Source organism: Candidatus Paceibacterota bacterium, from assembly GCA_041661305.1.
GTDB lineage: Bacteria > Patescibacteriota > Minisyncoccia > Phycocordibacterales > VMEP01 > VMEP01.
Genome location: JBAZUR010000001.1, coordinates 170,339 through 226,379, shown reverse-complemented (window position 1 = coordinate 226,379; position 56,041 = coordinate 170,339). Strand labels below are relative to the sequence as shown.

At 37.7% G+C, this 56,041-nt stretch carries 67 protein-coding genes (2 of these 67 cut by a window edge); 8 read left to right on the top strand and 59 right to left on the bottom strand.

Annotation, left to right across the window (positions count from 1 at the left end; all coding sequences use genetic code 11):
* The 10 genes from WC724_01370 to trpS form a co-directional block, all read right to left on the bottom strand.
* A protein-coding gene (locus tag WC724_01370; protein ID MFA6077649.1) for a peptidoglycan DD-metalloendopeptidase family protein crosses the window boundary here: on the bottom strand, window positions 1–323 show its start. 1,000 nt of this gene lie to the left of the window's left edge; the window shows 323 of its 1,323 coding nt (coding positions 1–323); its start codon is at window positions 321–323; the stop codon falls past the left edge of the window.
* A complete protein-coding gene (gltX, locus tag WC724_01365) occupies window positions 316–1,668 on the bottom strand; it encodes a glutamate--tRNA ligase (GenBank protein ID MFA6077648.1) in 1,353 nt (450 codons plus the stop codon). The genes WC724_01370 and gltX (WC724_01365) overlap by 8 nt, the downstream gene beginning before the upstream one ends.
* A 3-nt stretch (window positions 1,669–1,671) precedes the next feature.
* On the bottom strand, window positions 1,672–2,799 hold the full coding sequence (locus WC724_01360; GenBank protein MFA6077647.1) for a UDP-N-acetylglucosamine--N-acetylmuramyl-(pentapeptide) pyrophosphoryl-undecaprenol N-acetylglucosamine transferase: 1,128 nt from the start codon (window positions 2,797–2,799) through the stop codon (window positions 1,672–1,674).
* Between the two features lie 82 nt (window positions 2,800–2,881).
* Window positions 2,882–3,976 (bottom strand): FtsW/RodA/SpoVE family cell cycle protein, encoded by a 1,095-nt coding sequence (locus tag WC724_01355; GenBank protein ID MFA6077646.1) that lies wholly within the window; start codon window positions 3,974–3,976, stop codon window positions 2,882–2,884.
* A gap of 1 nt (window position 3,977) precedes the next feature.
* A complete protein-coding gene (locus WC724_01350; GenBank protein ID MFA6077645.1) occupies window positions 3,978–5,033 on the bottom strand; it encodes a hypothetical protein in 1,056 nt (351 codons plus the stop codon).
* Between the two features lie 47 nt (window positions 5,034–5,080).
* Window positions 5,081–6,001, bottom strand: coding sequence for a hypothetical protein (locus tag WC724_01345; GenBank protein ID MFA6077644.1), 921 nt, complete (start codon window positions 5,999–6,001; stop codon window positions 5,081–5,083).
* Window positions 5,988–6,581, bottom strand: a complete 594-nt coding sequence (gene scpB, locus WC724_01340; GenBank protein ID MFA6077643.1) for an SMC-Scp complex subunit ScpB — start codon at window positions 6,579–6,581, stop codon at window positions 5,988–5,990. The genes WC724_01345 and scpB overlap by 14 nt, the downstream gene beginning before the upstream one ends.
* A gap of 1 nt (window position 6,582) precedes the next feature.
* Window positions 6,583–7,323 (bottom strand): segregation/condensation protein A, encoded by a 741-nt coding sequence (locus WC724_01335; GenBank protein MFA6077642.1) that lies wholly within the window; start codon window positions 7,321–7,323, stop codon window positions 6,583–6,585.
* 8 nt (window positions 7,324–7,331) lie between these two features.
* Entirely contained in the window at window positions 7,332–8,720 is a 1,389-nt protein-coding gene (locus tag WC724_01330; GenBank protein MFA6077641.1) for an amino acid--tRNA ligase-related protein, read from the bottom strand.
* 2 nt (window positions 8,721–8,722) lie between these two features.
* Window positions 8,723–9,700 (bottom strand): tryptophan--tRNA ligase, encoded by a 978-nt coding sequence (trpS, locus tag WC724_01325; protein MFA6077640.1) that lies wholly within the window; start codon window positions 9,698–9,700, stop codon window positions 8,723–8,725.
* Window positions 9,701–9,858: 158 nt separating this feature from the next.
* On the opposite strand from trpS, the gene WC724_01320 reads away from it, so the two are divergent.
* On the top strand, window positions 9,859–10,062 hold the full coding sequence (locus WC724_01320; GenBank protein ID MFA6077639.1) for a hypothetical protein: 204 nt from the start codon (window positions 9,859–9,861) through the stop codon (window positions 10,060–10,062).
* Window positions 10,063–10,087: 25 nt separating this feature from the next.
* Here WC724_01320 and WC724_01315 read toward each other — a convergent pair whose 3' ends face one another.
* From WC724_01315 to WC724_01295, 5 genes are all read right to left on the bottom strand, one after another.
* Entirely contained in the window at window positions 10,088–10,465 is a 378-nt protein-coding gene (locus WC724_01315) for a hypothetical protein (GenBank protein ID MFA6077638.1), read from the bottom strand.
* 113 nt (window positions 10,466–10,578) lie between these two features.
* Entirely contained in the window at window positions 10,579–10,815 is a 237-nt protein-coding gene (locus WC724_01310; protein MFA6077637.1) for a hypothetical protein, read from the bottom strand.
* A 4-nt stretch (window positions 10,816–10,819) separates the two neighbouring features.
* Window positions 10,820–11,332: a hypothetical protein gene (locus tag WC724_01305; GenBank protein ID MFA6077636.1), complete on the bottom strand. Its 513-nt coding sequence runs from the start codon at window positions 11,330–11,332 to the stop codon at window positions 10,820–10,822.
* Between the two features lie 4 nt (window positions 11,333–11,336).
* A complete protein-coding gene (locus WC724_01300) occupies window positions 11,337–11,651 on the bottom strand; it encodes a hypothetical protein (protein ID MFA6077635.1) in 315 nt (104 codons plus the stop codon).
* 15 nt (window positions 11,652–11,666) lie between these two features.
* Window positions 11,667–12,203 (bottom strand): NUDIX domain-containing protein, encoded by a 537-nt coding sequence (locus WC724_01295; protein ID MFA6077634.1) that lies wholly within the window; start codon window positions 12,201–12,203, stop codon window positions 11,667–11,669.
* A gap of 122 nt (window positions 12,204–12,325) precedes the next feature.
* Between WC724_01295 and WC724_01290 the strand changes: the two genes are divergently transcribed.
* Window positions 12,326–12,661 (top strand): hypothetical protein, encoded by a 336-nt coding sequence (locus tag WC724_01290; GenBank protein ID MFA6077633.1) that lies wholly within the window; start codon window positions 12,326–12,328, stop codon window positions 12,659–12,661.
* 345 nt (window positions 12,662–13,006) lie between these two features.
* Here the strand turns inward: WC724_01290 and WC724_01285 are convergent, their stop codons facing one another.
* From WC724_01285 to WC724_01255, 7 genes are all read right to left on the bottom strand, one after another.
* Window positions 13,007–14,596: an ATP-binding protein gene (locus WC724_01285; protein ID MFA6077632.1), complete on the bottom strand. Its 1,590-nt coding sequence runs from the start codon at window positions 14,594–14,596 to the stop codon at window positions 13,007–13,009.
* A 1-nt stretch (window position 14,597) separates the two neighbouring features.
* The gene (locus tag WC724_01280; protein MFA6077631.1) at window positions 14,598–15,263 is read right to left on the bottom strand and encodes an HAD-IB family hydrolase; all 666 of its coding nucleotides are present in this window, start codon (window positions 15,261–15,263) and stop codon (window positions 14,598–14,600) included.
* Window positions 15,245–15,934 carry a lysophospholipid acyltransferase family protein gene (locus tag WC724_01275; GenBank protein MFA6077630.1) on the bottom strand — a complete coding sequence of 230 codons (690 nt, stop codon included), beginning with the start codon at window positions 15,932–15,934 and terminating at the stop codon, window positions 15,245–15,247. Before WC724_01275 ends, WC724_01280 begins: the two co-directional genes overlap by 19 nt.
* Before the next feature lie 86 nt (window positions 15,935–16,020).
* Complete coding sequence (locus tag WC724_01270; protein ID MFA6077629.1) at window positions 16,021–17,205, bottom strand: class I tRNA ligase family protein; 1,185 nt, start codon at window positions 17,203–17,205, stop codon at window positions 16,021–16,023.
* A 60-nt stretch (window positions 17,206–17,265) separates the two neighbouring features.
* The gene (locus WC724_01265; GenBank protein ID MFA6077628.1) at window positions 17,266–18,165 is read right to left on the bottom strand and encodes a hypothetical protein; all 900 of its coding nucleotides are present in this window, start codon (window positions 18,163–18,165) and stop codon (window positions 17,266–17,268) included.
* Complete coding sequence (gltX, locus tag WC724_01260) at window positions 18,165–19,505, bottom strand: glutamate--tRNA ligase (protein MFA6077627.1); 1,341 nt, start codon at window positions 19,503–19,505, stop codon at window positions 18,165–18,167. Before gltX (WC724_01260) ends, WC724_01265 begins: the two co-directional genes overlap by 1 nt.
* Window positions 19,506–19,603: 98 nt before the next feature.
* Entirely contained in the window at window positions 19,604–20,056 is a 453-nt protein-coding gene (locus WC724_01255; GenBank protein ID MFA6077626.1) for an NUDIX domain-containing protein, read from the bottom strand.
* A 376-nt stretch (window positions 20,057–20,432) separates the two neighbouring features.
* Here WC724_01255 and WC724_01250 point away from each other — a divergent pair, with 376 nt between their 5' ends.
* From WC724_01250 to WC724_01240, 3 genes are all read left to right on the top strand, one after another.
* Window positions 20,433–21,347 carry a hypothetical protein gene (locus tag WC724_01250; protein ID MFA6077625.1) on the top strand — a complete coding sequence of 305 codons (915 nt, stop codon included), beginning with the start codon at window positions 20,433–20,435 and terminating at the stop codon, window positions 21,345–21,347.
* Window positions 21,348–21,462: 115 nt separating this feature from the next.
* Window positions 21,463–21,903, top strand: coding sequence for a hypothetical protein (locus WC724_01245; GenBank protein ID MFA6077624.1), 441 nt, complete (start codon window positions 21,463–21,465; stop codon window positions 21,901–21,903).
* Between the two features lie 28 nt (window positions 21,904–21,931).
* Window positions 21,932–22,291 (top strand): hypothetical protein, encoded by a 360-nt coding sequence (locus tag WC724_01240; protein ID MFA6077623.1) that lies wholly within the window; start codon window positions 21,932–21,934, stop codon window positions 22,289–22,291.
* A gap of 35 nt (window positions 22,292–22,326) precedes the next feature.
* On the opposite strand, the gene WC724_01235 is transcribed toward WC724_01240, so the two are convergent.
* The 28 genes from WC724_01235 to WC724_01100 all read right to left on the bottom strand — a co-directional run bounded on the left by WC724_01235 (window position 22,327) and on the right by WC724_01100 (window position 49,627).
* Complete coding sequence (locus tag WC724_01235; GenBank protein MFA6077622.1) at window positions 22,327–23,649, bottom strand: ATP-binding cassette domain-containing protein; 1,323 nt, start codon at window positions 23,647–23,649, stop codon at window positions 22,327–22,329.
* A gap of 30 nt (window positions 23,650–23,679) precedes the next feature.
* Window positions 23,680–23,931, bottom strand: coding sequence for an RNHCP domain-containing protein (locus WC724_01230; GenBank protein ID MFA6077621.1), 252 nt, complete (start codon window positions 23,929–23,931; stop codon window positions 23,680–23,682).
* A gap of 49 nt (window positions 23,932–23,980) precedes the next feature.
* Window positions 23,981–24,625, bottom strand: coding sequence for a lysophospholipid acyltransferase family protein (locus tag WC724_01225; protein ID MFA6077620.1), 645 nt, complete (start codon window positions 24,623–24,625; stop codon window positions 23,981–23,983).
* On the bottom strand, window positions 24,625–25,704 hold the full coding sequence (dnaJ, locus tag WC724_01220) for a molecular chaperone DnaJ (protein ID MFA6077619.1): 1,080 nt from the start codon (window positions 25,702–25,704) through the stop codon (window positions 24,625–24,627). Before dnaJ ends, WC724_01225 begins: the two co-directional genes overlap by 1 nt.
* A 217-nt stretch (window positions 25,705–25,921) precedes the next feature.
* The gene (gene dnaK / locus WC724_01215) at window positions 25,922–27,841 is read right to left on the bottom strand and encodes a molecular chaperone DnaK (GenBank protein MFA6077618.1); all 1,920 of its coding nucleotides are present in this window, start codon (window positions 27,839–27,841) and stop codon (window positions 25,922–25,924) included.
* A gap of 91 nt (window positions 27,842–27,932) precedes the next feature.
* Window positions 27,933–28,505 carry a nucleotide exchange factor GrpE gene (locus WC724_01210; protein ID MFA6077617.1) on the bottom strand — a complete coding sequence of 191 codons (573 nt, stop codon included), beginning with the start codon at window positions 28,503–28,505 and terminating at the stop codon, window positions 27,933–27,935.
* Window positions 28,506–28,576: 71 nt separating this feature from the next.
* Window positions 28,577–28,999 carry a 30S ribosomal protein S9 gene (rpsI, locus tag WC724_01205; protein MFA6077616.1) on the bottom strand — a complete coding sequence of 141 codons (423 nt, stop codon included), beginning with the start codon at window positions 28,997–28,999 and terminating at the stop codon, window positions 28,577–28,579.
* Between the two features lie 4 nt (window positions 29,000–29,003).
* Window positions 29,004–29,348 carry a 50S ribosomal protein L13 gene (gene rplM / locus WC724_01200; protein MFA6077615.1) on the bottom strand — a complete coding sequence of 115 codons (345 nt, stop codon included), beginning with the start codon at window positions 29,346–29,348 and terminating at the stop codon, window positions 29,004–29,006.
* A gap of 8 nt (window positions 29,349–29,356) precedes the next feature.
* Window positions 29,357–29,713: a 50S ribosomal protein L17 gene (gene rplQ, locus WC724_01195; protein MFA6077614.1), complete on the bottom strand. Its 357-nt coding sequence runs from the start codon at window positions 29,711–29,713 to the stop codon at window positions 29,357–29,359.
* Between the two features lie 3 nt (window positions 29,714–29,716).
* Window positions 29,717–30,682, bottom strand: a complete 966-nt coding sequence (locus WC724_01190; protein ID MFA6077613.1) for a DNA-directed RNA polymerase subunit alpha — start codon at window positions 30,680–30,682, stop codon at window positions 29,717–29,719.
* A gap of 25 nt (window positions 30,683–30,707) precedes the next feature.
* On the bottom strand, window positions 30,708–31,340 hold the full coding sequence (gene rpsD / locus WC724_01185) for a 30S ribosomal protein S4 (protein MFA6077612.1): 633 nt from the start codon (window positions 31,338–31,340) through the stop codon (window positions 30,708–30,710).
* Between the two features lie 5 nt (window positions 31,341–31,345).
* A complete protein-coding gene (gene rpsK / locus WC724_01180) occupies window positions 31,346–31,780 on the bottom strand; it encodes a 30S ribosomal protein S11 (protein MFA6077611.1) in 435 nt (144 codons plus the stop codon).
* 8 nt (window positions 31,781–31,788) lie between these two features.
* The gene (rpsM, locus tag WC724_01175; GenBank protein MFA6077610.1) at window positions 31,789–32,169 is read right to left on the bottom strand and encodes a 30S ribosomal protein S13; all 381 of its coding nucleotides are present in this window, start codon (window positions 32,167–32,169) and stop codon (window positions 31,789–31,791) included.
* 20 nt (window positions 32,170–32,189) lie between these two features.
* Window positions 32,190–32,303: a 50S ribosomal protein L36 gene (rpmJ, locus tag WC724_01170; protein ID MFA6077609.1), complete on the bottom strand. Its 114-nt coding sequence runs from the start codon at window positions 32,301–32,303 to the stop codon at window positions 32,190–32,192.
* Between the two features lie 84 nt (window positions 32,304–32,387).
* Entirely contained in the window at window positions 32,388–32,606 is a 219-nt protein-coding gene (gene infA, locus WC724_01165; protein ID MFA6077608.1) for a translation initiation factor IF-1, read from the bottom strand.
* A 59-nt stretch (window positions 32,607–32,665) separates the two neighbouring features.
* Window positions 32,666–34,042, bottom strand: coding sequence for a hypothetical protein (locus WC724_01160; GenBank protein ID MFA6077607.1), 1,377 nt, complete (start codon window positions 34,040–34,042; stop codon window positions 32,666–32,668).
* 26 nt (window positions 34,043–34,068) lie between these two features.
* Window positions 34,069–35,274, bottom strand: coding sequence for a hypothetical protein (locus WC724_01155; GenBank protein MFA6077606.1), 1,206 nt, complete (start codon window positions 35,272–35,274; stop codon window positions 34,069–34,071).
* Between the two features lie 29 nt (window positions 35,275–35,303).
* Window positions 35,304–37,265, bottom strand: a complete 1,962-nt coding sequence (locus WC724_01150; GenBank protein ID MFA6077605.1) for an alanine--tRNA ligase-related protein — start codon at window positions 37,263–37,265, stop codon at window positions 35,304–35,306.
* Window positions 37,266–37,317: 52 nt separating this feature from the next.
* Window positions 37,318–39,912, bottom strand: a complete 2,595-nt coding sequence (locus tag WC724_01145; GenBank protein MFA6077604.1) for a hypothetical protein — start codon at window positions 39,910–39,912, stop codon at window positions 37,318–37,320.
* 35 nt (window positions 39,913–39,947) lie between these two features.
* A complete protein-coding gene (locus WC724_01140) occupies window positions 39,948–40,493 on the bottom strand; it encodes a hypothetical protein (GenBank protein ID MFA6077603.1) in 546 nt (181 codons plus the stop codon).
* Window positions 40,494–40,511: 18 nt separating this feature from the next.
* Window positions 40,512–40,931, bottom strand: coding sequence for an EamA family transporter (locus WC724_01135; GenBank protein ID MFA6077602.1), 420 nt, complete (start codon window positions 40,929–40,931; stop codon window positions 40,512–40,514).
* Window position 40,932: 1 nt separating this feature from the next.
* Window positions 40,933–41,424, bottom strand: coding sequence for an MgtC/SapB family protein (locus tag WC724_01130; GenBank protein ID MFA6077601.1), 492 nt, complete (start codon window positions 41,422–41,424; stop codon window positions 40,933–40,935).
* A 174-nt stretch (window positions 41,425–41,598) separates the two neighbouring features.
* On the bottom strand, window positions 41,599–42,693 hold the full coding sequence (gene mnmA, locus WC724_01125; protein MFA6077600.1) for a tRNA 2-thiouridine(34) synthase MnmA: 1,095 nt from the start codon (window positions 42,691–42,693) through the stop codon (window positions 41,599–41,601).
* 159 nt (window positions 42,694–42,852) lie between these two features.
* Window positions 42,853–43,404: a 3'-5' exonuclease gene (locus tag WC724_01120; GenBank protein ID MFA6077599.1), complete on the bottom strand. Its 552-nt coding sequence runs from the start codon at window positions 43,402–43,404 to the stop codon at window positions 42,853–42,855.
* A 28-nt stretch (window positions 43,405–43,432) separates the two neighbouring features.
* A complete protein-coding gene (gene mltG / locus WC724_01115; GenBank protein ID MFA6077598.1) occupies window positions 43,433–44,410 on the bottom strand; it encodes an endolytic transglycosylase MltG in 978 nt (325 codons plus the stop codon).
* 9 nt (window positions 44,411–44,419) lie between these two features.
* Window positions 44,420–45,598 carry a hypothetical protein gene (locus WC724_01110; GenBank protein MFA6077597.1) on the bottom strand — a complete coding sequence of 393 codons (1,179 nt, stop codon included), beginning with the start codon at window positions 45,596–45,598 and terminating at the stop codon, window positions 44,420–44,422.
* Window positions 45,599–45,684: 86 nt separating this feature from the next.
* On the bottom strand, window positions 45,685–46,713 hold the full coding sequence (locus WC724_01105) for a sigma factor-like helix-turn-helix DNA-binding protein (GenBank protein MFA6077596.1): 1,029 nt from the start codon (window positions 46,711–46,713) through the stop codon (window positions 45,685–45,687).
* An 88-nt stretch (window positions 46,714–46,801) separates the two neighbouring features.
* Window positions 46,802–49,627 carry a class I tRNA ligase family protein gene (locus WC724_01100; GenBank protein ID MFA6077595.1) on the bottom strand — a complete coding sequence of 942 codons (2,826 nt, stop codon included), beginning with the start codon at window positions 49,625–49,627 and terminating at the stop codon, window positions 46,802–46,804.
* A gap of 93 nt (window positions 49,628–49,720) precedes the next feature.
* Here WC724_01100 and WC724_01095 point away from each other — a divergent pair, with 93 nt between their 5' ends.
* Window positions 49,721–50,185, top strand: coding sequence for a hypothetical protein (locus WC724_01095; protein MFA6077594.1), 465 nt, complete (start codon window positions 49,721–49,723; stop codon window positions 50,183–50,185).
* A gap of 77 nt (window positions 50,186–50,262) precedes the next feature.
* Here the strand turns inward: WC724_01095 and ychF are convergent, their stop codons facing one another.
* From ychF to WC724_01060, 7 genes are all read right to left on the bottom strand, one after another.
* Window positions 50,263–51,366 carry a redox-regulated ATPase YchF gene (gene ychF, locus WC724_01090; protein ID MFA6077593.1) on the bottom strand — a complete coding sequence of 368 codons (1,104 nt, stop codon included), beginning with the start codon at window positions 51,364–51,366 and terminating at the stop codon, window positions 50,263–50,265.
* A gap of 56 nt (window positions 51,367–51,422) precedes the next feature.
* The gene (locus tag WC724_01085; protein ID MFA6077592.1) at window positions 51,423–52,007 is read right to left on the bottom strand and encodes an NAD(P)H-dependent oxidoreductase; all 585 of its coding nucleotides are present in this window, start codon (window positions 52,005–52,007) and stop codon (window positions 51,423–51,425) included.
* A complete protein-coding gene (locus WC724_01080; protein ID MFA6077591.1) occupies window positions 52,008–52,232 on the bottom strand; it encodes a hypothetical protein in 225 nt (74 codons plus the stop codon). It abuts the gene before it with no gap.
* 37 nt (window positions 52,233–52,269) lie between these two features.
* Entirely contained in the window at window positions 52,270–52,824 is a 555-nt protein-coding gene (locus WC724_01075) for a hypothetical protein (GenBank protein MFA6077590.1), read from the bottom strand.
* Window positions 52,825–52,828: 4 nt separating this feature from the next.
* Complete coding sequence (locus WC724_01070) at window positions 52,829–53,107, bottom strand: GIY-YIG nuclease family protein (protein ID MFA6077589.1); 279 nt, start codon at window positions 53,105–53,107, stop codon at window positions 52,829–52,831.
* A gap of 35 nt (window positions 53,108–53,142) precedes the next feature.
* On the bottom strand, window positions 53,143–53,511 hold the full coding sequence (locus WC724_01065; GenBank protein MFA6077588.1) for a hypothetical protein: 369 nt from the start codon (window positions 53,509–53,511) through the stop codon (window positions 53,143–53,145).
* A 111-nt stretch (window positions 53,512–53,622) separates the two neighbouring features.
* A complete protein-coding gene (locus WC724_01060) occupies window positions 53,623–53,901 on the bottom strand; it encodes a hypothetical protein (protein ID MFA6077587.1) in 279 nt (92 codons plus the stop codon).
* Window positions 53,902–53,949: 48 nt separating this feature from the next.
* Between WC724_01060 and mltG (WC724_01055) the strand changes: the two genes are divergently transcribed.
* Complete coding sequence (gene mltG / locus WC724_01055; GenBank protein ID MFA6077586.1) at window positions 53,950–54,951, top strand: endolytic transglycosylase MltG; 1,002 nt, start codon at window positions 53,950–53,952, stop codon at window positions 54,949–54,951.
* 17 nt (window positions 54,952–54,968) lie between these two features.
* Window positions 54,969–55,229 (top strand): DUF5652 family protein, encoded by a 261-nt coding sequence (locus WC724_01050; GenBank protein ID MFA6077585.1) that lies wholly within the window; start codon window positions 54,969–54,971, stop codon window positions 55,227–55,229.
* 13 nt (window positions 55,230–55,242) lie between these two features.
* Here the strand turns inward: WC724_01050 and WC724_01045 are convergent, their stop codons facing one another.
* Both WC724_01045 and WC724_01040 read right to left on the bottom strand, forming a co-directional pair.
* Window positions 55,243–55,584 (bottom strand): hypothetical protein, encoded by a 342-nt coding sequence (locus tag WC724_01045; protein ID MFA6077584.1) that lies wholly within the window; start codon window positions 55,582–55,584, stop codon window positions 55,243–55,245.
* 325 nt (window positions 55,585–55,909) lie between these two features.
* A protein-coding gene (locus WC724_01040; protein MFA6077583.1) for a type II secretion system protein crosses the window boundary here: on the bottom strand, window positions 55,910–56,041 show its final stretch. 387 nt of this gene lie beyond the right edge of the window; the window shows 132 of its 519 coding nt (coding positions 388–519); its start codon lies off the right edge, out of view; the stop codon is at window positions 55,910–55,912.

Genomic DNA, 56,041 nt, shown 5'->3' with positions numbered 1-56,041 from the left:
TTTGCGCCAGATATTTTTTTCTCGGTAAGTTTAATATTTGTAGATAATTTTGCTCGCGTTAAATCAAGCTGTTTTATAAGACTTTTCAGGGTTGCAGCTTCTTTTGCTGTTATTTCAATTTGCCCCTGATATTGTTTTATCTCAGCTTCAAGTTTGGCGATCTCTTCGTTCCTCTTATCTATCTCTATTTGATAGGCTGATTTTTGCGACACAGCTTCTGTTGTGTTGGGTGTGACTACTTCCTCAGCAAAGCTCACCAAAGGTATACTAAGAATCAGTAGAGAAAGAAACAAAGTAAATTTTTTTACAAAAAGACTATTCATTTTTTTCTAATAGTTTAATCGCCTTAGAAATTCTTAATATGGACTCTTCTTTTCCAAGAAAATAAGCACTCATAAATGGGTCGGGTGATTTGTCCTGTCCAGTTAAGGAAAATCTCATCGGCCATAAAACTCCACCTCTACCAACCTCATCGGCAAATGGGAAAATTAATTCCTTAATTCGTTCAGCAGAAAAATCAGCGCTTTCTACGCTATTTAATATTTCTAGAATTTTCGAAAGATTTTCTCTGGTCTTTGCGGTAGTTTCCTCCTTCCAAACCAATTTAGCCACATCGTATTCTGGGTTTTTTGAAAGAAAGGATAATTCCTCTAGCCAAACAGTCCCCGCCTCTTTAATCGTAGAAATTTTCTCAGAAATTAAGGGTATAGCGCGAAGTAACTTCTTTTCATCGGCGATGAAAATATTATGTGAAGAAATTTCGTTTTTTATCATGCTGATAAGTTTCTCTTCCGGAACTTTTTTAATATATTGCTTGTTCAGCCATTCCAATTTTTTCAAATCAAAAATAGCTCCACTTTTCCCGACTTTTTCAAGCTCAAATTTTTCAACAAGTTCATCGAAGTTTAAAACCTCTTCGTCCTCTCCCCTACTTTGAGGTGACCAACCAAGTAATGCTAAAAAATTTATTATTGCTTCTGGTAAAAATCCGTTCTCGCGATATTCAGTTAAAGCAACTGCTCCGTGTCTTTTTGACAATTTTGACTTATCCGGAGCAAGTATTAATGGCAAATGTGCGTATGTTGGAATAGTCGCTCCAATAGCCTCGAGGAGTAAAATTTGACGAGGTGTATTTGAAATATGATCTTCACCGCGAATTACGTGTGTGATCTTCATTTCATGATCATCAATTGTTACAGCAAGATGATAAAGCGGGGTTTCCATGTCCTTTGCAATAACAAAGTCGCCAAGTTCCTCGGTATGAAAAGTGATTGGACCACGAATCAAGTCGTCAAAAGTTATTGAATGGTTTGGGTTTTTAAAGCGGATGACCTCACTTCTTTTACCTTCCCCTGCTTCCTCTTTTGAAACATAAGCAGAACCAGATGCAATTAATTTTTCAAGGTACTTACGGTATATTTCTGTTCTCTCTGACTGACGGTAAAATTCTTCGTGTTTAATATTAAGCCAAGATAATCCCTCTAAAATGCTCTCTTCGTACTCTTTTCGGGATCTTTCTTTGTCTGTATCCTCAATCCGCACAATAAAGACACCGTTATGTTTCCTTGCAAAAAGAAAATTGAAAAGAGCCGTTCGGGCGGTCCCTATATGGAAAAGCCCCGTTGGAGATGGAGCTATTCGAACACGTACTTGTTCATTTGAAGACATAATTTATTTTTCGTGACGCAAAGCAATTTTTAGGACTTCTTTAGCAATTTTTTCAGCAGCATCCTCTTTGTAAAAAGCTTTTGCTTCCTTAGACATTTTTTCTTTTCGCTCTGCGTTTTCCATTATTCCTGTAATCTCGGATAGAAGTAAGTGAGGGCTTAGATTAACTTCTTCGATAATTACAGCTGCACCAGAACGCCCATAATTGAACGCGTTCTTTCGTTGATGATCCCCATTTGAATCTGTGATTGGAATTATGATTGAAGGTAGTCCCCATGCGGCAATTTCAAAAAGAGTTGAACCTCCACGAGAAATTATTACTGATGCGGTCCCCGCCGCCATTCTAAGCGCTAAAGAATTCAAATAACCAAACACTCGATACCTATCTTTGTGCTCGCTATTAGCGAGAACCACAGAAGCCAACGCTTCCGTTTCTTTCATGTGCTCACCACCAACTTGATGAATCACTTGATATTTTTCTAAAAGCTCTGGCAAAATATCTACAACCGCCTCGTTAATTAATTTTGCACCAAATGAACCCCCTAATATCAAAATTGTTGGAATATCCTTTTTGAGCTTAAGATATTCGTACGCTCCACTTTGAAGTGGAATTAAAATCTCTTTTCGAACTGGCTGACCAGTAAAAGCGACCTTACTCATTGGAAAATGTTTACCTGCCTCTTCATATGATACTGCGATGCGCTCCGCGAATTTTCCAGCCCACAAATTTGTTCTACCTGGAAATGAATCTGATTCGTGAATGACGACAGGGATTTTTAATAACTTAGCTGCCATAAGAGCTGGAAAGCTGGCATAACCACCCTTCCCAACTACAACATCTGGATATATTAAGTACATACTCCAAAACGCCTTAACAACTCCTATTGCTGTTTTAAAAATATCAATTAAGTTGAGTAGTGAAAAATATCTGCGCATTTTCCCCGCGCTTGCAAAAACAAACACCATCTCATTTTCATATAAAGCCGCCTTGTTGTAGGGGCTATCTGACATAAAATATAACTTGGCATCAAGAATTTTTTCCTTTTGAACTAGCTCGTTTACTTTCTGTGCTATGGCAATAATTGGATAAAAATGACCACCACTCCCCCCTCCCGTAAATAGAATTTTCATAGAATTGTAAAATATGTAGGTGAATAAAAATCCTTACATATAAGGAGAAGTATAGCAAAAAACTACCAACTTTTTAAGTAATTTAGGCCGAAAAACGCGATATATTAGCTACAATTCCGACTTCTGCGAGAGCAAAGAGGAGCGCTGTCCCCCCTTGGCTCACAAAAATAAGGGGTACTCCCGTAAGTGGCACGATCCCTGTTAGTGCGGCGATATTTAGGAACGACTCTACTGAAATCATTACAACGAACCCTGTCGCAAGAAACTTGCCGAAATTATCGTTTGCTGTGTTTGCTATACGCAGTCCCCGCAAGGTAAATGACAGAAAAAGTAGAACAAAAATAACGCTACCAATAAATCCAAACTCCTCACTCCAGACAGCAAAAATAGAATCACCAACTGGTTCTGGTAAAAAATTAAATTTTTGAACGCTCTGTCCATATCCTCGCCCTGTAATGCCCCCAGAACCAATTGCAACTAATGATTGCTGGATTTGATACGAAGATCCAAGCGGATCACTTGATGGATTCATAAAAGTTGTTATGCGGTCCATAAGATAAGGCCGAGCAGAAACCAACCCCGTAAAAGCAACTAAACCTAGAAGTATCATGATTACGACATGTTTAGTTGGAGCGCCCGCTGCAAGATATATCGAAAAAACCCCAGCCGATAATACAAGGAATGTTCCCGTGTCTGGTTCAGTAATGATTAGTGCAGCGGCAAGACCAATAAGTAAGAGAAAAGGAAGTAAACCATAGCGCCAATTTATAACGCGATTTTTTACCCAAGAATACCAAGCAGCGGCATATATTATTATTCCAAATTTTAAAAACTCAGATGGTTGTAACGAAAAACCAAAAACATGTATCCATCTTTTCGCACCACCATGCTCAAAACCGATACCATTAACAAAAACCAATGCTGCAGTTATCGACGAAAAAATTAAAATAGGAAGTGCAAATTTTTTCCACTTTTTATATGGAGTTAAAGCAAAAAAAACAAAAGCCACAAGTCCCCCACAGACTCCAAGTAGAAACTGACTAGAAATCATATTGAAAAAAATTGCTTCGCTTTTCGCAAGAATACCAAGAGAAGCGGACCAAAATGCAAACATCCCGGTAACGAGAAGAGTCAAAACAATTCCAATGAAAATTTTGTCGAATGATGCGCCACGCATATCATCCAAGAAGGGTGATGACTACCCCAATTAATGCGAAAACAACCGATATGATCCAAAAGCGCATAGTAACTTTGTATGCTGGCCAGCCGAGAGCCTCAAAGTGGTGATGAAGTGGTGCAACAAGAAAAACTTTTTTACCATTACGCAGTTTTTTTGAAAGGACCTGAATAATAACCGATAGAGATGCTACGAAAAGTGGGAAGGCGATGATTGGGAGAACCGCAACTCCGTCTGTCAGAAAAGCAACAACTGTGAGCGAGGTTGTAAGTCCAAGCATCCCAGTTTCTGACATGTAAAATCTTGCTGGAGGTATGTTAAACCACAAAAAGGCTAATAGACCACCAACAATTGTTGCGCAGAAGGCAGCTAGGTCGATTTGCCCCTGGAAGAAGGCAATAATTGAGTAAGCAGAAAAAATTGCGGCCATAATTCCACCAGAAAGACCGTCAATTCCGTCAATAACTCCACCCGAAAAAATTGCTAGCATGACGAGCATAAAGAAGAGTATAAAAAGATACCCAAGATCAAAACTGCCAATAAATGGTATGAAAACGCTCGTCACCTCTAGTTTGTCAAAAAACCACCAACCACCAATAAAACCAAGAGCTAAGACAACCACTATTCTTATTGTCAGCGGTAGTCCCCCGGCGATATACCCTCCACGACCTTTAACCACGAGAAAGTCGTCAATAATTCCAACCAAAGAACCAACAATTAAGGTGAAGAGTGGTAGCCATGTTTGGTTGCGACTTAAAAAATTCAACTTTTCAGTTGCAACGTCTGGGGAGAAGAAATGTAACAGCGCAAAACCAATCGTTGTAATAAGCGCACTCGCCCAAACAACAATACCCCCCATTCGCGGTGTTCCAACTTCTTTTTCTTTATGAAGTTTATTGAAGATTGGCGTTCCGCCACCACCCAGTCCTTCAGTACGAGCTTTCTTCTTCCAAAACTCATACTTATAGAGATAATGAGTAATGATCGGCGTAATACTAATACCTATTAGAAAGGCCGAGAATGCTGGGAGAAAAACTTTTAATACATCTAAGACCATAGAGTTATCTAAGTCATTATACAGAATTTACCCCTAGGAGCAAAAAGCTATTCCCTCTCCCCTAACAGTTTGATGGTTGTGGAAACTAGTTTTCTTGTATCCTCGAAACGTCCATCGTACGTAGAACCCAAAACAACAACAGCAATCGGACGATTTAATCCTAAATTAAAAACAACGGCGAGATTACCTTGTGCCATATCTGTAAAACCTGTTTTTGAGGCTAAAATACCGGGGAAAGTTTCCACCAGTGTGTTCGTGTTTTTAACTAAGTGACTTCTTTCTTTTGATGAAATTTTTTCGGAGGTCTCAGTGGTAACCGCAAAAACGTCAGAATGGTGTACTACGCCATAATACAAAAGCTTGGCGATATCTTTAGCAGAACCATGACCACCACTAATTGTTTCAGTTAAATCAAGGCCAGACTCATTTAGATAGTATGTTTGTTCAAGGCCTAATTCCTCCGCTTTATTATTCATTGCCTCTATAAATTTTTGCTTTGGATCAACACCGACAGAAACATCACTGTAGCTTGAGGCGATAGCCGAAGCTGCATCATTTGAAGACGAAGTTAACATTAGTTTAACGATTTCCTTCTTCTCAAAAAGTTCCCCTTGTTTAAACCCAGAGTCTCCGGTGGCGCGAATGTCTGCGGAGTTTATTACAATTGTTTCCGTCTTCCCTTCCAGCGCTACAATAGCAGTCATTATTTTGTTTAGCGACGCGAGTGGAAGCTGTAGCGTTGAATTTTTTTCATATAGAACTTCGTCGTTCTTTATATCCCATACATACACTGCTTTTGCTTCCAAAAAAAGATTATCGAAATAAGAGATTCCACTTTTCTCGTTTATTGTTATCACCGCCGCTTGGTTCTTAGTTGGAGAAATCGGCAAACCAAACGATGAAAAAACACCTATCGAAAGGGTAACTCCAAGTATTAAAATAAGTGTGACATCTTTAGATCTGTTCATCGGTTTGTGTGTTTAACTCCTGTGGAGCATCCTCTGCTGGCTCGTCGGGTTCATTTTTACCTTGTTTGATACCTGCGGTTAAGGACTTGTTAATCTCCTCAAAATCTGGGAGTTTTTCTATCTCTGCTACACCAAGATGTTGCATTAGCTCAAACGTAGGCCGATAAACGAAACCACGTCCAGAAGGATTTTGTTCTTTTTCAACTAATCCACGAACTAGTAAGTTTCGGAGGATAAACCCTGAATTTACACCACGAATATAGTCAATTTCACTCTTTAGTATTGGTCCGCGATATAAAACTATAGCCATAGTTTCAAGCCCAGCTTTTCCCAAGTCACGGTCCAATTCCTCCTTGATAAGCGTCTCAATTGTAGCACTCATCTCACTTGATGTTCCGAGCATAACTGATTCGTCTTTTTTTAGAAGACAAATTCCGCGCTCGCTTAATTTTTCCTCAAGCAGTTCCAATCCTCTCAAAATTTCTTCTTCTGAAACTACCAGTATTTTTGACAACTCTTTATATGAAACTGGATCAGTTTTAAAAAAAAGTAAAGCTTCTATTTTTGCATCTAATGTCATTTTATATAATTGCCTCCACTTCCGTGCCAGCATTTTTCTCAATAATAATATCATCGAAATGCGATGATTGCTTAACCTCAAAAATTCCCTGCTTAACAAGCTCGAGTAATGCCAGAAAACTCACAATCATATGGACCCTAGCTTCTTTACTCCCCTCCCCGTTTGAAATTTTTCTAAAACTCATCGACATACCAGCTGTAATTCTCTCTGTTAAACTATTTATCATTTCTTCGATTGTAATGACTTTCTTAACTGCAACCTCTGGAACTAAAGTTTTTTTAGGCAATCTTTCAATTATTCCAAAAATTGCTCCACGCAAATTTTCTTGTGTCATTGCTTGATCTGGAAGAAAAACAACTTCCTTGCCTCTCGAAAACGGACGAGTAAAAATCATATTGCCCGAAAACAAAGTGCGGAGATTTGGGATAATATCACGAACTATTTTATATAGCCTTAGTCGGTTCTCAAGGTCCCCAATTGACTCCTCCTCTTCGCTGGTAAGTGTGAAATCAGGAAGCAATGACCGAGATTTAACCAACAAAAGAGTTGAAGCGATAACAATAAAATTTGCGATACTTCCAATAGATATAGATGTGGCTCCTTTTAGAAAAGTCAGGTATTCATCAGTAACGCTTGCGAGCGATACCTCATTTATAAATAGCTTTCTTTTTTCTATTAGAGAAAGGAGGAGCTCCATCGGCCCCTCAAATGTACTAGTTTTAACACGATAAGTTTCTGTCATCGTCTGTTTTATTTAACAATTTTAATACCGAGTTCTTTTAGTTGTTTGTCGCTAATTTCAGATGGCGCCTCCATCATAAGATCTTTACCCTCTCCAGTTTTTGGGAAAGAAATAACTTCTCGAATATTTGGCTCGTTCTGTAGTAGCATAACAATTCTATCAATTCCCGGCGCAAATCCTCCATGTGGAGGTGCTCCAAACTTAAACGCAGACAGCATGTGTCCAAATTTTACTTTTTGTTCTTCTTCACTGATACCTAGTAATTCAAAGACTCTCTTCTGTTCTGCTTCTTCGTGAATACGAATTGAACCGGAAGAAAGTTCGTACCCATTCAATACTAGATCATATGAATTAGCTCGGATGGAAAAAATATCTTCACCAGACATAAATTTTTCTCGATCCTCTGGGTTGATTGCACAAAATGGATGATGTGCTGCCTGTACTTCCCCTTCTTTAGTTTTCTCAAACATTGGAAAATCAACAACCCAAGCAAAGGCTAGCTCATCTGGATTATTTTTATCCTCACGCATATCAGGCTTGTCGCTACCGTACTTCTCCATAGATTCTTTGTAGGTTATACGAGGAAAAGGAATTCTAGTTATTTTCTTTTCAGGATAGAGTTTTGTCACGAGTTCTATAAACATCTCTTCAGTATACGCAAGAATATCTTCTCTTTCGACGAATGACATTTCGAAGTCTAGCTGAGTAAATTCTGGCTGACGATCGCCTCGTTGATCTTCATCGCGCATACAACGAGCAATTTGAAAATATTTCTCGAACCCGGCAACCATTGAGAGTTGCTTAAATTGTTGTGGTGATTGTGGTAAAACATAAAATTTCCCTTGCTGTAAACGAGACGGAATAACGTATTCACGGCTACCCTCAGGTGTTCCTTTCATGAGCATTGGTGTTTCAATTTCAACAAAATCATTTTTATGCATATAGTCACGGAAAAAAGCGATTATTTTGTCGCGCATTCTAATATTTTTCTGCATACGCTCGCTTCGCAAATCAAGATATCGATGCTTCAATCGCACCTCTTCGTTTATCTCACGAGTGTCAGTGTGGATATCAAAAGGCATGGGCTCCGCTGTATTTAGAATATTTATCTCTAAAATTTCAAGCTCAATACCACCGTTCAGTCGGTCATTTTGTTTGTTTTTTTCTGGTCGTTCGTTGACTTTCCCTTTTACTGTAACGACAAATTCATCACGAATTCCCTTGGCTATTTCCATTGCAGATGAAGCTGGAAGAACAACACCTTGAACCTTCCCGGTCATATCTCGAAAATCAAAAAAAACAAGCTTCCCTTGATCACGACGAACATCAACCCACCCAGAAATTGAGACCTCCTCGCCAATATGCTCACTTAATTCCTTTATATATGTTCTTTTCATAATTATGTAGTTATTAAACCAACCTTCTCTCTGACTTCATTCATTTTATCTTTTACTATTTTTTGTGCAGTCTCACGTCCAGATTTAAGAGTCTCTAAAATAACTGAATCGTTTTCCAAAATAGCTTTGCGTTTTTCTCGAAGCGGTGCAATAAATTTTTCAATACTTTCAACTAAAATCTCTTTAGATTCTTTGTAACCAATACCGCCTTCTCGATAGCGTTTCTCAAGCGCAGGAAGTTCGTCCCCAGCAAAAAGTTTATGTAGAGCAAACACATTACAAGTTTCTGGGTCCTTTCCGTCCTCAACACCTTTTGAGTCGGTTGGAATAGACATCACTGCTTTTTTTATCTCATCATATTCAGCAAAAAGAGGAATGGTGTTGCCGTAGCTTTTACTCATCTTCCTGCCATCGGTTCCAACCACAGTTTTAACATCTTCTAAAATATATGCTTCGGGAAGTTTGAATGTCTCGCCGTAAATGCGATTGAATTTCTCCGCGATATCGCGAGCAATTTCTAAATGTTGTTTTTGGTCCTGACCAACAGGAACAACGTCTGCTCCGTAAAGTAGTATATCTGCCGCCATAAGCACTGGATACTCAAAAACACCAACGTTGGCTTCGTTGCCTTTTGCGGTGGCATCTTTGTATGCGTGTGCTCTGGAAAGATACGGCACAGTTATCAGATTATTAAAAATAACCATCAGCTCCGCGACCTCCGGCATGTCGGACTGAAGGAACAGTGTAGTCTTTTTTGGATCAAGTCCTATGGCAAGATAAGTAGCAACAACGTTTTTTGAGTTGGCGAGAAGTTCTTCTTTTGTTGGATTGTTGGTTAGGGCGTGATAATTAGCTACAAAAACAAAACCTTTGTAGCTTTCTTGAAGCGCGACAAACTGGCGCATAGCGCCAAAATAGTTACCAATATGTGGCTCCCCTGTCGGTTTAACCCCGGAAAGCATTATTTTTTGGTCAGACATAGCTAAAATAATAGCAAAATACGGCCTATTTTAAAAGCTTTTGATGTAGTAACCTTGGTGGCGTTGACTGAACAGTAAAGTGCGCGAGACTGTATATTAATGGCGAATTTAAATGAGTCAGAAGAGAGGTTTCCTTTCGTCTTTATGAGGAGAACGCTATGGGCTGGGGTAATTGGTTCAGTGATAGTAATGGGGATTCTGTTAGTGAAAAAACGGAATCAAGAAGCGACGGCGGAACAACATACGAGGTTTTGCGCGACACGGGTGGAAGTAAAAGCGACCATCAACACATTATCGTGGAGAGGAGTTCCGACGGACGCGCAGAACGAGCGCACGCTCTCCCAAACAAGTCGAAACGATAAATCCCCCCAAATACTCCAATTCTTTTTATAAGAGCGGGAGTATTTTTTTATTGTAATAATTTTTTATTTCGGAAATATTTTTAAGTGCAGTATATTCATCTTCTTCACAAAAAATCATCATGTCGGTAAAAAAACTACGCGTGTCGCTATGGATATTTTTTATACCCGAGAGAATAAAAAAATAATTAGCAAGTGCAAAGTCAGCCCCCTTGTCTTTTACGTGAGTAAGACCATATTCTACTAATACTCGTAACTGCTTACTGATATTTAAATTCTTTTTAAGAGTATTTTTTAAAAACACAATGTGTTCATTTTGATTATTCTGAAGAAGTATTGTTATTTCTGATCGCAAATCTTCCTCAAATATTTCCTCAATATTTACCCCGTTTTGATGGTTTAACATTTTTTTATTATGACTCAAAAAATAAGTGATGACAAGAGATATCTGGACATACTTTTTACCTCTTTTTTTGAATACTAAAGCTTTTGTTTTTTCGAGCTTTAATGTAGAACAAATTAAGTGAGCTCTTCTATAGTTAGCGGATCTAGAATATTAATACTAAGTATGTCGGTTTTTTTAAAAACCAAAGAGTCCATAACTTTTTTATTTACAGCGTTAAAAGCCACTTCGATTGAGTCCCCATTTTCCTCCATTAAAACCCCCACACATTCGTATACATTACCGTCACTGACCCTCACAACAACATTCACGAGAGGATTTCCGTCATCATTTTTGGTGGGTAATTTTTTCATATTTTTATTTAAAAACCTCAATACTAGAAATAAAAGATATCGGAATCACTAAATAAGTTGGCAATCCACTACTAGGGTGATTTTTAAGAGGCTTTGGTTGTATACGCATTGTTTTTGGGTCTTTTAAAATAACGTAATCTTTTTTAATTTCAAACAAAATTCCTTCTGTATACATAGTTGGACATTCATATATCGGTAAATTAGCAACGTGAATTACGTCGCGCCATGTCACAGAAATCGATAGTCCAACTTTCATATCATTCAAAATATCTGTTTTGTATGATTTAACCCTAGAGATTAAAGCTGTATCTGGAATGACTAATCCCTCGATAATTTTTTCCTTATTTGCCACCAAACTACCGACTACCCCCATTTTTTTTATAAAACTAATAATTATATTGCTTCCATTTTTTTCTACATATCCATACGCTTCACATGAATCCAATTTTGTTTGTGCTATCTTTTTTTCATAAGTATAAGATGCATCAACGTATTCAATTTTATAAATCTTGTCCATATATTTACGTATTTTGACCCTGCTCTTTGTTTATAGCCAATTTTAAATCTTCCACATAATCGCCATAAAAACTCCTCACAATATCATCTTTCTTAATAACTCCTAGAATTTTCGCAACATCATTATTAAGATAATCATCTATTTCTGTAAAAAATATCTCGAAAAAAACTATCGGGCTTTTTTTGTCTCTAATTTCTTTTTCATATTTTTTAACAATATCATTATTAAAAAAACTGCGAGCGTCTTCTATCTTATCGGCTTGAATAAAACCAATCACTATTTTTATATCATTATTGAAATCATCAACTATTTTTTTCATACCTGATTTTTTTATCTAAACACCCTCCTTACCGTAAATTGCCTCAAAGAAAATTTTATCTCTTACTGCGTTAAATGCAGTATTATAAAAAACCATCTCGCCATTCTTAACCTTCACAATTTGTTCTTCTAAAATTTTCTTAGCCTCCTCGCCATCAAGCCATACAACAAAAAGATCGTTTTTCTTTTCATCGTCTGTCCTGAGATCTTCGTTTATTTCATTTTTTGTTTCTACTAAAAAACAAGTAGTTTCATATTCCTTAGCGTCTCTATTACGAAACTCGTGTATTTTACCAACAATATCCACAACATCAACTTCATAACGGAGCTCTTCAAGACACTCCCTTTTAATTTCAGCTTCAAGATTAGTGTTTTCTACACCACCTCCTGCCAAAAGACAAAATTTATGAATCGGGTTAGTGACAAAAGCAAATTGCCCTTTTTTGTTTTTTGCAATAGCTTTAACCGTTACCCTTTTTTCATAATAATCAGGGATCTTGTTAATTGGTTGAGGAAAAATATCTTTATCGTGTAATGTGGCCAAATAATTCATAGTGCTTATCGTATCATAAAAAACCCCAGACTTTTTCGACGCCCTACGTAGTGTTTTTTACATTTAATGGAGGGTTCCACGGCGCGCTCGTAGAATTTTGCAATTCAGGATATAATTAAAATATGGAATATAATGTTGGGAAAAATATCGAATCACAAAAATACATAAACCAGTACGGCTTTAAGGATCAAGGTTTTTTTAAAAAAATATCCTCTACAGATGGAAAGAACAGAGACGAAGTAATGAAACTCTTGAAAAGCGGGTTAAAGCTTATCCCAAAAACAGAGCAGGCAAAAATTTATTATCTAGCAATATCGTTACTAGACAACATCGACGAAGATTTGAGTAGTATTGCAACAGACATAATGTTGTACGCAGAAGAGGTAGATAACGTAATACCAAAAGAGTTCTCTTCAACTGAAGATATCGCGAAAAAACTCCGTACTATTGAAATATGAAATAAAAAAAGCGTTCTTGAAAACAAAAACGCTTTAAGTGAAGGCAGGCAAATCTCAGCGGCTCTTTTTCGGGTCAGCGTGAAAACTGGATGTTTTGCCTGTAAAAACGTTGTGTGTGATACCCTGGTGAGAGTGGTTGCTACGATCACCGTCAGAGGATTTCAACACCTCTGTTTTGGTTGTTGTAGGGGTGTGTGTGACTTTCACATTCACATCCCCGCCCTTTCCATCAGAACCCCAGCCAAACCAACCCATATTACACCTCCATAAAAAATAGCATCAGTCAGGATTGACTAATCATAAAGATAGTAGCATGTATATTAATACTGGTCTATATCAAAAAAATTAATTAAGCGTAGGTATTTCTATATAGAATGTTGAGCCCTTACCCTCTCCGTCAGAATTAACACCAATAGTCCCTTTGTGGGCCTCAATCATTTGCTTGGCGATATACAAACCAAGACCTGTGCCATTTGTGTGCAACTTGCTAACCTCATCGCCACGACTAAATTTTTCAAAAAGACGTGAACGGAGCTCGGGGGTAATTCCAACACCGGTGTCGGCAACAGCAACGCGCACTCCTTTTCCATTATTAATTTTAGAAACATTTACCTTAACTGCTCCCTCGCGCGTATATTTAATTGCATTATCAACCAAATTGAGTACGACCTGTCGAATTTTAAGTAAGTCAGCATTAACAAAATAATCCGTAGCTTTGTCGTTTTCAAAAGTTAAGCCTAATTTTTTATTTAATGCATTCGGGTAAAGTGAATCAACAATTTCTTTTGTCAGTGCTGATAAATCAACTTTTTCAAAAGAGTATTCCATTCTCCCTTGCTCAAGACGAGTTATATTAAGAAGATCGTCAACAATTCCCACAAGATTTTGCGCTGATTGAAAAATTCTATCAACAGCCTCTCTTGTTTTTGGCTCAATAAAACCAAACGAACCTTCAAGAACCATTGATGTATATCCTTTAATGGCCGTGAGTGGGCTTCTTAGTTGATGCGAGGCGATGGAAACGAATTCCGATTTTTGTTTGTCCAAAAATTGCAGACGCTCATTCGCGATTTTTAAATCGTTGGCCAACAACTCAATTTGTTCGCGCGCCCTAACTTCTTTTGAAACACCGCGCACAATAAGAACACTAAAGAATGACACGAGAGCTAATAGTAATGCCCTAATAAGCCAATCTTGAATGGTGACAGACGTAAGCAAATTAAAGAAAAATAAGATAACAACACCGCCCGCGAATAATTCAGTTGCAGCTGTTTTGAGATCAAAAAATTTATATTTAATAATAGAATAACTAATGAAAAAAATATAAAGTAGAACAAAATAATTACCGAACGGAAAAATGTTGAAAAATTGTGGTAAAAAATTCGTAATTCCACCACTAAAACCAATCACACCAGCAATTATCTGAAGTCGTATTTGTGCACGTAAACGCTTATTATTTTTGTCATTTGTGTATGCCTGAAAAAGAAGAAACAAAGCGTATATAACACAAAGAATAAAGAACGCTGGAAAGAGTAAGTAGTAAGGCCCGGGATTTATCCAATAAAAACCAAACCGATCTATTATTCCAACCTTAAAAAATTCTGTGGTACTTAAAATTGCCAATAATAACCCTATAATAAAGGTTGTATAGATGACTACTTTATTTTTTATTCCAAGAAAACTTAAAATAAAATTTACATAGAGAACGGGAATGAAAATCGCAATTACATCAAGTGCATATTGCCATAACATTGCGGTCTCAATATCTTTTGCTGAAGTCACCCCATAAAGAGAAAACCCCCAAAAAGCAATTAGGGACGAAAATAAAAACCACGAGCTATTTAACCTTGCTCTTGTGTTATTAACATAAACAAATAGCCCAAATGCTAAGCTGGCGAAAAAAATAAGAATACTTGATATGTAAAAAAGGTTCATTTCAGTTTTTAAAAATCAATATTGGCCACCCCTTTTTGATTGCAATACTACTTAGCCTATTTGATGGGTTAACAACAAATGGGTGACCTACCAATTCTAACATAGAGATATCTGAAATATGGTCTCCGTAGGCAGAAGCATTGCTTAATTTTATGTCGTTTTTGCGTGAATATTCTTCAAGTACCCTCTTTTTTTCTAAACCATATACGATTGAACCATCAATCTTTCCAGTAAGTCGCCCGTCAACTACCTCGAGTATTGTTCCAATTGAATCATCAGCTTTGAGGTATTTTTCAATCCTCTCTACAATCAAATTAATAGCATTTGATATCAATATAATTCTGTACCCCTCTCCCTTTAGTTGCTCAATAAGCTTCAAGCCATCATTATAAAATTTATATTTTAAATGTAATTCAAAATATTCATCAATAATTTCTTTTGCTCTATCTTCTCGAGTATTCTTAAAAACAGAAAAAGCGTACTCCATTACTTTTTTTGGACTATCGATGAAGTGCAGTTGATATAAGATGAACCAAATCATTATTTTGAAATAATACCAATGTGAAATATAACCCCCGCTGTAAAGAAACATAAGCAAAGACTTCTGGCTTTGCCCACGAATTAGCGTTCCGTCAATATCAAAAATTGCTAGATTTTCTGTGGCCATGGAGGATAAATTTTATATGGATAAGCTTTTCCTGAAAGTTCTGCAATTCTTACCATTATTTTATTTGTTATCACCTTAAAAGCTTTTCGGTTTAATTTACTGTGATGATACGGCGACAAGTCAATTGGTTTATCGATAATAATTTCGATACTTTTTCTAACTTTTGGTTTTTTGTCAAAACGAGACATTACCTCATATGCTCCCTTAATCCCTACAGGGATAACGGGAACATTGCCGTGATATGAATATCGAGCTACTCCACTATAGGCTTCAAGCATTTTCTCGGGGTGTGGGGACCTTGTCCCCTCTGGAAAAATCCCAATAATTTTACCGTTTTCCAAATGTTTTTGAATTAAATTATGTAGCGCTCTTTTATCTTTACTTGTTCTTTCAACTCTAATTTGTCCCATTATTTTCATGATTGGGTTCCAAAAAGAGTTGGTGAAAAATTTTTCTGCTGAAAGATAATGAACATGGCGAGGGCACACAGCAATAAAACAAATAAAATCAAAGTAACTTTGGTGGTTAAAAGCAAATATTACAGCACCTTTTTGCGGTATATTCTCAAGGCCGACCACTTGTTTAATCCAAAACAACTTAACTAAAGGGGAGAGAATTATTCTTATTACGTGGTAAGCAGTTTCAAGCAGTAAATTATCTTGGTGCTTCATATTTTTACTTCACGCACCAAAATATAAGAAATTTTATAAAGACTCATGGAAAAATTATACCCCAAAAGTCTTATGAATTCTAGGTATTATTTTTTGTTTCCATAAAAAACATTACAGATTTTTATTAACTCAAGAAACTCGCCATCAACAACGCTATCTGTTTGTACTATCTGGGCTCTTCTAATAAAATCAACAAAACAATCAAAAGCTTTTTTTATTTTAAAGTTTTTTAAATCGTTTTTAATACTAGTCAATGTAATATTTAAGTTTTTAGGATTTAGTATATTAAATTCATTAGTGTGTATTATGTCCAATTTATTCTTTATTTTGTTAAATTCTGAAAAAGAGATATCAGTCTGAAGCATTAAATCTTTGTCCGAGATAGACTTGATTAGTACGTGCCTAACAAATCTTCTATCGGGTAGAATTTTATATAAATCCGACGGCTTAACAACATTGTTGTCATGTTTACTCATTCTTCTATTGTTTGCGCCCAGGATATTCCCGTGCAAAACCAGGTTTTCATACGGATGATTTTGTGACAATGCAAAAGAAACAATATTTCTAAGATAATGCCACTTAAGCATTCCATGTCCAGATGAACTCGTAAACAAAAAAACCGGGTAATTAAATCCATACTTTTCGCTTATATACAAAGGATATACAAAAGACTGAAAAATAGGATTTATAACGTAGTTAATATTATCTATATTAATACTTGGCGAAAAAACTCTATTTTTTGTAATCGGATATAAACCATTTATCATTTTTGCGTCGTTTACTATTGTTGTTCTATGTTGACTTGGAAATATTTTTATTCCATCAAAATTTAAAGTGTTCTTAATTGATAATAGATCAAGAGAATAATGATTTCCTGTCTTAATAATGATTTTACTATCTATTAATTCATGAAATATATCGGTTGTATATCTAACAAACTCCGGATCAGTATCTGAATGCTCAATAATGTTTGGACCAAGCTTAATGTTGCTAAAAAAAGATTTTTCGTGCTTTGCATAATTAATACATTCCTCGGCAAAATCTTTTATTTTTTCGTAATTTATATTTGAGCCAAACTTTTCAACGTACATGGTCTCAAATGGTAAACCATGCAAATTCCAAGAATCATTCACAAAATAAAAATCATTTTTTTTATCAAATTCAGTAAAAAAAAGATAAGATATTTCAGAAACAATATGACTGACAGCGTTTCCACAATGGTAGTTCTTTTTAGGGAGACACTGGCTATTTAATATCACCTTTTTTGACATTTTTTTCTAGAACCCCTACTAGGTATCGAACCTAAATTTTCATCTCAATTAGATGACGTCCTACGTTAGACGATAGGGGCTTACGGAGTCATGATAACCATTATTTAAAACTTTCACAACAATATTATCTGCTATAAATTCAACCTCTTTAAGCCAGCTATAAGCGCCAGTTGCGTTGCCTTCTGTAATCAATGTCGTTTCTCTTTCAAAAACTGATTCGGGGTCAATTTTTAATTCTGGAAATACTAATGATAGGTAAAAAGCTGCTTCACATATACGACTAACTGCTTTTGCTAATCTTTCTTCTTGTGTTGTATGTATATTAACCTTACCGTCAACCAAGAGTCGAGCATGATACAACTGTCTTTTAATTCTTATTATCAAATTATGTGTGTCAATTTCTTTTTTACATATATCGAACCCATGCACAAGGATATTTCTAATCGAGAAAACAACCCCCTCTCTCATACAAAGCGAGGTATGGATATAATTAGTGGTTTCAATGGTGTCATCAATATTAGTGTCAAACAATAAATCATCCTCGCCAAAAATCATAAAGGATATTTTTTTGACTTTGGAAAATAATTTTTTATTAATTTCATCAAACTCAAAAACATCCATATAATCAAAAAAGCTACCCTCAACTATTACGTTAAAGTCAATATCATTGGACTCTCCGTTTTTGAAAAGATAAGATCCACCAATAGAAAGGTGCTTGATATTAATATTGGGATAATATGTTTTTACTATTAACTCAACGTCTTTGGTTAACGATATTATTTGTTTTAATTTTAGGAATGAATTTTTTTTAATCAAATCTGAACTGTATATATACCAGGGGGAATCTTTAATTTTTTCTAACAACACCCCTTCATCTTTTTGATCTAAATAAATATCCGACAACTTAACTATTGGGTACGTTTTGTTATATTTATAAGTTGAATTGTCAATATATTTCATTACAAATTATTTGGCTTAGCAAGACAGGAATCAATTCGCTCCAAAGTCTCTTTTTTGCCCAGAATATAGCTTAACGTGAATGGATCTGGAGATTCTTTTTTCCCCGATAAAACAACTCTTAGAGGGTGGAGAACATTTCCAACACCGTATTCTGTAAAAAGCGTAGATATATTATTTTTCAAACCATCCGTGTTCCAGTCATTACTTGATATGTTCCCTATTAATACCTTTAACTTTTCAAGAATGCTTTTTGTCTTTTCAATAGAATCAGTTTTAAACCGAATCAAATCATAATTTACTGGTGGCTTCTTAAAAAAATAATCTAGTTCCCCGTTAGTGATCATGTCCGACACTTCCGAAAACTTTTTTATTCTTGGTTTTATTACATTTTGTATTACTGTATTAGAAATAGTGAAATTAGCATTAAAAAGTTTGGAGTATTCTTCATTTAAAAACATAAAAAGATTTGTCCTATATTCGTCTTCGGATAAATTAATCATGTAATGATAATTTATATTATTGAGTTTATTGTAATCAAATTTAGCTGGATTTTTGCCCACTCTATCCAAACCAAATATCTCAGTTAACTCTTTTAATGAGTATATTTCCCGTTCGCCCCCAGGGTTCCATCCCAAGAATGCAAGATAATTAACTAAAGCAGACGGCAAATAACCTTGCTTTAAAAAACCGCTGACAGAGGTGGCACCATGTCGTTTAGACAATTTCTTCTTGTCTTCGCCAACAATGAGTGGCAAATGAGCATAAACGGGTATGTTCCCACCCAAAGCTTCTAGTAGAAGTATCTGCCTAGGAGTACTTGTAATATGGTCTTCCCCCCTAATTATATGGGTAACTCCCATATCCATGTCATCCACAACAACAGCAAAATGGTAAATTGGATTATCAATATTCCTCGCAATAACAAAGTCACCAAAAATACTTGAATCAATAGATACATGACCACGAACTTTGTCATCAAAGGTTATAATTTTGTTCGGATTCTTGAACCTAATGGCTTTTCCAGAACCACCCAATGAGTCTTCAGCTTCATAAGCACGTCCAAGCTTGATGAGTTCTAATAATTTTTCTTTATAGATAGCACCTCTTTCTGATTGCCTGAATGGACCATGGTCAAAATTTAAACCTAAAGCATGTAACCCATCTATGACAATAGATTCGTATTCCTTTTTACTCCTTTCTTTATCAGTATCCTCAAACCTAAGGAAAATCTCTCCATTAAAATATTTTGCATACAAATAATTAAACAACATGGTTCGCATGTTGCCAATATGAATTTCTCCAGTTGGGGAAGGTGGAAAACGTGTAATAACTTTGGTCATAAAAATCAATTTAAACTGGATCTATCTGTTTATGTAGGATTACACTACAATACTATAATTATTATTTTCAGTACATAGGAACACACTGTGACTTATTACTAATTGATTTCTAGTATTTTAGAATAGGCTTCACGCAAGATTTTTCGTTGATTTTCAAAAGTTAGAATTTTTACCGCATCATCATAATTAGACCAGATATAATTTACCACTTCTTCTTGTTGTATTTTTACATTTAGATTATCTGTAATACCAACAAAGAATGTAGCTTGTTTTCGATTCCATATACCATTGGCTTTATATCTGTACTTATCAGAGAATGACACATCGGGAATAAGACTTATTTGCGAGATTCCGGTTTCCTCCTTTAGTTCTCTTAATGCAGTCTCAACTGAAGTTTCATCTTTTTCGGCATGTCCTTTTGGAAAACTCCAATCATTCGTACCTTTGCTTTGAATAATAAGGTATTTTGTCTCCGTACTGCTTTGTTTATAAGCAACAATTATACCGTATGATTTTTCTAAAATCTTTTTAGATTTTATCTTTATTTTCATATTACTTTAAAATATACCCCTTGTAACACATTGTGGCAAAAAATTAAAACACTTTTTTAGGTTATATTTGTCTAAACACACCGTATTTCCATAAAATTATAAACTCGTTGACACAACGCAAATAAAGCGTCATGCTTTAATTGGATTATTAAATGGTTGAGATTTCTCAACCGGTAAGTCGCAAGGAGACTCAGATGAAAAAGTTGTTTGGTGGCGACGACGACTGGGATTCCACCCCAGCGGACGAACAGGGCAACAACCCCGGGAATCCCCCGGCTTGACCCACTTTCTGGGTCATACGGGTAGAAGTTTTGCGCTTCTGCCCGTTTTCATTTAAATTAATCTTAAAATAGCTATCAATAAATAACTCCACGATATGTTAAAAATAAATTACGGCTACAAGGTCTTTGTTGATAGATTGGTAATTAACTTCATTAAAGAGAAAGAAGGTAAAATGCTTCCATCTTTCGCAAAAGAAGAGTTCCTGAACGTAAAAAAAATATTTTTTACGCATAAAAATTTAAAAGAAATAAAATCTTTGTTGACTGAAAAAAAAGAAGGTGGTCAAGAATTAGAAAAAAAACTATTTTCATATATAGAAAATATAATTTCGAAAAAAGACTTTGAGATAAGAAATGGCAAAAATTTTATATTCACCAAAAATATAATAGAAAATTTTGAGACTGAGGACATAGTAAAAGCTATGGGGAATTTTTACGGGACTAAAGTCAAGAACGTCGCCGTATATCTCATCCCTACCTATTCGGACAGAAAAAATGTTGGCGCTAGTGCAAGCTCCAGAACAAATTCTATTTATGTTTATGTGCTAAACAAAAAAAGCAAAGGTTATATTGAAAATTTGAAAATTAATTTAGTTCACGAACTTGCACATCTATATGAAAGGGATCATGTTTTAGAGAAAATTAAAACAGTTTTTAAGCCGAGAGAAGAGAATTTCTATAAGTCATGGTTCTTACTAAAAAAAGAATTTGGAAATGGGTATTATATAACAAGAGAGATACTTGCAAACTTATTCTCAAACTGGGATTTTAGTTATCTTGGAGAAAAAGAGAATATATATAATTTACAAAAATACAATCCTAAAAAATACAGGGACAAGGAAGAATTATTAATTGGAAAATTTAATCAAAAAAATAATCATAATTTTCATAGAGTTTATTATTTATATTCCTTTTATTGTAAAGATTTCTTTTGGGAATATATAAACAATAAAAAGAAAGTAGATGAGGATTTTTTTATAAAAATTGCGGATGTTTTAACGAAAAAATAATGCAAAAAAGATATTGTATAAAACAAAATGTCATTGATACTAGTATTGTTTGTGAGTAAATATAAAAATTTGTGTTTATTTTGGTAAAAATAATATTGAGATACAATAGTTAAATATGGTAAAAAATTCATACCTCACTGTCATTGAAAGTATTTCTAAAAAACTTGTTAAATATTTTAAGGAGAACCTTGCATCCCGCATCCTACCTTCAAGAGAAAAGGAACGTTTGCAATGCGGGTCAATCGATGATGTTGTCTTCGAATATTGTCTTCCGGAAAATTATAACTTGGCAATAATAGTTCTTGATGGTTTGCCACGCACACCAGAACTTTTATCATTCCTCAATCTTTTATGTTCGTGGGGGTATGCAGCTTTTTACCCAAGACTTAAAGGAACATGGGAATCGGGTGGTGAGTTTCTTGACCATAACCCAGCGGAAGATATTCGAAAATTAGCGCACAGTCTTAAAAGTGGAGTAGTCTTGCAGGGGAAAAATTTTAACGTTAATCGCGTGTTGGTTCTAGGGTCTAGTTTGGGGGGGGTTGGTTGCTCTTAATACTAGCCTCAGTGAAGATATTACGTCTGTGATTGCACTATCCCCGGCCTATTCCATGTCGGAAGTACCAGGAATAGAGACATTGGATTCATTTATAAAAGAAGCATTTAGTGGCGCCTATCGATATTCTAACCAAAACTGGAAGAAACTCTTGAGTGATGAACTAATATCTCTCGACATGCTTTCAAAGGATCCCATGTTTAACCCATCAAAATGTACTGTTGTTGCGGGAGAAGAAGATAATCAAATTAAAATTTCGGAACTGAGTACTATTTGCAAAAAATATGGTATTGCTATCCACAAACTACCGCTTGGTCACTTGTCGTTCCATAAAGATATTACGACTATCCGTCCATTGTTATACAAGCTTATAAAGGAGCGCTCATAAAAAGGCTACTTGTATATGTTAATTTAAACATTTTATTACAACGTAACACGGGTAAACGAACTATCGTCCAAAAATAATCTATCATGCGAAACAAGAATAAGAGATCCAGCGTATTTTAGAAGTGCATCCCTTAAGACGTATTGAGTCATAACATCAAGATGGTTTGTTGGTTCATCCCAAATTATTAAATCTAATTTTTTACAAGAAAGAGCCCCTAAAAGAACTTTAATTCTTATCCCTGGTGATACATTCTTAAATTTTTTATTTAAAATAGACTTGTCTATATGATTAAAAGAAATTGACCTATAGATTTCTGCCTCATTTAAACCAAAGTTTTTTAGGTATTCTCCTACCGTCTGGTCATTTAAATTTTCATACCAATTTTGTGAAATATAATAATATGAAAATTTACCGCCACGATTAAACATATCTTCACTTTTTTGCGCTAGACCATTTAAAAGACCTACTAAATAATCGAGAAAGGTGGTCTTTCCGACACCATTTGGTCCAGTAATAAGAATTTTATCTCCGCTATTTACTAAAAGACTAATTCTTTTTTGCGATAAAGATGTAGAAAGTAAGTTAAATAAATTACCGACAAAACCTAAGTCCAAAAACAGGGCTTTCGGAATGGGGTCATGTTGTGGTTTTTCAACGCTTATTTTTTCTGCCCTTTCTCCAAGCATTCTTGCCGTGGCCGCTCCTTTACCAGCAGAATTTCTATTAAATCCTCTTAAATACTTGTCGTTATCTGTTCCCTTCCATTTTTCTCCAGCCTCGCTGTGTTGTTTTGCTTTTCGGGCAGCATCTTTAAGTTCTTCTTGTTTTTTAATAGCGATATCATACATTAAAAACTCTCTTTCAATCTTTTTTTTACGCGATACTAAATACAAAGAACATCGTTCTTTTGTTTTTTCAACACCTTTAGAATCTAGGTAAAATATTACTTCTGCACAATCGTCAATAAAATTTATATTATGACTAGTAAATATAATTGATAATTTGTTTTCAACAATATGTTTTTTAAGCCAAGAAATATTTTTCTCATCGAGATTATTTGTTGGCTCGTCTAATACATAGAGATCTGCTTTTTGGGAAAAAAGATACTCAAGTCTTTTTTTCATATGTTCTCCACCAGAAACAAGGCCTGTATTAGTTTCAATTTGGGAAAGAAAAACTATCTTAACTCGCTCTGGAACATGAACAGTTAACCAATCATTTTTTGAAGACTTTAGTGTAATACTTTCAAGAATACTTGTTTTACCGATACCATTTTCTCCTAAAATTGCAGTACGAAAATTAGTATCGATATCAAAAGATATCTTCTCTCCGCTTTTTTCTATAATAACTTGTATCATACAAAAGTCTGTTTATCGTTACTAAATTAACTATAGGCTTAATATCACCCTAAAATCATCTTCTTTTGTGGTTTTGTTTTTTCGAACAAAACTACACTTAACACATTGATGTGTGATCACATAATCCCCCGCTTTAAGTTCCACTCCTATTGGCTCCATGGCGCCTAAGCACTCAGACTCGCGATCACCTGGATTTATATCCACGTGTTTACTCCATAAGCACTTGGGGCAATGGTTTGTGTACCCATTACCCTCAACAGAAAAACTGCATTCACTGCAGATAAAATCCTCAATATTCCGTTGAAATTTTTTTGTTTCGATGGTTTTTAAATTAAAGATTCTTGGCTATGATATCCATAACTTTTTGAACCTCAGCTTTATAATCGTCACTAAGCGGGATTATTGGAGCACTAAAAACAAGGACAATCTTGGCGCGCCTTAAAAGAAAATCTCTTAGCTTTATTTTAAAAACTCCTCTAATTGAAGTTGGAACAATTGGAGCACCAGTTGCCCTCGCAAGATATGCGGCACCACCATGAGCAGGCAAAATGCTCCCGTCTGTTGTTTTCCGTCCCTCGGGAAAAATAAAAAGAGAGCCACCACTATTCAAAATTTCCTTATGCTTTTCTAAAGATTTCTCATAGTCATGTTTCCCAACCTGAATTTGATGCGCCCCCCAAATTTCAAAAAACCATTCGCGATAGAAAAGCCATTTTAAAAACGAGTGACGTTCATAAAACTCTTTTTCTCTTGAGGTATAAAAAATTGGCGAAAGAGGGGAAAATAAAGGCAGGGCAGCTGGAAGTAAAATTGGGTCAAGTTCACTACTATGATTGCTAACAAAAACAACTTTACCTTTTAGTCCTTCGAGATTCTCTAAACCACGCACCTCAAGTTTTGCAAAAAAAATTAAAAAAAGCCTAGTTGGGATCCAAACAATTTTCTGCAAAAGAAGTGGTGGTAAAAAATCTTTCATTACATTCCTTCTCCTCTAAGCGTCTCAACTATTCCGCGTGCTTTTTTGGAAAGTTTTTGAGGGAGAATAACTTTTATTTTTACCAACAAATCTCCTCTCTGGCTATTCCCCATTGGAACACCTTTACCCTTAAGACGTAAAACTTCTCCAGTGTTCACCCCTTCTGGAATTTTAAGATCAATCTTTCCATCTAGTGTTTCGATGGAGCGTTCACCACCAAGCAATGCTTCCGTCATCTTAATATCAAGATTCATTGTTAGATTATTTCCTTCACGTTTCAGGGACTTATGGGGAAGAACGCTTATCTTTACATACAAGTCACCAGAAATACCACGTTGTACCGCTTCCCCCATTCCCGAAAGACGAATCATCTCTCCGTTTTCAATGCCAGCTGGAACGTGAATAGAAATTTCTTCCTGCTTCCTCAAAACACCCTGACCCTTACAGCCCGAACACTTATCTTCAGGGATTGTTCCAGACCCAGCACACGCGTCACATTCACGAACACTCGTGAACACTCCAATAAAGGATTTCTTTGTCTCACGAACTTTTCCTTGGCCGTTACAGGTCTCACATTTCTTGCGCTTGGTTCCAGGTTTTTCGCCATTACCCTTACAAACATCACACAAGGAGCGCTTTGTTATTAAAACCTTTCGAGTAGTTCCAAAAATTGAGTCATCGAAATTAATAGTAATTTCAATTGAAATATCTGAACCGCGACGACTTTGTGTCCCACCTCGCCCACCTCCAAAAATTTCACTAAAAATGTCGCCAAATCCACCCGCGTTACTAAAATCAAAATCGCCAAACTGTGATGGATCAAACCCTTGGAACCCATTATTGGCTCCTTGTTGTGGGCCACTTCCATCGCTGAACACCTGCCCATATGTGTCATACTCTGAACGCTTCTTTTCATTAGAAAGAACCTGGTATGCCTCATTCACCTCTTTGAAGCGCGCTTCATCACCTCCTTTTTTGTCGGGATGATATTTGTGGGCGAGTTTATGAAAAGCTTTTTTTATTTCATCTTTCGACGCTTTTCTCTCAACACCCAAAATTTGATAGTAATCTTTTTGCATCCCGTTAGAAATTAGAAACGTCTGACGTTTCCTTAGTTAATTTTAATACAATCTTTCTTTTCTTAACAATCTACTTAATTTTGTTTTTATCCCGTAAACATAACTTCATGATTTCGTACGGGATTGATTATACGGAATTATACATAAAAACAAATAAAGGTGAAGATATTAATCATGAAAAAGACCACCCTCTAAATTGGTGGTCTTTTTCATGATATTAGGCTGTTTTGTTGGCGTCTGGATTCTCCCCTTCTTTGAAATCTGCGTCATGAATCTTCTCTTCAGGTGCCCCACTTCCACCCTCTTTAGGAGTTTCCGTTGCTCCACTTTCCTGCTGTGCCTTCATCATTGCTTCACCTATTTTTTGCATTTCGAGTGAAAGTTCTGATGAGGCTTTTTTAATTGCCTCGATATCTGTACCATCTTTAACAGATTTTAGCTCTGCTATTTTTGCTTCTACCGCTGTTTTAATATCAGCTGGTACCTTATCTCCAGCATCACGAAGTGATTTCTCGGCAGTATAAACTAATATTTCTGAGTCATTTTTTGTATCGGCAATTTCTTTTTTCTTCTTATCTTCATCTGCGTGCAGTTCCGCTTCTTTAGTCATTCGCTCAATATCTGCGTCTGTTAGACCGGAACTTGCCTCGATGCGAATACTTTGAGTTTTTCCACTCGTCTTCTCTTTTGCTGTAACATTTAGAATTCCGTTTGCATCAACATCAAGGGCAACCTCTACTTGAGGCATACCACGCGGTGCTGGTGGAACACCATCTAGGATAAATCTTCCTAATGACTTGTTGTCGGCGGCCATTGGACGCTCGCCCTGGACAATATGTATCTCGACTGATGTTTGGTTGTCGGCAGCGGTAGAGAAAACTTGTGACTTTGATGTTGGGATAGTTGTGTTCTTTTCAATCAACTTTGTAGCAACACCTCCAAATGTCTCAATGCCAAGCGATAATGGAATAACGTCTAGAAGTAATATGTCGCGAACATCTCCTTGCAAGACGCCCGCTTGAACGGCTGCACCAGCTGCAACAACTTCGTCTGGGTTTATTGAGCGGTTTGGCTCCTTACCAAACAATTCTTTAACAGCGGCAATAATGGCAGGCATACGAGTTTGTCCACCAACCATAACTATTTCATTAATCTCATTCATCTTAACCGGAGATTTTTCAAAAGCTCTTTTTGTAATTTCAATCGAGCGATCAATAAACTCGCGAGCAAGTTCTTCAAGGGTTGTACGGGACATCTTAAGAAGAAGATGTTTTGGGCCAGATGCATCTGAACTTATAAACGGAATGTTTATTTCCGATTCTGTTGTTGTTGAAAGCTCGTGCTTTGCTTTTTCTGCAGCCTCTTTCAATCTCTGAAGTGCCAAAACATCTTTTGTGATATCAATACCACTTTCTTTCTTAAATTGCTCTGCAATCCAAGCAACAATCTTCTGGTCGATATCCTCACCACCCATATGTGAGTCACCATCAGTTGCTTTTACTTCAATAACATCATTTCCAACTTCAAGAATAGAAACGTCAAAAGTTCCACCACCGAAGTCATAAACAACTATTTTTTCGTCTTTTTTATTATTAAAACCATATGCCAAAGCTGCTGCTGTTGGCTCATTAATGATTCGTTTAACATCAAGTCCGGCAATCTTCCCGGCATCTTTTGTTGCCTTGCGTTGTGAGTCGTCGAAATAAGCCGGTACGGTGATAACCGCCTCTGTTACTGGTTCACCTATTTTTGCTTCAACATCACTCTTTATTTTCTGAAGAATCATTGCTGAAACTTCCTCTGGACGATAAAAATCTGTACCCATCTTTACCTTAACCCCACCGTCTTCGTTAGCTTCAATTGCGTATGAGGAAAACTTCTTGTCGCGCTTAACTTCTTCGTCATCAAAACGATGACCCATAAGACGCTTAATACCGTAGATAGTATTTTCTGGGTTGGTGACTGCTTGGCGCTTGGCGAGCAAGCCAACAAGACGCTCGCCATTTTTTGCAAGCGCAACAACAGAAGGAGTAGTGCGATTTCCTTCAATATTTTCAATTATTTTTGGGACGCCACCTTCAATTAAGGCGACAGCCGAATTTGTTGTTCCCAAGTCGATACCAATTATTTTTCCCATATTTTTATTGTAAAAATTATTAAATAAATATTTTTAATTTACATTATTATACCCAATATTCTCTGTTTGTCAACTTTATTTTACTTTCAAACTACTCCTTAAAAATAAAAACTTTCACTTCAGATGGCCGAATCACCTTTCCTTCAAAAAAATATCCATTTTTAATTATTTCAGCGACAGTGTGATCTAATTCTTTACTATCAGTTGGAATATTTTCTACAGCATTGTGGTAATTCGGGTCAAAATGTTCTCCAATCTTACCTATTTCCTGCATACCAATATTTGTGAGGGCTGTTTTTAGTTGTGACGCGATGTATTCCACCCCACGTCGCCAATTTTCATCAACTTTCTCCCATGCCTCTTTATTTGCAAATGCCAACGTAAAACTATCGAGTACCGGAATTATTTCCAAAATCGTTCGTTCGTTTGCAACCTTGGATGCATTCGAGTGCGCGTTCAATTCGTCTTTGCGGGCGTTAATGTAATCCGCTTTCGCTCTCTGCCACCCTGCGAGATACTCATCTCGCTCTTTTAGAGCAACACTCAGCTTGTCGCGAAGATCTTTGATTTTCTGTTTTGAGACAGAAAGCTCTCCTTCGCTCTCATCGGGTTCAAAAGCAAAGTCTTCATCTATAATATTGTTTTCGTTTATTTCATCTGTCATAAATTTAAACAACTTAAAGCACTATTAATAGCTATGGACCAAAGTATACAAGTAGATTCGCCGAGAGAAAATTAACGCTTTGACCACTGTGGAGCCTTTCGAGCTTTCTTCAAACCGAACTTTCGTCTTTCTTTCATTCTAGGGTCACGTTTTAGGTAACCGAGACGCTTCAATCGTGTCTTTAGCTCTTCGTCAGTTGTTGAGAGTGCTCGAGCAATACCATGTCTCACTGCTTCGGCCTGAGAATGAATACCACCACCTTTTACAAGAGCTGTAACAGAATATTTCTCTAGTGGTTTTGCTTTGTTGAAAGCGTCTGTGATAATCCCTTGCATATCTTCTGTAGGAAAATATTCTTTATAGTCCTTGTCGTTAACAATAACGTTTAGCTTAGACGCTGGGGTCACACGAACACGGGCTGATGATGTCTTGCGACGACCAACAGTCTCAATGTAACGACCTTCCTTTTTTGCTTTTGTTGTTGTAGTTTCCATATTTTTATTCGGTAACAATCAAGTTCTTTAACATCACAGCCTGTAACTTATTTTTTGGAAGCATTCCAGTAATCGCGATCAACATAACTTCCCTCATTCCTTTTTTTGCTGCAACTTCTTCCAATCGCTTCTCTTTCAAACCGCCTGGATATCCAGAGTATGTGTGGAATAATGTTTGCTTTTGTTTCTTTTCTGTAACCTTTGCTTTTCCACAGTTAGTGACCATAACAGATATTTCCGGCGCCTTATTACGCACAAAAGATGTTGTGTTTTTACCCATAAGTACTGACGCCGCTTCCGCTGCGACTCTACCTATCGTTCTTCCTGATGCATCAATTGTGTATTTCATAGTCATATTTATATAAATTCAATAACAGCAAGCTTACTTGCATCCCCCTTTCTCGGTGTAGAAAGTTTGGTTATGCGAGTATAGCCACCTGGTCTTTCTGTATATTTCGGAGCAATAACCTCAAAAAGTTTCTGAACTTCTTTTGTGCTATTGAAAAATTCTGCCCCGACAAGACGGCGTGAAGCAAGTGTATCTTTTTTTGCTCTCGTAACAAACTTTTCGATATATGGTCGAAGCTCTTTTGCTTTTGCTTCCGTGGTCTTTATTTTTCCACGAACAATAAGCGCAAGTGCAAGAGAACGCATAAGTGCTTTCCTCACTTTTCTTACACGACCGAATTTTCTGTTGGCATTATGGTGACGCATGTTTTATTTTAGTGTGATTCCGAAATTACCGAGTACACGCTTAATTTCCTGGATTCCTTTTTCTCCTAAACCGCCGACTTCAAGTAAATCATCTTTCTTCTTTCTAGCCAAACCTCCGATTGTTCGGATATTTGCATTAGTTAGAGCATTCAACGTTCGAGTTGAAAAATCAAGAGTTTCGATACGCGTCTTCATGACATCATCATCCTGGTCCTTTTCTCCTTCTTCGTCGTGAGCTCCACCAGAAATAGCTTTGCTTTCGATTTCTGCCTCAGGTTCCTTAAAACCAACAACAGCTTTAAGTTGATAAATCATAACTTCAATTGAATTCTCAAGAGCCTCTCGTGGAGTTAAGGTACCATCGGTCTCAATAAAGATACGTAGACGATTGTAGTCTGTACGATCACCAACGCGCATGTTCTCAACTTCGTAATTAACACGACGAATTGGGGTGAAAATGGCATCTACGGCAATGTTACCTATATCAACCTTATCCTTGTGAATTGCCTCTTTTGGAACATAACCGAGGCCTTTTTCAATAGTCATTTCAATAGTCAAAGATGAACCTTTTCCGACAAGCTCTGCGATGTAAGCATCTTCGCTCAAAACCTCAACCTGACCAGGGGTTGTAATATCTTTTGCTGTAACCACCTTGGGACCTTTGACAGAGAGTTCGACTTTCTGAGGTTCGTCTGTAAGTAACTTAAAGCGAATTTTTTTCAAATTCAAGAGTAGCCCAACAACATCTTCTTTAACTCCGTCAATAACTGAAAATTCATGACTGACACCATCAATCTTGAGTGACGTAATAGCCGCGCCTGGAAGCGAAGATAAAATTATTCGGCGAAGTGAGTTACCAAGCGTGTGTCCGTAGCCAGGGTAAAGACCCTCGATTTCAAAAACAGCACTTGTTCCCTCTTCCGAAATAACTTTCGGCTTTGAAGGTAAAATTATATTTTGGTCAGACATAATATTTCTTTTAAATTTATAATTATTAACGACTATAAAATTCAATAACAGAATTCAAATTGACTGTCATGTCTTTATCTTTCTCCGCTGGTAAATTCTTTATTTCAGACGTTCCTTTCTTTGCGTCAAAGGCAATCCATCCTGGTATTTTATGATCTTCCATTCTCTTTGTGGCCTCAATTATTGGGTTGGTTCCCTTACTTCCTTCGCGAACACCAATAACGTCTCCAATCTTAATTGCTCGTGATGGAATCATTGAGCGCGTGCCATTTACTGTGATATGTCCATGAGAAACCATCTGTCTAGCCATTGTTCTTGATTTTGATAAACCAAGACGAAAAGTAATGTTATCAAGTCTATTTTCTAGGCTCTGATAAAGTCTTTCGGCTGGACTTCCTGCCTTTGTGGACGTTGCCTTCTTCACGTAATTAGAGAACTGCTTTTCACTTACTCCGTAAATATTGCGAACTTTCTGTTTCTCGCGAAGCTGTCGTCCGTATTCAGTAAGGGTTGATTTGTGCTTTCTCTCTGAGTCTAGTTTGCCTGGTGGATAGGGTTTCTTATTAAAAACACACTTAGGCGTAAAACACTTCTCTCCTTTAAGGAAGAGTTTTTCTCCAGCACGGCGACAAACTTTACATTTTTTATCGATTATCATGATATTTATATTCTTCGTGGCTTCTTAGGCTTTGGTCCGTTGTGTGGAACAGGTGTCTTGTCTTTAACACTCTCCAAATCAATTCCTTTAGAAAGAAAAGCTCGAACTGATGATTCTCTTCCAGAACCAACTCCTTTGATTATTACGTTCACTTCTTTCATTCCCACAAGCATTCCTTTTTCTCCCATAAGCTCTCCTACTTTAGCAGCTGCAAAAGGTGTTCCTTTTTTTGCACCCTTAAACCCTAAAGCTCCGGATGATGACCAAAACAAAGCGTTTCCGCTCTTGTCTGCCAAAAGAAGCTTGGTGTTGTTGTATGTTGCTTCAACATACAAAGTACCGGCTGCAACCTTCTTCTTCGGAACCTTGGACAAAGAACGAGACTTCAATCCCTCGTCAGCTCCACTGCCTCCTTTTTTTATAATTCTTTTTTTACCCATGTTATTGATTATGTTTTTTCAGCCTTACGTCTTCCAGAACCCATAGTCTTACGAATATTTCCACGAACGGTTCTAGAATTTGTTTTTGTACGCTGACCACGTGCTGGTAAACGTTTTGCATGACGTGTTCCACGGTACGACTTGATATCCTTCAAGCGCTTAATGTTTCCACTTATCTCACGCTTTAAATCTCCTTCGAGTTTGATAGCTTCAATTTCTTTACGAATCTTACCCTCTTCTTCTGTAGTCAATTCGCTAGCTTTTTTGCCATGAGGAACACCTGCACGATCAAGAATAGCCTGAGCTCTTGCACGTCCGATTCCAAAAAAAACAGTTAGAGCTATCTCTAATCTTTTTTGTTCCGGGACTGTTATACCAAAAATTCTCATGTTTTACGTTAAATTAGAAACTATCCTTGTCGTTGCTTATGGCGTGGGTTTTCGCAAATGATAACAACTAAACCCTTACGGCGTACCATTTTACATTTTGCACACCTCTTTTTTACTGACGACTTTACTTTCATTTTTTTATTAAAAATTTTGCACTAACAAAAACAGAACCCCCATCCCCCTCTCGGGGAGTGCAGTGCTTCAATATACTACAATACCTATAATCTTTTTACAACCCTCCCCTTACCTCCGTACGGATCAAGCTGTACGGAAACTTTATCTCCAACCAAAACCTTTATTCGGTTGAAGCGCATTTTCCCTCCTAAGTAGGCAAGAATTTCAGATCCATCCTTGAGTGTAACCCTAAAAAGGGTGCTAGGTAACGCTTCGGTTACAACCCCTTCTTTGATTAATTCTGGATCTACTTCGTTACTCATTTAGTCCCGAAAATATAACAAAATAATAGTTTTTAGTCAATTTTAAAAGGCCCTCCTTCTTATTTATCGGCACTTTGAGTAATCGTAATTTTCTCAATATCTGCTGGAAGATAGCGGGCCCAAAACGGATTTACTGAAAGAGTAGCTGTCTTAATACCACTGTAATTTGCAAGAAGCGCGTTGAATTCGCTACGTGGTTTCCCGGAAATATCTTTCTTAACTTTATCAAAATCGATAACAGCTTCTACTGTAGTAGTCCCACTTAAACTAAATTCTATGCTTTCCGCTTGAGCAAGCATTTCTGGCAACCCCGCACTTTGAAATACAAGAGTTAAGTTTTCAATATCCTTCAGGGTGGCGGGTCCAGTTTCTTTTAGAGTATAAATAGATTTTTTGAGAACCTCTTTCGCCAAAGCTTCCCTTGGAAGCAAGATTCCAGTATATGTACCTTTTTCCTTAACGATAACCCCGCTGGCGTTCTTAACATCGTCCTTGGTTTCAAAAGTGACATTTCCAGCATCTTTGAATAAAACGAAGGTTGCCGGTATCTGAGAAGAAACTTGCTTTGTCAAAGAATCCTTAATCGCTGTTCTAAGTTCGTTCCTTGCTGCTGTAACTGCCCCTGGGGATGCCGTTTGAACACTGCCGACATATCCACCCTTTATTTCACCTTTTGAACGAGCATAAAATTTTTCATATCGTGGATCTCCTTTAAACCCTGGAATGGAGAAATCGGATAATCCAACATTGTACTGTTCGCCTGGCTTATCAGCAGATACAGTAACCTCAACTGACCCAGGAATAGTTTCTTTATTGACGACACTAAGACCTGGAACAACGACTCCGGTAGTAATGCGATAAATTTTGCCATCGGGTGTCTCGAGGCGTGTATCCTTTATGAGTTTTTGGCTTGCGGTACTGTACGCGTTATAAATTACAACTCGGCCACCAGCTTTTTCGGAAACATCTTTTGTCCCAGTTGGCGCTACGAGCTTGCTTGATTCCTCAGAAAGGGTAACTGTTTCAAAAGGAACAAGAGCCTTAAGATCACCTTTCTTGGCCGTAATTCCAACAGAAATTTGAACTTGCTCAGACTTTGGAACTATCTTTAGGTCGGCTCCGGAAAACAAAACCGATATCATCATATAGATAACAAAAATAGCCACGAGTGGCACAGAGAACCAAGCGGTTTTTTTAATAAAACTTTTTGATTTATTTAAATTAGGAGTAACCGAACTTTCGTGGTGAACATTATGCTCTGGTAGTACGTGTTTAACATCTGGTTTTTTTAAAAGTGGTTTCTTCTCTAATTCTTTTGCCGGGCTTTGTCCGGTGTCTCCTTTTCGCAAGACATCAGAAAGCGGCCTTCTACCGGTATTAGTGTTAGCTGTGTGTGGACTTCTAATCACATCACTTATAATTCTTTTTTCCTTCATGTTTTGATTATATCACTTAGTGGATATCAATCCGAAAGTTTACGACCTTTGTTGTGCATAATGTAAAGAACTCCAATTCCAATAAAGGTGTCTATCTTGTTTTTACCAAAGAGGTGTTTGCCGTGTCTCTCAAACAAGTCCCCCATATCGGTCACAGAAAAAGGAGTGTGTGTCATAACATACTGACTAAAACTCTCTTTCTTGATACCTCCCGTGAGCCACTTTTTCATGTCATCATCAGCAGTTAAGAAAACTTCATCCGGTAGGTAAAAAGTATCTGCTAGTTTAGCTAAAGCTTTTTCAAAAGAAACTACCCATGATTCAACAACTTTCTCTAGAGCACTCTCAATTTTTTTATTTACGTCCTTACTAACCCCTTCTTTATTGGCAATACTAAGAAGAGAGATTATTTCTTCTGCAGGTCTATGCAAGGCTGATGATAGTCTTCGGAATATCGTATTTCTCCCAATTGGAAAAGAAGCAATCTCAAGTAGTGCTCCATTCCAAACAAAGGCAATGTCGGTAACCTCACCGCTAACATCTACAAGTAAAGCATCGTCAAATTTTGGATAAATTTCACGAGCAGCAAAAAAATACGCAAGGGGAAAAGTTCCAAAATTAATTTCAATATCGGGGAAAATGTTACGAACTGCACCACCAAATGAGTCTAAAACTATCTGCGGAGCCACACTCAAATATAGTGGCATTTCAACGGTTTTTACGGTTTTACCAAATGGGTCTTCGACTTCATAGCCGTTGCACTTTAACTGAACGACATGTTGCTCAATCAAGGAAAGGTTATTTTCTGGTTTTGCTTTTTTGGCCTTCTCGTCAATGTATTCATTGCGAAAGGATTCACTCTCGCGAGAAATAAGAGTCTCAAACATCTCCTCGGTAAAAACAAAGGACTCCTTCTTCTTTAGGTTAACCACTCTTGTCTGTGATGCGTACCAAGGTGATGCCAAAATTAAATATGCTTTTTTTATTGGGTATTTTAATTCGCTTTTTACTTTTCTAGCTGCCCCTTCAACAGCCTTAGATGCTGTGTTCATAAACCTATCGAAACGTAAGTGCTCTTGAAATGGTATTGATTCTCTGTAAATCTCTTTTAACTGCGCTTTCCCTTCCCCACTTTTTTCATTAGAAACCTCAGCAACAGCAACCCCAACACTGCCATTGCCAACGTCAAACACGAGGACGAATTCTTTATCACTTTTAGAAAAAAATCCCATAGATCTATTTACGAAATTGTATCACACCATTAGGTTAAAATCGCCTTAATTCTACGCACCCCAGAAGAAACAGCTTCTTCTTTTGAGATTTTAAAATTACCGAGCTCGCTTGTATTGCTTACATGCGGACCACCACAAAACTCAAGACTAAAATCACCTATTTTATATACCCGAACAATGTCGCCGTATTTTTCCTCAAACAATCTAATCGCTCCTCTTTTTTCTGCTTCTTCAAGTGGCACGTCCTCGTAAGACACTGGTAGGCCTTCTGCAATTTTTTGGTTAACAAGATTCTCTACTTTTTGCTTTTCTTCATCTGTCATTTTTTGATTATGAGAAAAATCAAAGCGAAGACGTTCTCCTGTTATATTGCTACCTTTTTGAAATACATGTTCACCAAGAACATCTCTTAGAGCTTTTTGGAGCAAGTGAGTTGCGGTGTGATACTTAACAGCCATTTCTCCATGATCAGCCAACCCACCTTTAAATTTTTGGTCTGACTGAGAACGTGACAAAGCCTTGTGTTTCTCCATCTCTTCCTTAAATCCATCGATATCAACTGTAAGTTCTTTTTCCTTTGCTAATTCAAGAGTTAGTTCAATTGGAAAACCATGCGTAGTAAAAAGAAGAAACGCCTCGTGCCCACTGATAGTGGAGTTTTTTATTTCGTCAAGCGAGGAGCGCCGCGAGCGCGTATTCGTGCTCATGGCGTCCGAGCGATGGCGAAACACAGGTGAATCCTTTGGTTTCTGCTCCGAAGACACCTTTCTTTTTTCAAATTGGCGCATACCAACCTCTAACGTCTTTCTAAACTTTGCCTCTTCGTTTTTAATACCATCTCGAATATGATCAATGTTTTCAATTATTTCTGGGTACGCCTCCTTGTAGGTCAGTGCGACTGAATCTACGATTTTTTGTAACTCATTTGGCTTTATACCAAGCTCGTCAGTATATCTCACTGCACGTCTAACCAACCTTCGCAAAACATATCCTTGCTCAGTATTAGAAGGTAAAATTCCTCCACTCATCATAAAAACTGCACCTTTGATATGGTCCGCAACAATACGGAAATATGAATCAGTTTTTACTTTTCCTCCTTCATATTTCTTACCAGAAAGCTTTTCAATAAAATCAATAATTAGAGAAAACAAATCCGTAGAAAAGATATCAGCACTATCCATGCTCGCTGCGGTAATTCTCTCCAAACCACCACCAAAATCCACGTTTTTTTGAGGAAGCGAAGAAAAACTTCCATCGTCCATTTTAAGATATTCCATAAAAACCGAGTTACCGATTTCCATAAAACGCCCACAATCGCAATTTGGATGACAATTTTCTCCAAATTTTTTGTCGTGGGGTGTCCCGAAGTCGTAAAATACTTCAGAATCTGGACCACCTGGCTCACCTGTTGGCATATTTTCAGGTACACCAGAACGACTCCACCAGTTTTTCCTGGAGTTATAGTAAAAAATCCTACCACTCTGCATTCCAACTTTTCCTCCATTCTCTTCGCTTCCAATTAATACATCATTAGCTATAACACCAACACTTTTAAAAAGTTCTTTCCAGATTTCCACCGATTCATCGTCGCGAGGAATTCCATACTTCTCTTCGCCTGCAAAAACAGTTACGTATAATTTTTCTGGCTGGAGTTTTGCTACTTCTGTAAGAAAATTAAAAAACCAACCAAGTTGTTCTTTTTTGAAATAATCTCCTAAAGACCAGTTTCCCAACATTTCAAAACAAGTAGTGTGGCGATTGTCACCAACTTCTTCAATATCCTCCGCGCGAAAACACTTTTGTGAATTGACCAAGCGCACGCCCCTTGGGTGTGGAGAACCCAAAAGATACGGAATTAACGGTTGCATTCCAGAACTTGTAAAAAGTGTCGTTGGGTCGTTCTCAGGGATAATCGGTGCAGACGGAATAACTGCATGTTTTCGCGAGCCAAAATATTCCAAATAGTTCTTTCTAATTTCGTTTCCGTTCATAGTCCCCTATTGTAATACAATAAAGGCGAGCTCTCAATTAAATAAATTCTGTTTAAAACTCAAAAAAGTTAACCCTACAGTCCGCCCTGCACCTAGCAGGGCTCTCTCCCTTTGAAGCCTGGCACTTGCCATCACCACAAGAGCTGTTTGAACCACAGAAGGTGTCAGCACCGCCATATTCACCAGCACAAGTCCAAGACCAAGAGAGTGCTGGGTTGTTTTCAGGAAGAGTATCAATACCTACAGGTAATACAGTTGGTCCAGGTAATCCTAGTGTGTTACAGAGATTGGATGTTGGTTTCTTTTGAGATGAGACACCGTTAGCAGAACCGCAGACTCCTGCAACTTGATTATGGGCAATTACCTGTATGGTTCGTGAAGGACAATTCGTTGACCATGACCCAGCATTGTCTTGAGCTCTGAAATAGACAGTGTATGTGCCAACAGAAAATGATCTAACGAAGTTTGCTAAAGAGCTAAGAATTGTTCCGGTGGAGCAATTACTGGTACGCCATTCGTAAGCTACAACTGTACCGTCATCTGTAGCTGTACCGGTGAACTGTTGTATCTGGTCATCATATATTGTGATGTTGACTGCTGGACTTATGATTGATGCAGTTGGTGGGGTTGATGGGATACAAGAACTAGTACTGCTCTGCCAAATGAATCCAGGTGAGGTACAGGTGGAGCAACTCACTGGATTGTTTGCGCCATTGTTACAATTTCCATTGGTACAACCACCATTACTACATACAGTACAAATACTTCCATTCCAACCAAGTGGAGTAGAGCAGGTGTTACAGGTTGGATAGTTGTTGGCACCATTTGAACATGTTGGTGTAATAGTAAACGCACTAAACGGAGACCAACCGCTGGATAGGCCAGTAGAGCTGTTGGTGGCATAACCAGAAATGGTGTTGCTATTTATCGGAGAAGTGAAATTTGTGTTGAAGGTAACAACATATGAGACAGTGCGGGTGTTCCCTGATACCGAAGTACTGCAAGATATGAGGTTGATGTATTGTGGTCCATAGCCGTTGTAAATTGCCCCTAAGCCACCACCAGAACATGCTATTGGTGGTGTTTTGTATGCGCCGCCAAAGTGGGTGAATCCAACCGATGACCATCCAAGATATCCACGATAAGTACCAGCATTTACCCCCTGGTAATTTATTAAAGCGAGTTCATCGGTAATAGCGCTACCACCAGTGGCATCTGTCGCGGTTGAGGTTATTGTGTATTGGTTAACGGCGTTGGTGACCACAACACCGTTACTGATAGTGACGTTGTTGATGGAAGGTGGAGCAGAGCTTACTGTGAACGCGGCATACGCCCAACCAGAGCCGACCCAGGAGGAGTTGTAGCAATACGTCGCTCCATAGTGTGTTCCAGGGTCGGTCAAACCACCTGTGTTCCAAGTACCAGAGGTGAGGTATCCACTCTGTAGCTCAACCCAAGTACCAACGCTATTTATTCTGTAGACATGACAATAATAGGCATTTGTCGAAGAAAGGGTGACGTTCGTGCTAGCACCGTATGATACTGATATTGGTGAGACAGATACGGAAGCGGTGGGAGGATTATTTACCGTAAAATTTGTTGTTGACCAGCCGGAGCCGACCCATTCAGAGTTGTAACAATAAGCGGAAATACTATGGGTTCCTGGAGAAGTGAAGGAACCAGCGTAATAAGTACCAGATGTTGTATAACCGGCAACTAAGTATGTTGACCAGTCTAATAGAAGGTAGCAATAATAGGCGTTTGTAGAAGAAAGAGTGAATCCAGGATTGGCATTATAGGGAACGGGATTTGGAGAAACTGAAGCGGATGCGGTGGGAGGGTTTACGGTCCAGTAAATAATGACATATCCTGGTGCTCCGTTTCCTGCGTAAGTGGGACTGTAATCACAAGTAGCAGGGACAAAAGGAGCTGCTGACCAAACACCTCCACCTCCACCTCCATAATAAACACCTGGTTGTGGGTTTACTGCAGGGGTCCCACCAGTCCATGCGCCACACTCGCACGACGTCTCATTACAATTATAATAATAAGTACAAGTGCCGGCGGTGCCCGTTGAGCCCCCGGCGCCACCAGCACCTCCAGCGCCACTGTAACCTCCGGCGCCACCGCTACTTGCCCACCTACTTGGTGGCCACGAGCCATACGAACCATAAGCTACATTGCCCCAACCACCGGCTCCAGGAGCACCGCCTGTTTGCCCACCACCACCGCCATAGGCAATTATTCCACCAATATATGAGTAACCACCGTCTCCACCGGGACTAGATGCCCCACCTTCACAATGAGGAGCTCCTCCATGATAACCACCAGCACCAACGGTAACACCATATGCACCACCAGGACTTACTGCAATTGTTCCACTGCTATAACCCCCACCCCCCCCGCCAGCTCCAGCACCCTCGTTAGTACCACCAGCTCCGGCACCACCGCCACCGGCAACATACACAGTTAGAGCTGTCACACCACTTGGAACAAAGAATGTACCACTACTAGTAAAAGTCTGACTTCCTCCCGCCAACGAAGAACTAGGAACTATTAAAAATATTAATAGTAGTAAAACAAAAATTACTTTATAGATATAACTACTGATATCTAACTCATAATTTCTTTTAATTAGTTGATTCATTTTTAGAGTTAATAGTTATCATTATTCGGATTAACTTATCTTGACGATGTAGCCATTCTGGTTGGTTGAACGTTTATCTCCTTAGCTGTAAACGAAGTGAGCTTTTTAATATTTATTGTTGAGAAAACAACAATGGTGTCTCCAGCTTTAATATCATTAATACCAATCTTAACGCGAGTAAATGGTTCTGGTGGCATTACAGGAGTATTTGTGTTTTGAGATTCTTTCTGTTTCTTGGCAAAATCTTCCAATTCTTTTTGAAAAACTAAGGTGTCTTTCCCAACAAATCGCTCTATTGTGGTTGCTTGATCAACGATAACAACAAGGGATTCTGACTTAACACCAGAAGTAGTGTTCTCTGGTATTTTCTTTGCATTATTAAGAGTAATTTCTTGTCCGGATATTTTTTCTACAACACCAACCGCCATATGTTGCTCTAATTGTTCAAGCCCCAAATTTTGTGTTTGGGATTTGTTTTTTATTTTTGAACCATTTATATAAATAAAAAAATTAGTAAAGATGACAACGACTGCAATGACAGCAACCGCACTAATTATTTTTTTATGTTCAATCATTTTCATTAAATTTACTTAGACTAATTATAGTACAACGAGTATTGCTCCAGCAACTATTAAACACGTACCGATTAGTGCTTTAACCCCTAAGCTTTCCCCTAAGAAGAGGGCGGCAAAGACGATAACAAAAACAATACTTAAGCGGTCAATGGACGCAACACTTGAAGCCTTCCCTTCCTTTAATGCGGAAAAATAAAAAATCCAAGAGAGCGCTCCCGCCGCCGCAGAAAGAATAATAAATAACCAATCACGCCCAGTAAAACTAGCGATAGAAAATCCAACAAATTTCTTCAGAGAAAAACTAGTCACCAAAAGAATCCCAGCCATAATTACAGCACGGACAGTTGTGGCCAATGTTGTATCAACCCCCTTGAGCCCCAACTTACCAAAAACCGCTACAAGGGCGGCGAATATTGCGGAGAAAAGTGCGTACCAAAACCACATGTTAACGCTCCTCTGGGACGTCTATGCCTTTGTATGCTGTGAATAGTTTTTCTTCTACGTACCAGAGGATTGTGAAAATAGAAAGCGTAAAGATTGTTGTAAAAAAAGCAGCTATGTAATAACCAAAGCCGACAGCCATTCCGATTGCAGAAACAACCCATAGGCCGGCGGCGGTAGTAAGACCAGTGAGCTTTGAATCCTTAAAGATAATCATTCCAGCACCCAAAAAGCCGACACCAACAACAATATTTGAGGCAATGTGAAGCGGATTAATTTGTACGTTTGTGTGAGCGTATTGCTTCACCGCATACTCTGAAACCACAATGAATAAAGCCGAACCCATTGAAACAAGTGCGTATGTTCTTATTCCAGCACTTTTTTTTGCGAAAACACGCTCCAATCCAAGTATTGCCCCGAGGGCCATTGCTAGAAAAAGGCGAGTAAAAACTTCTGTATTTTCTGGTGTGACTAAAATAAGCAAATCGGAAATCATAAATTTAATGTAAATTAACTTATAAGCAGTATATCAAAAGATACACCTTAAAACATTAAAGATATACACACATGAATTATTAAAATTAAATTCCCTCATTTTTGGAGGCTCAACCTCCAAAAATGAGGGAATTTAAAATCAAATCTTAAATCTATTGACTGAAAAGAAGAAGTATTAACTATTTTCAGTAATTATTCCCCCGCCTACACAAGTATTTTTTTTATACAAAACAAGGGACTGCCCAACGGAAGCCAGCTTCTGTGTAGTAAATTTTACTTCTGCTGTTTTTTTCCTTACATCAATTTTTACCAAAACGCATGGTAGTAATTTTTCTCTATATCGAGTTCGTGCATTAAATTTATCTCCCTCTTTAATACCGCCAACTAGCAGGTTGATGTCTTTCAGTTTAACCGAATCAGAAGTGTTTTCAGATTTTTGGGGATGCGGAGATATTGTTATAGTATTTTTTTTAATATCACGACCAACAACATACTGGGGCAATGCGCTGTGTCCTTGCTCTCCCTTTGTTACGGTAAATCCACGCCTCTCCCCCTCTGTGAGAAAAACTGCGCCTTCGTGATGACCAATCACTTCCCCTTTTTCATTTAAGAGCTTCCCTTTTTTTGTTTTTATGTAGTGTTTCAAAAAATCTTTTATGTCTAACTTACCAACAAAACACAAACCCTGACTATCCCGTTTATCCCAAGTCACTAAGTCAAATTTTTTTGCAAAAGTGCGCACCATTGATTTCCTGTAACCACCTACTGGAAATAATATTTTGGGTAACAATTCCTGCTTAATTGTCCAAAGAAAATATGATTGATCCTTCTCGTTATCGATACCAGCTAGTAAACTATATTTCACTACTTTACTTGAGCTCTTTTTTTCAATTTGTGCGTAGTGCCCCGTCGCAATAAAGTCGGCGCCATTTTTAAGAGCAAAGCTTAAAAAAGCACCAAATTTAACATACTTATTGCACATAATATCTGGGTTGGGGGTTCTGCCAGCTTCATATTCCGAAATCATGTAGTCAATTACCTCTTTTTTATATTCTTTTTCCAAGTCCAAAGTTAAAAAAGGAATGCTCAACTTCGCTGCCACGCGCATTGCGTCACGCCTATCCTCCTTCCATGTACATGCAAAAAAATCGGGTTGCCAAACCTTTATAAATACACCGACTACGTCGTATCCTTCTTTTTTGAGCAAAGCGGCTGAGACAGAAGAATCAACTCCCCCCGAGAGACCGACAAATACTTTTCCTTTCTTCATAAGGCTATCCTACCAGAGAAAAACAGCTGGTAAAGTTTTAATATTTACCCATAAAATACACGTATAATTTTCTGCTGAAAATTTACTATGCTCGTGCCGACGCACTCCGCAATGTATTTTATCGGTAAATAACAGAGTTATAAGATAAAACAAAAGATGCTACATATTTATGAGCTTTTGAAAAATCTCATATGTGGCTCGAGCATCAGAAAGTGCTGAATGTGCTCGTTTATTCTCAATCTCCAAATACTCACAAAGCGCTCGTAGTGAAAATTTCTCGACACCTTTGTAATTATGTAATTTGGCATAAGCAATAGAAATGGTGTCGAGCTTGTGATAATGCATTGGATTTTGCACACCAGTCTCTTCAAATGCTTTTTCCAAAAAAGCAAAATCAAAAGCAACATTGTGTCCAACCATAATTGCGTTCTTAACCTTTGTCGCCATATCTTCTATGGCCTCTTTTAAACTAACTGCAGAAACCCAGTCCTTTTCATCATAGCCGTTGATACTAAGACCCACTGGGTCTGCCGTCTCAATATGTGTCGGTTTTACTTTGTACTCAAACTCATCAACGTATTTTAAAGTGAGTACCCCATCTTCAGAAAACTTTTGTTCCGCCAAGACACACCCTATTTCAATAATCTCGTGACTGTTGGTCAAAAGTCCAGTAGTTTCCAAATCTATAAATGCGAGTACTTGATTTTTCATTATTGTATTACTTATCGTTTACTATTTTTTAAAGGTATAGCTGTATATTTTTTTTATGCTCCTCAAAATCTTTACCATAATAAACAGTACCATTTTTATCAGAAAGGTAGAAAAGATAAGGTGATTCCTTTGGGTAAAGAGCAGCGTCCAATGAATCCAATCCAGGATTTGAAATTGGACCAACTGGCAACCCTCGATTCTGGTAGGTATTGTATGGTGACGGAGCTCGTAAATCTGCTTTCGTTAATTCATAAGTATTCCTCCCTACCGAGTATATAAATGGCGCATCAACCTGAAGAGCCATTCCAATACTAATTCTTTTCCACAAAATTCCAGAGATCATCCTTCGGTCTTCTTCTTTTCTAGCTTCCTCTTCTATTATAGAAGCCATAATCACAATATCCCTAAAATCTTTACCAAGCTTTTCTGCAGAACGTTTTAAAACAACAGTCTTAACCTTAAAGTTCTCATCTAGTGCTTTTACAACACTTACTGTTTTTGTGTTTGTGTAAAACATGTATGTGTCAGGAAAAAGAAACCCCTCCTTCCCTTCTGTCAAAATAGCGAACTCCTCGCTATTAAATTTTGGGAGTCGTCTTTTAGCAATTAGTGACATTTCTTCTATTGTTGAACCTTCTGGAAATGTTAGTTTTACCGCTTCAAAACCAAAGTCACCGTGAATAATTCGTAAAGCCAAAGTAATGGCGCTTATTGGCTTCGCGAAAAAATATTCACCCGAACGAACTCCGTATTCCCCATCAAGAATAAAAACTAACGCTTTAAAGATAGTCTCGGATTTTACTATGTGTTTCTCTTTCAAAAATTGCGCGGTATCTGAAAGCGTCAAACCCTCACTAATTTCAATAGAATTTTGTGCTGGGAAATTATATGGTGGCAAAACAAAGGTTCCAAAAAAAACTATTCCCGTAAAGACGGTGACTGCGAGCCATCTCCGCCACCCATGAAGTGGCCAAATCAAAGAAACACATTTTTTAAAAAACTCCATATTTAGGTTTTAAACCGGTAGGTTTGCGGGTGGCTCAGAGCGCTTCGAATCAACACGTGTTAATGTCGGAGTTTCCGCAATTCCACTTGGAAAATGGAAAATTGTTGCCAATTCCTCAATGTTCAAAACAAATGGTTTGTGCTCATATGGTGCATAGAAATATGACCTGAGTCGGTAGGCGTCGAATAGCCCCTTGAGGATTGATTTCTTCCTGATATCCATAAAATCATCCCATGGATAATCAAGCACAGTGAGGCCCCACCCAGGCTTAAAACCATTTAAGTTGTGTGATGAATACTGCTTGAACGTACTTAGAAGAGCTGTAATATTTGAAGGGTTAAACTTACCCTCTTCCGCAAAATATAGCCCCCTAATACCAACTTCAAAAGCTGGTTTCGAAATGCTTCTCTCAATTGCATTAATCACGTCTGTCTCCCCTTTTGTTAATCTTGTTGTTACCGCCTTGTCAGAATCTTTATCATCACGATGCATTAACTTTTTTATTATTTCCTTGCCCTCAGCTTTCCAACCGTCACCTCTTGTTGCGCGAACAAGAATTTGAATCCAAACCTGTTCTCCTTTTTGAAGTGAGCCCAAAAACTCAAGAGTTGGCGCCATTGTTTCAATTCGTTGTTTTTCATCAACATATCCCTTGTCCATTCCATAGTCGACGTAAGTTTTTATTGGATATGGATCCTCTTTGGTCAAGGCAAATTCACTACCCCAAAGTGATATAGCGCTTTCGTTGCTCCATGGCATATTCTCTGTATAGTCTGCCGACTCACTAATAATGGCTTCTGGATATTGAGAGTACACATGGGCTTCGATAATATTCTTATATTTTGAAAGAGCCCTGATGTATACACGAATCGTTCCTTCAATTGAAACCAATTCAAATGAAAACCAGTCCGGAACACGCCCTTTCCAATATTGGTCCCATTTATTCCCCCCACTTGGTTGCTGAAGTCCATTTAAAACAAGTTCCATTGCCATTGGCGTTTTAAATACTTCCTTCGGGAGTTTAACCTCAAGAAGTGTCCATTTCATTCTTGATACCCAATCAGCGCGAACATAAGAAAGCCATACTTTCCAGAAAATGAAAACTAATACTACAGGCAACCAAAAAGAAGCCGTGTCGTTAATGATTCTAAAAATAATTCCTAGTATATATAGAAGGTAATCTGCCATCTCTTATATCTTATCGCGAAATTAAATTAAGTGGTAGTAAAAAAGCGGACCATCACTAGTCCGCTTTTTTAAAAATCATTTTTTGATTAAACGGCTACGTACAAACCACTCTTATTTTTCTTAAAATTGTTAGTGTTTTGGAGATTAACTAACACAGTGTTTTCCTTCACATACCTCTCCTTCATCACACGCCTTAAGATATCTTCACGACTCATTGGTCCTTCTTTTTTTAAAAGCTCTTTTATAACGTCACGAACAACACCTTTATTGTAGCCCCACTCAGAAAGGGCGTATAAACCACGCCCTACCAAAACGAAACGCTTGTCTTTGATGAGTTCATTGTGGCAAGTGGCAACGTGAGCCTTCTTTTTAAACGAAGTTGTGATTGCTTTTGCAACCTCAGAAAAATGCATTGGGGAACCGTGTCTACGCAAAACTAGGTAGGCATAGTCTCTCATACCACGAGCACGAATATTAGAAGAGGAAGCACGTCCCCATTCACCAAATGGATTGCGGTCAATTAACTTAGAAAGTTTCAACCAACGCTTCAAAATTTCTTCATCGCGATATTTTTCAGAAACATCTTTAAGGTGTCCCAAAAAACGTGTGACTAGTTCCCCCTCGGGGACTATTTCTTCATCGCTCAATCCTTCGTAAAGTTTTTTTAGTGAACTATGAACTTTTTCCGAAACCTCCGAATCAACGGTCCATCGATGCTTAAAATGACCGTCTTCTTTTGCTCGAACGAAGGCATCACCCAAGACTAGGAAAAAATTGATATGGTTCTGTGTGGCTCGGTCGTCAGAAAAATGAGCGAGTAGTTCTTCTTCTGAAACAACTGCACCAAGAGCTTGTACCGCAGAAAAGAGGTTTTCAAAGGCTTCTTTTTCCTTCTCAAAAACCTCTGATTTTTTAATTGATTGAAGAGAAAAATTTTCAATCTGACGAACACGCTCACGAGTAATGCCATACTTTTTACCAATTGCATCTAGTGTTTTCGCTTCACTTGATTCACCTAAACCAAAGCGATTAACAATGACATCAAAATTACGCTCAGGAAGAACGGCTAATAGCTTCTTAACAACTTGTTTTGGTTTAAAATTAATCTGTGGCATTGTGATATTTAAATTAGAAATGACCTCCGAGTCATTTGTGTGTTCTAATTTCTATCATTTAATACAAAAAAGGTCAAGGGCTTCATTATTACTCTGTAACAATACTAAACAAACGGCCTTTTATGTAAATTGTCTTCTTTATTTTTTTATCCGAAATCCATGTTTTTACACGAGGAGAGTCCATAACTTCTTTTGCAACACCTTCTTCGGAGACATCGTTATTAAACGAGAGCGTATCCCGCAATTTCCCGTTTACTTGTACCGCAACCACGACAGTACCACCAACTAATTTAGACTCTTCGTATACTGGCCAAGAACTTTTATTGATTGAATTTTCGTTGCCCAAAATAGCCCACAACTCCTCAGAAAAATGTGGCGCAAATGGAGCCAAGAGTAAAACTAATGACTCAAATGATTTGCGGGAAATGTACTCTTCCGCCTCAAGGGCACTTGTTAAAATCATCATCTGGCTTATTGCTGTATTAAACTTAAAACCCTCAATGTCTTCTCCAACTTTTTTTATTGTTTGATTAATGACAACTTCTGTCTTATCGCTTTCTTTAACGTCTGAAATTTTTTCTTGTAGTTTCCATACTCGTTCCAAAAATCTTCTTGGACCAATTATTGATTTAGTCTCCCAGATACTAGCTTGTCCAAAAGGACCCATAAACATTTCATAAATTCTAAGAGTATCGGCTCCATATAATTCAACTATTTCGTCTGGGTTAACAATATTTCCCAAACGTTTGGACATTTTTACGCCACCACCAGCCAAAATAAGACCAACACCCTCAAGACGCATGAATGGTTCTTTGCTCGACACCATTCCTAAATCATATAAAAATTTATGCCAAAACCGTGCGTATATAAGATGTCTCGTTGCGTGCTCCGCTCCACCAACATACAAATCAACTGGCATCCACTCTTTTTCGCTTTTTGCGTCAACAAAAGCTTCATTATTATTTGGATCAATAAAACGCAAGTAATACCAAGATGACCCAGCCCACTGTGGCATCGTGTTTGTTTCCCTTTTTCCAGCACCGCCACATTTAGGACATTCTGTATTTACCCATTCTGAAATCTCCGCGAGTGGAGACTCGCCCGTACCTGTTGGTTCATATGACTTAACATCTGGTAAAACTACCGGTAAGTCTTTTTCTGGCACCGGAACAACCCCGCATTTTTCACAGTGGATTATTGGAATTGGCTCACCCCAATATCGCTGGCGAGAAAAAACCCAATCGCGGAGCTTATAGGTCGTTTTTATTTTTCCACCGACAAATTCTGTAATTTTTATTTTTGCTTCCTCACTATCTATACCGCTAAAATCTTTTGACTCGGTTAGAATTCCACTTCCTGTATATACTTTGTTTTGTATAAATTTTTGAAATACATATCTATGTAGTGCGTCCGTCACGTTTTTCTCTGCTTCTGACTCAGTTATCCATTCAACTTTAAATTTACCTTTCTCTGATTCATCATGAGACAAAGCTTCTTGTTTATTTCCAACAAGCTCAAAATACAAACCAATCGCATCGATATTCCTTGCCACCCCTTTCGAGTGTGCAAAATAATGATGGTGAATTACCTCCGAAGTGCCGATTAAACGAACTTCACTATATCCAGTTTCTTCTTTTGTCTCCCTAATGGCAGCACTCTCTATGTCTTCCCCTTCCTCTATACCTCCGCCAACAAACAATTGACCCCCGTATTTCTCTCCCCAATTAAGAGACAAAATTTTCCCATTCTTAGGATCTCTCACAAGCGCAACTATACTTTCTCTTTTCTCTTCGTTTTGTTGAACCTCTCCCGTAACTGGCTCAATCACAGTTCTAATAGGTAAGTTAAATTTCTTTGCAAAATCAAAATCACGCTCATCGTGCGCAGGCACAGCCATAATTGCTCCCGTCCCATAATGAGCGAGTACGTAGTCGGCTATAAATATTGGCAACTTTTCTTCATTTGCAGGGTTAATAGCCCAAACACCATCTAGTTTTACGCCGGTTTTTTCTTTCCCTAGAGATGTTCGCTCTATTTCTGTCTTCTTACTCGTTATTTCTTGATATTGAGCAACTTCATCCCAATTTTTGATATTGGGCCTAAGCTCAGAAATTAATTTATGTTCAGGCGACAAAACAACATATGTTGCTCCGAAAAGCGTATCTGCCCGCGTTGTGAAAATAGTAAATTTTTTATCTACACCATCTATTTTAAAATCTATCTCCGATCCTTCGCTTCTTCCTATCCAATTTCTTTCAGCCTCTTTAAATGATTCTGGCCAATCTTTCAAAATCTCTAAATCGTCAACAAGGCGATCTGCGTATTCCGTGATTTTAAGAACCCATTGTCGCATTGGCTTCTTTTCCGCAACAGTCCCGCAAATTTCACAAGCGTTACCCTCCAAGTCTTCGTTGGATAAACCAGTCTGGCATGTTGGACACCAAACTATCGGCTGATAAGCTTCGTAAGCCAAACCTTTTTCATACATTTTAAGAAACATCCATTGTGTCCATTTATAAAATTTTGGATCAGTGGTGTCTATTTCCCTATCCCAATCATACGAAAGGCCGATAGCCTTCATTTGTCGCTTAAAATTCGCGACATTATTATCAACAGAAACTCGAGGGTGAACTTTATTTTTTATCGCAAACCGTTCCGCCGGCAAACCAAAAGCATCCCATCCCGTTGGGTGAAGTACACGAAAACCGTTTAAGCGTTTATAGCGTGCGTAAACATCGCTTGCTGTATAAACCTTAACGTGTCCGGTGTGCAAGCCTTCACCAGATGGATATGGAAACATATCAAGAACATACGATTTTGGTTTACTTAAATCATCGCTAGTCGCAAAAGTATTTTCTTCCTCCCAAATTTTTTGCCATTTCTTTTCTATTTTCTTGTGGTCGTATTGTTCCATAAGTTTGACTTGTAGCTCTCATCATAATGTTCGCAAACACCCTTGTAAAGCATAGCTTTTTGTACTTTTCGTTTTGATGAGTATAATGCGCCGATGAAAAGGTTCAGACATCTATTAGAAAAATATTCGATGAAAATTACCGGTGGAATCGGCTCGGTCCCATCGCTTGTTGTTCATACCTTATTTTTTGTTGGAATTTTTGTGCTAGCTATTTTTGGAGTAGCTCTTGATAAGATAATGCTCATTCTAACAACAATAGTTTCTCTTGAGGCTATATACCTATCAATTTTCATTCAACTGACGATAAACCGCACCACTGCCCAACTACATGCAGTTGAAAAAGACATCGAAGAAATTTCCGAGGACATTGAAGAAATCCAGGAGGATGTTGAGGAAATTCAAGAAGACGTTGAAGACATTCAGGAGGATGTTGAGGATATTCAAGAAGATGAAACAGAGGAAGAGAAAAAAGACCGCGAAGATAAAAAACTACTCACAAACATAGAGAATCAACTCATGACTATCGTCCGCGAAATAGAAGAACTAAAAAAGAAATAATTTCAAATAAAGCGAGAGTGTTTGGTCATCTATAATTACGCATAGCGTAATTATAGATGGTGCCATTTTAAAAATATTTAAATTCTAAATTCAATCACGTCACCATCTTTGACCACATATTCTTTTCCTTCAATGCGAACAAGACCTTTTGCTCGCGCTTCAGCGTATGAACCAGACGATAACAGATCATCGCAGTACACGACTTCCGCTCGAATAAACTTATCCTTAAAGTCGTTATGAATAGCAGTCCCAGCTTCTGGGGCAGAAGAATTAACTGGAATTGTCCAAGCTCTTGTCTCGTCTTCCCCTGTTGTAAAATAAGTAATGAGACCGAGCATTTCGTAGCCAGCGCGAATCAGATCCTTAATACCGTCATCATTCCCAGCGTTTAATTCCTTGCGAAATGTTTCTTTTTCTTCACCTTCAAAGGTTTTTAACTCATCTTCAATTTTTGCATCAACAATAACAAAGCTACGGTTCCCGTCTTTCAAAAATTTCATAAGCGCAACATATCTCTCGTCGCTTGGTGATTCATCAAGATTTTTTCCACCAGCTTTTTTGTTCAATACATAAAGAAATTGTTTTGCTGTAATAAGATGCATTGTTTTTAACACAATTTTTTCCTCTGGAGAAAGCGAAACATCTGATGCAAGCTTCCCTTCCAAAAGGGCTACTTTTATTTTTTCCAAAATTCCCTTTTCAAAAATTGCTATTTTATCTCCTTTTTTAACGTCACGTTCAATATTTATTAATCGTTTAGAAATAGTGTCCAAGTCCGCAAGAGCAAGCTCAGCGTTTATTGTCTCAATGTCGCGGAGAGGATTTATCCCCCCATCAACATGGATAACCTTATCGTCTTCAAAAATACGAACAACTTCAGCAATTGCATTCGTTTCTCTAATGTGCGAAAGAAATTTATTTCCCAGTCCCTCACCAGCCGCTGCGCCTTTCACGAGCCCTGCAATGTCAACAAACTGCACCACGGCCGGTATTGTTTTTACGGAATGAGATAATGTCGAAAGTTTTTCCAATCGTTCGTCTGGCACGGAAACAATTCCAATTGCTGGGTCAATCGTACAAAATGGATAATTTTCCGCAGGAACAGAGTTTTTAGTAAGCGCATTAAAAAGCGTCGACTTGCCGACGTTTGGGAGGCCAACAATTCCAATCGATAAATTCATGATAGAAACTTAACACAGATAACTAAAAGCTCACAACACAAAGTGGCTATTAAAAACTAAGCAACCTTTTGTCCGTGCTTTTCTAGCTTTTCGAGCCAATCAACACGCTCATCGTCTGACATCATTTTGATTGCGCCAATTTTTGTAACTGAAACAGGACTAAAACCAATAAAGCCAAGAATGTCTCTTTTAATTTCGTTAGCATTGTCGCCAAACATAACGCGAGCGATAAGTGGTGGTGAGTCCATTGTTATATAGACATGAGCGCTACGATTAGTAAGTAGCTTATCCCACATATATCCGTTTTTATGAAAACGAAAAGCAAAACCAGGCAATATCATTCTATCGAACATACCCTTAAGTAACGCTGGCATTGTCCCCCACCAGTTTGGATAAACAATAACCAAATGGTCCGCCCACTTAATGTCTTCTTGTAATTTTATTAAATCAGGTTCAAGTGGCTGAATAACTTTGTATCCAAAATGTAATATTGGATCAAACTGCAAATCACCGATTGCGACTATTCGCACTTCATGTCCAGATTCCTTTGCCCCTTTTTCATAACGGCGAGCAAGCTCACCGCAATAGGTACTCTTGTCGGGATGACCAATTATTATTGTTATTTTTTTATTTTTATCCATCTATTGTGAAATTAATGAGGATAATTCGTCCTTGTATCGAACAGCAACGTCTTTTGCTGCCGACATATAATCTTTTCCACTTTTCACCTCCTCCTCTACTTCCTTCATTATCTTAGTAATAAGCTCTGGGTTGTCACTCGCCACTTTAGTAATCTTATCCTGCATCTCTTGTGGAACATCTTTTAAATGCTTCTCCAACAATTTTTTCATTAAGAATTCTTTCATATCAAATTTTGATAATTATAACACAAGATAAAGCTAACTAAGACGCAGAAATAGTTTCTTCTTGTTTTTTCTCTCTTAGCTTAACCAAAGCATAAACAAGAATTAACAATGAATAGTTTAGAACCATAAACCACGGCACTCCCCACGAAAACCCGTCGATTTTAAAATCAGAAATTGGCCAAAGAAACGGTGTTGGGAAAAATTGATAGCTGTGTGTCGGAATATCAAAAAGAATATGTAAAAACCAGCCGACCATTTCCCACTGCACCCTTTTTGTGAATAAATAAAAAAATCCAAAAACTATCCCAAACACAAAGAAACTATGGCCGATGTTGTATAGATTATTTACAAGTGAGCCAAAAGGAAGCAACCCCTCTGACGGCTCAACATGGGGACCTGGTGGTGGCCAAGAACCAAGTGGCATATCGCCAAAAGTTATACTCCACAAGAGGTAAGCTATTGGAACAGTGAAAGCAAGAAGGTCAGGAAAAGCTCCCCACAAAAATGCTTTGATTGTACTTATTCTGCGATTTTTCTTTACTAGAAATCGTCCACCAAGACCACCCCATAATCCATGAGCTAAAGTATCCATCCCGTTAGAGGTAGGAAGCGCCTAATCTGTTTTTTAAATAGCGCTTACCCATACCAGTTTTTAAATATTTTTCTCGTGCCATAGCATGACCTTTACTAAGGCAGGCTTCGTAATAAATAACAATAAACGGTCCGCGATTTTTTGTATAAACTGACTCTCCTTTATTATGTTGGGAGAGGCGCTTCCGTAAATCATTCGTACATCCAGTATAACACTTCCCGTCCTTTTCACTTTTCAACACATAGGTGTAGAACATAACTTTAGTACCTCTAACGGGATCCATTATTTATTTATTTTCATTACGTAATTCTTTACTCTTTACTGAATTGTACCGATTGCATCACTAATTTTTTTAGTAAGACCCTCAATTTCCTCTCTTAGGGCTAAGTTATGTCCCTCTTTTACAACTACAGATAAATATCCTCCAAGTTGATTTTTAATACCTATAAGTTGTTTCTCTAGAACATCAACGCTTGGAGAAGTAGAGCCTTCGCTTTCGCGTAGCATCTCAAGACTACCGACAAGGTTGTTTATAGCCTCAACACGATCGTAAACATCTTCCTCAATTTGCTCAATACTAAGTCCACCTCCAAATTTTTCAGATAGTGGTTTTGTTATATCTTCATCTGTAATCGAAATCTCTTTTCGCTGTGATGGATCAAATGGGTCAAATTCTCCAAATTTCATATAATTTAAATATAATTATTTATAATAGTTACTAAAACCAGCAATTCAGGCTTAAATTTTTTACCGTCTACGCATTTTCCGTAGACGGTAAAGATTTCCTCGCAATCATCATCAGACCAAGTAGATGCGGTCTCGCGAAGGTGCTTGGGGCACTTCCGCCTCATCGGCGGTACCACTCTCTTCCTCCACTGGCACATACAGGAGGTTAGCATAAAACATCATTGGGCCGTGCACAAAAGATGCGACCCAAAAAGCAATCATATTCCCAGCAAATTCACTTAACTGTCTGTTCATGATTTTTCTCCTAAGGACAACCTCCATTAAGCATACTCCATCATCAAAATTGGTCAAACCAAAAATTACATTATCGCCATCAAACATATGCGACATAGCTCAACTACTTCAAAATGGGCTGAAATTAACCTATACTAAAGACATATGAAGATTAAATCTGAAAAAATCAGAAAAACTAACAAAAAACAGCCTAGAAAAACAAAGTCTCTTGATAAAAAGTATCTTGCCTTTATTTTTTTAGTGGGAGTATTTTTTATTACAATTATTGCTCTATACCTGCTTGGCAAAAGTAATTCTCTGGCGCCAGATCAAAATTTCATAATTACAGTTGACCCCATAAAAAAGGTTATTTCTGACGGCCAACTAGCAACAGAGGATGTTGAGATTCGGATTACCCAAGAAATTGCTGATAAAGTTTACGAAATTTTGAGTGACGAGGTTTCGTCAATTGCATCATTCGCAAACCCTTCAGTAAAATACGTAAACATAAATCCAGGGATGCGTAAGGAGGAGATTGCTGATGTTTTGGCAAAAAAATTAAAGTGGAGTATCGATGACGAAATTAAATTTTTGGAATCAAAAAATGAGCTCGCTCTTGCGGACATTAATTCTGGAGAAGGGTTCTACTTCCCTGCTGGATATTCATTCTCAACCGGAACAACCCCAGCCGAAGCAGCTACAACAATAATTACTAAATTCAACGACGAAGTCACTGACCGATTTGCGTCTTCAACCAGCGATACAGTCATCTCCCTTGAAACTGCGCTAAAAATTGCCTCCATTATCGAAAGAGAGTCAAACGGAAAGCGCGACATGCGTCTTATTTCTGGTATTATTTGGAATCGTATTTTTAATGGTATGAGTCTTGATATAGACGCAACACTACAATATGCCAAAGGAACCGAGAAAATAGGCTGGTGGCCTAGAGTTGTTCCGGATGACAAGTATATCGATTCTCCATATAACACCTACCAAAACAAAGGTCTTCCCCCATCCCCAATTTCTAGTCCAAGTATTGCAGCTATCCAGGCAGCACTAAATCCCAAGAAGACAGAGTGCTTATTCTATTTACACGACAAACGTCGAAATATACACTGTTCGATAACATACAAAGAACACGTGGCAAATATTAATCGCTATTACTAAAATTAAAATTAAAAATTATGATAAATATTCAACAATTTTTTTCTCGAGAGTTTATGGGGCAATATCTAACAAATGAATCACAAATTACTTCGATGGGTCTCGCCTTGTTTGTAATACTTATGATTTGGAGCCTTGTGTGGAAAGGTTTGGCGCTTTGGAAATCAGCGCAACTCGGTAAAAAGTGGTGGTTTGTTGCTTTGCTTTTGGTAAACACTCTCGGAATTCTTGAAATGTTGTATATCTTTGTGTTTAGTAAAATTAAAAAAGAGATAAAATAAATTCTCCTTAGGATTAGTGCAGTATTCTCGTTCGGTAAGCTTCGTACGCAGAAATAATTTTATCCATATCGCTAAACGTGCCGATTTTTTCTAGAGTATGAGATTTTGTGTATTCTTCAACTACAGCCTTGCCGTCTACTGAATCAAGCCAGTCATGAAACTCACTCCCAAACTTTCCTGTTTCTTCGGCTAGATGGTCATTATCTTCTTTGTTCGGAGAATATAAATCAGCATTCAAACCAGTTTCTTTTTGAGCATAATAAAGCTGTATGAAATTTCGAGCCAAGAAAAGTTTCTCGGGGTCAATCTTCCCTCCTTCTATTTTCTCTTGGCTGGATGATTCAAGCTGTGACATGTATATATTATAAATTTATACAGAAAAAAATAAACTATCAATAATTATCTCAAATAAGACACATAAACGATCGCGCTATCTACCAAAAAACCAGAGATACCTATAAAAAACAATATTTCTACACTCCACCGAGGAAGTGGCTTCTTTTTTTTAAGCGCCCACAGCGATAACCCTGCTATGAATCCAAAAACTATAACTCCAAAAATATCAAAAAATTGTGGGTCTAATTGGGGCATATTTTATAAAACAAATATAAATGATTACAACTCGTTATTTAATAAACCGAGTAAGTCTACTTTATCACAAACTCAAGTATGTAAAAAAATTATTGTTCAAATTTTCCAACAACCCATTCGAATTCTGCTTGCCAATTCCTACCTGGACAACTCCACCCCACGCTTGTCGGGTGAGGATTACCACTTGATTCCATATTTCTAACCCCCAGAACATAAAAAGA

What these genes read in the sequence shown, in the direction of transcription:
- gltX (MFA6077648.1), bottom strand. Translation starts at nt 1,668, where the DNA reads ATGTCTTCAAATGAACAAGTACGTGTTCGAATAGCTCCATCTCCAACG.
- WC724_01360 (MFA6077647.1), bottom strand. Translation starts at nt 2,799, where the DNA reads ATGAAAATTCTATTTACGGGAGGGGGGAGTGGTGGTCATTTTTATCCA.
- WC724_01355 (MFA6077646.1), bottom strand. Translation starts at nt 3,976, where the DNA reads ATGCGTGGCGCATCATTCGACAAAATTTTCATTGGAATTGTTTTGACT.
- WC724_01350 (MFA6077645.1), bottom strand. Translation starts at nt 5,033, where the DNA reads ATGGTCTTAGATGTATTAAAAGTTTTTCTCCCAGCATTCTCGGCCTTT.
- WC724_01345 (MFA6077644.1), bottom strand. Translation starts at nt 6,001, where the DNA reads ATGAACAGATCTAAAGATGTCACACTTATTTTAATACTTGGAGTTACC.
- scpB (MFA6077643.1), bottom strand. Translation starts at nt 6,581, where the DNA reads ATGACATTAGATGCAAAAATAGAAGCTTTACTTTTTTTTAAAACTGAT.
- WC724_01335 (MFA6077642.1), bottom strand. Translation starts at nt 7,323, where the DNA reads ATGACAGAAACTTATCGTGTTAAAACTAGTACATTTGAGGGGCCGATG.
- WC724_01330 (MFA6077641.1), bottom strand. Translation starts at nt 8,720, where the DNA reads ATGAAAAGAACATATATAAAGGAATTAAGTGAGCATATTGGCGAGGAG.
- trpS (MFA6077640.1), bottom strand. Translation starts at nt 9,700, where the DNA reads ATGTCTGACCAAAAAATAATGCTTTCCGGGGTTAAACCGACAGGGGAG.
- WC724_01320 (MFA6077639.1), top strand. Translation starts at nt 9,859, where the DNA reads ATGGGCTGGGGTAATTGGTTCAGTGATAGTAATGGGGATTCTGTTAGT.
- WC724_01315 (MFA6077638.1), bottom strand. Translation starts at nt 10,465, where the DNA reads ATGTTAAACCATCAAAACGGGGTAAATATTGAGGAAATATTTGAGGAA.
- WC724_01310 (MFA6077637.1), bottom strand. Translation starts at nt 10,815, where the DNA reads ATGAAAAAATTACCCACCAAAAATGATGACGGAAATCCTCTCGTGAAT.
- WC724_01305 (MFA6077636.1), bottom strand. Translation starts at nt 11,332, where the DNA reads ATGGACAAGATTTATAAAATTGAATACGTTGATGCATCTTATACTTAT.
- WC724_01300 (MFA6077635.1), bottom strand. Translation starts at nt 11,651, where the DNA reads ATGAAAAAAATAGTTGATGATTTCAATAATGATATAAAAATAGTGATT.
- WC724_01295 (MFA6077634.1), bottom strand. Translation starts at nt 12,203, where the DNA reads ATGAATTATTTGGCCACATTACACGATAAAGATATTTTTCCTCAACCA.
- WC724_01290 (MFA6077633.1), top strand. Translation starts at nt 12,326, where the DNA reads ATGGAATATAATGTTGGGAAAAATATCGAATCACAAAAATACATAAAC.
- WC724_01285 (MFA6077632.1), bottom strand. Translation starts at nt 14,596, where the DNA reads ATGAACCTTTTTTACATATCAAGTATTCTTATTTTTTTCGCCAGCTTA.
- WC724_01280 (MFA6077631.1), bottom strand. Translation starts at nt 15,263, where the DNA reads ATGGCCACAGAAAATCTAGCAATTTTTGATATTGACGGAACGCTAATT.
- WC724_01275 (MFA6077630.1), bottom strand. Translation starts at nt 15,934, where the DNA reads ATGAAGCACCAAGATAATTTACTGCTTGAAACTGCTTACCACGTAATA.
- WC724_01270 (MFA6077629.1), bottom strand. Translation starts at nt 17,205, where the DNA reads ATGTCAAAAAAGGTGATATTAAATAGCCAGTGTCTCCCTAAAAAGAAC.
- WC724_01265 (MFA6077628.1), bottom strand. Translation starts at nt 18,165, where the DNA reads ATGAAATATATTGACAATTCAACTTATAAATATAACAAAACGTACCCA.
- gltX (MFA6077627.1), bottom strand. Translation starts at nt 19,505, where the DNA reads ATGACCAAAGTTATTACACGTTTTCCACCTTCCCCAACTGGAGAAATT.
- WC724_01255 (MFA6077626.1), bottom strand. Translation starts at nt 20,056, where the DNA reads ATGAAAATAAAGATAAAATCTAAAAAGATTTTAGAAAAATCATACGGT.
- WC724_01250 (MFA6077625.1), top strand. Translation starts at nt 20,433, where the DNA reads ATGTTAAAAATAAATTACGGCTACAAGGTCTTTGTTGATAGATTGGTA.
- WC724_01245 (MFA6077624.1), top strand. Translation starts at nt 21,463, where the DNA reads ATGGTAAAAAATTCATACCTCACTGTCATTGAAAGTATTTCTAAAAAA.
- WC724_01235 (MFA6077622.1), bottom strand. Translation starts at nt 23,649, where the DNA reads ATGATACAAGTTATTATAGAAAAAAGCGGAGAGAAGATATCTTTTGAT.
- WC724_01225 (MFA6077620.1), bottom strand. Translation starts at nt 24,625, where the DNA reads ATGAAAGATTTTTTACCACCACTTCTTTTGCAGAAAATTGTTTGGATC.
- dnaJ (MFA6077619.1), bottom strand. Translation starts at nt 25,704, where the DNA reads ATGCAAAAAGATTACTATCAAATTTTGGGTGTTGAGAGAAAAGCGTCG.
- dnaK (MFA6077618.1), bottom strand. Translation starts at nt 27,841, where the DNA reads ATGGGAAAAATAATTGGTATCGACTTGGGAACAACAAATTCGGCTGTC.
- WC724_01210 (MFA6077617.1), bottom strand. Translation starts at nt 28,505, where the DNA reads ATGACAGATGAAATAAACGAAAACAATATTATAGATGAAGACTTTGCT.
- rpsI (MFA6077616.1), bottom strand. Translation starts at nt 28,999, where the DNA reads ATGGAAACTACAACAACAAAAGCAAAAAAGGAAGGTCGTTACATTGAG.
- rplM (MFA6077615.1), bottom strand. Translation starts at nt 29,348, where the DNA reads ATGAAATACACAATTGATGCATCAGGAAGAACGATAGGTAGAGTCGCA.
- rplQ (MFA6077614.1), bottom strand. Translation starts at nt 29,713, where the DNA reads ATGCGTCACCATAATGCCAACAGAAAATTCGGTCGTGTAAGAAAAGTG.
- WC724_01190 (MFA6077613.1), bottom strand. Translation starts at nt 30,682, where the DNA reads ATGTCTGACCAAAATATAATTTTACCTTCAAAGCCGAAAGTTATTTCG.
- rpsD (MFA6077612.1), bottom strand. Translation starts at nt 31,340, where the DNA reads ATGATAATCGATAAAAAATGTAAAGTTTGTCGCCGTGCTGGAGAAAAA.
- rpsK (MFA6077611.1), bottom strand. Translation starts at nt 31,780, where the DNA reads ATGGGTAAAAAAAGAATTATAAAAAAAGGAGGCAGTGGAGCTGACGAG.
- rpsM (MFA6077610.1), bottom strand. Translation starts at nt 32,169, where the DNA reads ATGAGAATTTTTGGTATAACAGTCCCGGAACAAAAAAGATTAGAGATA.
- rpmJ (MFA6077609.1), bottom strand. Translation starts at nt 32,303, where the DNA reads ATGAAAGTAAAGTCGTCAGTAAAAAAGAGGTGTGCAAAATGTAAAATG.
- infA (MFA6077608.1), bottom strand. Translation starts at nt 32,606, where the DNA reads ATGAGTAACGAAGTAGATCCAGAATTAATCAAAGAAGGGGTTGTAACC.
- WC724_01160 (MFA6077607.1), bottom strand. Translation starts at nt 34,042, where the DNA reads ATGAAGGAAAAAAGAATTATAAGTGATGTGATTAGAAGTCCACACACA.
- WC724_01155 (MFA6077606.1), bottom strand. Translation starts at nt 35,274, where the DNA reads ATGGGATTTTTTTCTAAAAGTGATAAAGAATTCGTCCTCGTGTTTGAC.
- WC724_01150 (MFA6077605.1), bottom strand. Translation starts at nt 37,265, where the DNA reads ATGAACGGAAACGAAATTAGAAAGAACTATTTGGAATATTTTGGCTCG.
- WC724_01145 (MFA6077604.1), bottom strand. Translation starts at nt 39,912, where the DNA reads ATGAATCAACTAATTAAAAGAAATTATGAGTTAGATATCAGTAGTTAT.
- WC724_01140 (MFA6077603.1), bottom strand. Translation starts at nt 40,493, where the DNA reads ATGAAAATGATTGAACATAAAAAAATAATTAGTGCGGTTGCTGTCATT.
- WC724_01135 (MFA6077602.1), bottom strand. Translation starts at nt 40,931, where the DNA reads ATGTGGTTTTGGTACGCACTTTTCTCCGCAATATTCGCCGCCCTTGTA.
- WC724_01130 (MFA6077601.1), bottom strand. Translation starts at nt 41,424, where the DNA reads ATGATTTCCGATTTGCTTATTTTAGTCACACCAGAAAATACAGAAGTT.
- mnmA (MFA6077600.1), bottom strand. Translation starts at nt 42,693, where the DNA reads ATGAAGAAAGGAAAAGTATTTGTCGGTCTCTCGGGGGGAGTTGATTCT.
- WC724_01120 (MFA6077599.1), bottom strand. Translation starts at nt 43,404, where the DNA reads ATGAAAAATCAAGTACTCGCATTTATAGATTTGGAAACTACTGGACTT.
- mltG (MFA6077598.1), bottom strand. Translation starts at nt 44,410, where the DNA reads ATGGAGTTTTTTAAAAAATGTGTTTCTTTGATTTGGCCACTTCATGGG.
- WC724_01110 (MFA6077597.1), bottom strand. Translation starts at nt 45,598, where the DNA reads ATGGCAGATTACCTTCTATATATACTAGGAATTATTTTTAGAATCATT.
- WC724_01105 (MFA6077596.1), bottom strand. Translation starts at nt 46,713, where the DNA reads ATGCCACAGATTAATTTTAAACCAAAACAAGTTGTTAAGAAGCTATTA.
- WC724_01100 (MFA6077595.1), bottom strand. Translation starts at nt 49,627, where the DNA reads ATGGAACAATACGACCACAAGAAAATAGAAAAGAAATGGCAAAAAATT.
- WC724_01095 (MFA6077594.1), top strand. Translation starts at nt 49,721, where the DNA reads ATGAAAAGGTTCAGACATCTATTAGAAAAATATTCGATGAAAATTACC.
- ychF (MFA6077593.1), bottom strand. Translation starts at nt 51,366, where the DNA reads ATGAATTTATCGATTGGAATTGTTGGCCTCCCAAACGTCGGCAAGTCG.
- WC724_01085 (MFA6077592.1), bottom strand. Translation starts at nt 52,007, where the DNA reads ATGGATAAAAATAAAAAAATAACAATAATAATTGGTCATCCCGACAAG.
- WC724_01080 (MFA6077591.1), bottom strand. Translation starts at nt 52,232, where the DNA reads ATGAAAGAATTCTTAATGAAAAAATTGTTGGAGAAGCATTTAAAAGAT.
- WC724_01075 (MFA6077590.1), bottom strand. Translation starts at nt 52,824, where the DNA reads ATGGATACTTTAGCTCATGGATTATGGGGTGGTCTTGGTGGACGATTT.
- WC724_01070 (MFA6077589.1), bottom strand. Translation starts at nt 53,107, where the DNA reads ATGGATCCCGTTAGAGGTACTAAAGTTATGTTCTACACCTATGTGTTG.
- WC724_01065 (MFA6077588.1), bottom strand. Translation starts at nt 53,511, where the DNA reads ATGAAATTTGGAGAATTTGACCCATTTGATCCATCACAGCGAAAAGAG.
- WC724_01060 (MFA6077587.1), bottom strand. Translation starts at nt 53,901, where the DNA reads ATGTCGCATATGTTTGATGGCGATAATGTAATTTTTGGTTTGACCAAT.
- mltG (MFA6077586.1), top strand. Translation starts at nt 53,950, where the DNA reads ATGAAGATTAAATCTGAAAAAATCAGAAAAACTAACAAAAAACAGCCT.
- WC724_01050 (MFA6077585.1), top strand. Translation starts at nt 54,969, where the DNA reads ATGATAAATATTCAACAATTTTTTTCTCGAGAGTTTATGGGGCAATAT.
- WC724_01045 (MFA6077584.1), bottom strand. Translation starts at nt 55,584, where the DNA reads ATGTCACAGCTTGAATCATCCAGCCAAGAGAAAATAGAAGGAGGGAAG.